Here is a 55,177-nt window from a genome sequence, read left to right as displayed (position 1 = left end):
TTTGCCGGCTTCACGCTGGCACCGCCCGATTGGGCGCCCGCCTGAAGCGCGCGGATTTCCGCCGATTTTCAGACTTATCCAAAGTTATCCACAGATTTGTGGTGCGGCCTGTCTTCAAACTGTCGGAATCCGCTTTGTGCGACTCGCGGATCGTGACAGCATCCTCTTATCGGGACAGTCGGCAAGGAGCGATCCAAAGCCGGAAAATCCAAGAGAAATCAAGGATTTTCTGCCCTGATGGTCCGTTGGGAGCTGCCATGCGCGAGGATGGCAGGGACGATCGGATCCAAGCCTTTCTGGATGATGCCGGGTACGCGCGAAAGTGAACGTCGGGCTTCGGATGAAAGGTCAGCAACGGTGAACAGACCTTCGGGCTCGTTCTCCCGCGCGAAGATGTGGAAACGCATCACATCGCCGGACCGGAAGGCGCAGCCTGCAAGGGTATGTGGCCGAAAGGAACCGACGTTAGTGGGGGCCGGCAGCAATGTCGGCCCCCATTTTGTTTCCGGGATGCCGAGTGCCATCGAGTGCGCATGAGCGCACTGTTCAAGAGTCCGTCGGTGCCGGCTGAGGGGATCGAACCCCCGACCTTCGGTTTACAAAACCGCTGCACTACCGCTGTGCTAAGCCGGCGCACCCGACGGGTCGGACGCCCTTACTATCAGATCACGCCGAACGTCCAGCCCTCTGTGCGCGCAATTTCGTCGGTCAGGGGAAAAGGTGTCCAAAGCGCCGGATTTTCCGCCCTTTCGCGCATCCAGGCCGCGGTCAGCAAGGCATCGGCCTGATGGTCGGCGGCGAGCGGACCGGCGTAAGGGATCGTTGCGAACATGGTCAGCGCGTTATTGAGGGCGGCGAGATCGCGCATCTTGGTCCGGCCCTTCGGACGGCCGGCGGCGCGTGCAGCGATGCTGGTATAGATTTCGACGACCAGCGATCCGGTGGCAGGCAGCGGATCGAACGGCCAGACCGGCACATGCGGGCGGATATGGTGGAGCAGGCGCATGCCGGCAAAGCTGGCCTTGGCCACCTGCGCGGCGCCAATCGCGTCATAGATGGTCGACGGCTTGCCGCCGCCCTGGGCATTATAATGGGCTTCGCAGGCGCGGTTGTGCAAAAAGTCGGCCTTCATCCCGTCGGCCTTGCCGAAATAGAAATGGCGACGATGGGTGGTTTCCAGCAGGCTGGTGGCACCCAGATCGGGATCGTCGCAGACCGCATCGACATAGGCCCAGAACGCCGGTGCGTCGGTCGGCGCCGGATCTCCGGGCAGATAGGCGCCGCGTGCGACGAAGGGTGGGGCGAAGCTGAAGTCGAAGCCGAACAGGGTCGGTGCCTCGCACGCCGTTGCGATGAGCCAGTCAGCGACCGCCTGGCGCGACCAGATGCCGTCCGGCGCCTCGACCAGTTCTGGCGCATCCTGACCGATGCCACAGATGGCGACCGCTATCCCCTTGTGCCGCGCGCCCTTGGCACCCGACCAGTCGATCGCGGCGAAGCGCGCGAACCGGGGCGTCACGCCGCGCCGCGTTCGGCGCGCAGTTTGTTCCAATAGGCAATACGTTCGGCGATCCGCGCTTCGAACCCGCGCTCGGTCGGCGTGTAGAAGGTCTGCGGGCTCATCTCCGCCGGCCAGTAATTGGCGCCGGAAAAACCACCTTCGGCATCATGGTCATATTGGTAATTCTTGCCATAGCCGACCTGCTTCATCAGCTTGGTCGGGGCATTGACGATGTTCATCGGCGGCATCAGCGATCCGGTTTCACGCGCGGTGCGGAAGGCCGTCTTCATCGCCATATAGGCGGCGTTCGATTTGGGCGCGGTGGCGCAATAGATGCAGGCCTGAACGATCGCCAGTTCGCCTTCGGGCGAACCGAGAAATTCATAGGCATCCTTGGCGGCAAGGCACTGGACCACTGCCTGCGGGTCGGCGAGGCCGATATCCTCGGTGGCGAAGCGGACGAGCCGGCGCAACACATAGAGCGGTTCCTCGCCAGCGGTCAGCATGCGGGCAAGATAATAGAGCGCCGCCTGCGGATCGGAGCCGCGCAGCGATTTGTGCAGCGCGGAGATGAGGTTGTAATGCCCCTCGCGATCCTTGTCATAGACCGCGACGCGCCGGTGGAGCAGGGCGGAGAGGCCGGCCGGGTCGAGCGGGGCGGGGATATCGATCGAATAGAGCGTTTCGACCTGATTGAGCAGGAAGCGGCCGTCGCCGTCCGCGCTGGCCAGCAGCGCTTCGCGCGCGGCCATATCCAGCGGCAACGGGCGGCCGATCAGCGCTTCGGCCCGGTCCAGCAATTGTTCGAGCGCCGCAGCGTCGAGCCGGCGCAGGATCAGCACCTGCGCGCGGGACAGGAGCGCGGCGTTCAGTTCGAAGCTCGGGTTTTCCGTGGTCGCGCCGACCAGCGTGACCGTGCCATCCTCGACGAAGGGCAGGAAACTATCCTGCTGGGCGCGGTTGAAACGATGGATCTCGTCCACGAAGAGCAGGGTCTTCTCGCCGCGCCGGCCATGCTCTTTTGCGGCGGCGAACACCTTCTTGAGGTCAGCGACACCGGAAAAGACGGCCGAGATAGGCTCGAACCGCATGCCGACGGCATCGGCGAGCAGCCGCGATATCGTGGTCTTGCCAGTGCCGGGCGGCCCCCAGAACAGGATCGAGGACAGGCGGCCGGCCGCCACCATCCGGCCGATCGCGCCGTCCGGGCCGGTCAGATGCTCCTGGCCGACCACATCGGCCAGCACGGCCGGACGCAACCGATCGGCCAGCGGGGCATGGTGGATGCCGGCGGGAAGGACATCGTCGGAAGAGAAAAGATCAGCCATCGTCCCCGATATAGGTCGGCCGGGCCGATCAGGGAACAGGGCTGGAACGGATCTTGGCACCCTGGGCGCGCTGGCGGATGATCCGCAAATAGGTGTCGACCAGCGCCTGGTTCACCTGGTCCCAGCCGAAATGTTCAGCCTGCGCCTCGGCGGCGGCGCCTGCGCTGGCGCGGGCGGCGGCGTCAGTGCAGTAGATTTGCAGCGCATCGGCAAACTTGCCGATGGCGCCGGGGCGGATCAGCCGGCCGGTAACGCCTTCCTGCACCAGATTTTCGCTGCCGGTGGCGCGGGCGGCGACGGTCGGCAGGCGGCAGGCCATCGCCTCCAGCGTGACATTGCCGAACGTCTCGGTGACCGACGGGTTGAACAGCATGTCCATGCTGGCGACGGCGCGGCCCAGGTCGGCCCCGCCCTGGAAGCCGGTGAAGACGGCATCGGGCAAGCGGTTCTGGAACCATTCGCGGGCCGGCCCTTCGCCAACCACCAGCACCTTGTGCGGCACCTTGCGTGCGGTCAGCTGGTCGATCGTGTCGGAAAAGACGTCCAGCCCCTTTTCCATCACCTGACGGCCAATGAAGCCGATCACCGGCACATCGTCGGCAAAGCCGAGCGAGCGGCGCCAGTCGAGATCGCGGCGCTGAGGGGTGAAGATCTCGCGGTCGATGCCACGGGTCCAGATGCCAACATCATAGCTCATTCGCTGCTCGCGCAGCAACTGGGCCATGGATTCCGACGGGGCGACGATGGCGTCGCAGCGGCGGTAGAAGCGGCGCAAAATGCCCTCGATCGCGGGTTCCAGGAAGGCGAGGCCATAATAGCGCGGATAGGTTTCGAACCGGGTGTGGACCGAAGCGACGGCGGGCAGGTCATGATCGCGCGCCCAGGTCAGCGCCCGATGGCCGAGCGGATCGGGGCTCGACAGATGGATCATGTTGGGCGCGAACGCCTTCAGGTCACGGCGCAGCGCGCGCGACAGGCGAGTAGGGATGCGATATTCCGGGCGGCCGGGCACGGGAATGGACGGCGCGCTGACCAGGTCGCCGGTCGGCGGGAAGGCGGGTGTATCGGTGGTCGGGGCATAGACGCGCACCTGCGCACCCTGACGCAGCAGATAGCCGACGAAGCGATTGAGCGCCTGGTTCGCGCCATCGCGCACATAATTATAATTGCCGCTGAACAGCGCGACACGAAGTCCGGTAACATCCATCGCGGCCCCTTAGACCAGACCGGCGAAAAACCCAAGGAACCAGAGCGGGTCTCGGGAATTTTGCTGAGGCTGACCGGGAAAGCCGGCCGGCATGATTGCCCCCGAAGGAGAGGATGTCTGCTGATGGCCGAGAGATTCCGTAAGGGAACACGGGTCAGGTGGAATTGGGGGCAGGGTGTCGGCCGGGGACGGATCGCCGAGCGGTTCGAGCGGCATGTGGAGCGGATGATCGCTGGCTCGCTCATCCGTCGTAACGGGTCTACCCGCGATCCCGCCTATCTGGTCCAGACCGACAAGGGCGACCTGGTGCTCAAGCTGGGATCGGAACTGAGCCCCGCCTGATCTTAGGGGGGCGGACGGGGCAAGCTGGCCGCAACTGGCCATCGTCATCGCGCTGCAACCATGGCATGGAGCGGCATGACCCAGCCTTTCATGACCATCGACGCGCTGCTGATCGGCATGCCCCGGCCCTTTCGCGATGACGAGCATAGCGCCATCGGCAAGCAGCCGGTCGTCGGCCCGATCCGCATCAACTGGCTGGGGTTCGCGGGCGACGGGGTGGCCGATACCGTTCATCATGGCGGCTGGGACAAGGCGATCCATCTCTATCCGCAGGACCATTATGGCTGGTGGCGCGATCGCAAGCCCGATCATCCGCTGCTCGATGCGCCCGGCGCCTTTGGCGAGAATATCGCCAGCCGTGGCATGACCGAAAGCGACATCTGCCTGGGCGATCGGTTCAGCCTGGGCAGTGCGGTGGTGGAGGTGAGCCATGGCCGCCAGCCCTGCTGGAAGCTCGACCATCGTTTCGGTGCCCGCGACGTGATGGCGACGATCGTCAAGACCGCGCGCTGCGGCATCTATTTCCGGGTAATCCGCGAAGGTGAGGCGGAGGCCGGCACACAGATGACATTGCTGGAGCGGCCCTTGCCCGACTGGAGCATCGATCGGGTGTTTCGCCTGCTGATCGGTGGCGGCCACAAGGCCGATCCCTATGCGGTGCGTGCGCTGGCCGACATGCCGCAACTGGCCGAAGCCTGGCGGGAACGGGCGCGCAAGTTGGCGGCGTGACGGCTGAGGTCGCCTAGCGTTCCACTGCCATCCGCACGGCGAGGCCGCCCAGCACCGTGCCCATCAGCCAGCGCTGGATCGTGAGCCAGCGCGGCCGGGTGCCGAGGAAGCCGGCGATCGATCCGGCCAGGCAGGCGATGATCGCATTGACCGACAGGCTGATGACGATCTGGGTCGCGCCCAGGATCAGCGACTGGCCCAGCACATGGCCGCGCGCCGGATCGACGAACTGGGGCAGCAGCGAGAGATAGATCATCGCTACCTTGGGATTGAGCAGATTGGTCAGCAGCCCCATGGCGAACAGCTTGCGCGGGCCATCGAGCGGCAATTGCTTCACCTGAAAGGGCGAGCGGCCGCCGGGCCGCACCGCATTCCAGGCGAGCCACAGCAGATATAGCGCGCCGCCCAGGCGCAGCGCGTCATACGCGAAGGGCACCGCCATCAGTAGCGCGGTGATGCCGAAGGCGGCGGCGACCATGTAGAAGAGGAAGCCGCAGGCGACGCCGAGCAGCGAGACCATGCCGGCGGCGCGGCCCTGGCTGATCGAGCGCGAGATCAGATAGATCATGTTCGGACCCGGCGTCAGCACCATGCCGAGCGAGATGAGGGCGAAGGCGGCAAGATGCGCGGCGCTGGGCATAGCTGGGCTCCCCGATGAGAATGCGCCTTTGCTTAATGGCAGGCGATCCGCACCGACAGGTCCGGGATAGTGGAAGTGGCCCCATCCGGCCGAGGGCGGATCAGGCCGGCCGCGTCCGCCACATGGCGATCGGGCACATGGTCAGCACGGGTTCGTCCTTCTGGTTGTAGAGCGTCACCTTGTTGCGGACGATGCCCATTTCCGGGCGGCTCTGCGAAATCTTCTTGTCGATCACCTCATTGGTGCCGCGCAACGTGTCGCCGGGGCGGACCGGGCGCAGCCAGCGCAGTTCATCGACGCCCATCGCGCCCAGGCTGGCCGCCTGGCGTCCGGGTTGCTTCTGCATTTCGGCGACGAACATCTTCATGAACAGGGCGGTGGTGTGCCAGCCGCTGGCCGAGAGGGTGCGAAAATGGGTGGTAGCCGCAGCCTCGTCGGACAGATGGAAGGGCTGGGGATCGAACTCCGCGGCAAAGGCGATCGTTTCCTCCCGCGACAGGGTCAGCGGCCCGAACGCGAAGCTGTCGCCTATCTCGATATCCTCGAAATAGAGAATGTCGTCCATCTATCCGTCTCCCATTGCAACGGACATGGTGTATGGTGACTTTCCGTTTACGTCAACTGTCAGCTGATGCTCAGCCCCGGCGTGCCGCGCGGAACGGTCATGGTCGCGCGGGTGCGGATCTGGCCGCCCGGCGCCGATACCTGATCCATCACCATCGCCCGCGTCGTCCAGGCGTCCGGCGTCACCTCGCAGGTCAGATAGCCGCGCTGGTCGTTGATGAACTTGAGCTGCGTGTTGTTCTTTAGGATGATGTCGCTGCCCGGCCGAAGGTCCGATCCGTCGCCGCCCGAGGAGATGGAGGTCGACACGAACTCGACCGCGACCGGCTTTGTGCCGTCATCCAACAGGCCGGCGAAATTCTGATGCTCGTCGCCGGTCAGGACCACGACATTGTCCAACCCCTTCATGCGGCCGAGCAGCCGGCGGCGCTGCACCTTGTAGCCAGCCCAGGTGTCCATATTGTAGATTGGCTCCGCCGCGTCCGTGCTGTTGCGGCGGTCGAGCGCCATCATCATCACCTGCTGCGCCAGGCAGTTCCACTTGGCGTCGCGGCGGGCAAGGTTTCGGGCCAGCCAGCCTTCCTCCTCGGCGGAAATGACCTGTGCCTGGGTGGCGGCCATTTCGGCGCAGGCCGGCTTGAAATTGTCGCCGCAGGGCTGGTCGGTGCGGAAGGTGCGGGTGTCGAGGAAGTCGATCGACAGCAGGTCGCCGAAGCGCGCCTGGCGATACATGGTGCCGATCATCTCGCTGCGGGGCGCCATCGCCGCGCGGACCGGCATATATTCATACCAGGCCTGCATGCCGGCGGCGCGGCGCATGCGGAAGGCATCGGCCGGCGCGCCCTTGGCGTCGATGTCACCGACCCAGTTGTTGGCGACCTCATGATCGTCGAAGGTCGGAAACCAGCTATGGCGGCAACGCGCCGCCTGCAGATCATAATCGCTCAGATATTGGGCGTAGCGCAGGCGATAGTCGGCAAGGTCATAACAATCCTGGCCGATATGGTCGCGCACCTGCGGTCCGGGCAGGCCGTCCTTGTCATAGTCCGGCCCGCGCTGGCTATATTCATAGATGAAGTCGCCATAATGATAGACGAAGGCGAGATCGTCCTCGCGCGCCAGATGGCGGAAGGCGGTGAACAGGCCATCCTGATAATTCTGACAGCCAGCGACGCCGAATTTCAGCAGCTTGGGACTGGCCGACGCCAGCGGCAGGGTGCGGGCGCGGCCACGCGTCGACTGGTCGTTGCCGAGCGCAAAGCGATACCAATAGGGCCGGTCGGGCTGAAGGCCGGTCACTTCGACATGGACGCTATGGCCCAGTTCGGGCCGGGCGGTCGCTTCGCCGCCGGCAACGATGGTCCTGAAGCGATCATCGGCCGCGACCTCCCATTTTACCGGGATCGGCGTCATCGGCATGCCGCCATGCGGCTCGAACGGGCGCGGCGCCAGCTTGGTCCAGATGACGAAGCCGTCGGGCGCCGGATCGCCCGATGTTACGCCCAGTGCAAAGGGGTAGCCGGCGAACCAGCTTTGGGCGTGGAGAATGGCGGGGGCGCCGACGATCGGGGCGATGGCGGCGGCGGAGAGGAGCGAGCGGCGCGTGAACATGACGCGCCGCCTAGAACCGCTTTATGACAAAGACATGTCGCCCGATCAGGGCTTGACCAGCCCCTGCAGCACCGCCGGGTTGCCATCGCTCGCCACCGGCGTCACGCCCAGCAGGCGGGCGAGCAGCGGATAGACGTCGACATTGGTGAAATCGGCCGAGGGACGGAAGCCGCTGACGAAGGCCGGGCCGTTGGCGATGAACAAAGCCTGCATTTCGGGGGCGCGGTCGTCCCAGCCATGGTCGCCGCCGGTCACCGGCTTGGTCGGCGTCGTATTCTGGAACACCCAGCCGGTTTCGGCCAGGCAGAAATAGGGCGGGATGCGGCGATGGGTGCCATAGTGGAAGCGCGCCGGGATGTCGCTCTTGCGCCAGCACTGCATATGGTCGCGCGGCTTGAACAGCGCGGCCTCCAGCGCCTTTTCGCGGCCGGGATTGGCGACCAGGCTGGCATAGGGGCCGGCCTCCACCACGCGATAGTCGGCCGGGTCGGCGATCTTGTCGATCGGCAGCACCCGGTCGTTGGCCTTGGCGGCCATGCCATGGTCGGAGACGATGACGATATTGGCCGGCTGGCCCAGCGCCTTGAGGCCGGCGAGGAGGTCACCGATATGGGCGTCGACGTCTGCGACTGCCTGGGTGGTTTCCGGTGCGGCCGGGCCGTTCACATGGCCAGCGGTGTCGACCTCGTCGAAATAGAGGGTGACGAAGCGCGGGCGGATGTCGGCCGGGCGGCGCAGCACGTCCAGCACGCCGTTGACGCGCTGGGTCGGGCTGATCGCCTCGTTGAACTGGGCCCAGTCGCTCGGGCGCGATCCGCCGCTGATCCTGTAGGGCCATTCGCTGGCCTTGTTGCCGCCCCAGGCGACGTTGGAGCCGGGCCAGAACATGGTCGCGGTGCGCACGCCCTGCTTTTCGGCGGTGATCCAGATCGGCTCGGCCTCGTTCCACCAATAGGGATCGTCGCTGGCCATGGTGAACTTGTCCTTGGGCCGGCTGTCATCTTCCATATTATTGGCGACGATGCCGCTGCGGTCCGGCCGGTCGCCGGTCACGATCGCCCAATGATTGGGGAAGGTCTTGGTCGGGAAGGACGGGCGCATCGATGCTTCGGTGCCGCCGGCCGCCAGCGCGTTGAGGTTGGGCGAAACGCCGCGGGTCAGATAATCGGGACGGAAGCCGTCGATCGACACCAGGATCGTCACCGGCGCGCGCTGTTCAGCCGGCGCGGCGGCGACGCTGGCGGGATGCTGCTGCGCCGGGGCGCAGGCGCCGAGCAGGGTGGAAACGGACAGGGCAAGTGCGAGCGACAAGCGACGGGCGGACATCATGGCCTCATGGCAAAAAGGAAGATTTGACCGCTGCTTAGCAGTCCAACCATGTCGGTAAAGTGACGAATGGTTCATGTCGGATCGACATAGGGTGCCAATATGCTCCAGGCTTGGCGCTTGGAATCACGCGACAGGCTGGCATAGGCGCCGCTGGAGGAGGGCAGATCGATCATCACCAGATCGGACCTTTCGCCCAATTGTCGGCGGCCATGTAGGGCGGCGGTCTTGCCGTTGAAGGCGATCGCGCGGAGATTGGGCAGGCGGGACAGGAAGGCGCTGAGGTCGCGCAGTTCCGCGCCCCGGATGCTGCTGTCCAGGCTGCCGTCGCGATCGGCGCTTTCGATCACATCCCACAGGCCGACGCCCCGTGCGCGCAGTCGCTTGAGCTTCATCGCATAGGGCGCGCTGCGCAGATCCTCGCCCAGAACGTCGCTCATCAATGCCCAGAAGGCATTGCCGCGATGGGCATAATATTCGCCCTGTTTGATGGAGGCGTCGCCGGGCAGGCTGCCCAGGATCAGCAGCCGCGTTCCCGCGTCCACGCTGGGCGGGAAGGCGGCCTTGCGCTGCGCAGGCCGCTGGCCAATGCGCAGCGCCATCGGATCAGACGTTGAAGCGGAACAGCATGATGTCGCCGTCCTGTGTCACATAATCCTTGCCTTCCGAGCGCCACTTGCCTGCTTCCTTGGCGCCGGCTTCGCCATTGAACTGGACATAATCGGCATAGGCCATGGTCTCGGCGCGGATGAAGCCCTTTTCGAAGTCCGAGTGGATGGCGCCGGCGGCCTGCGGGGCCTTGCTGCCCTTGGCTACGGTCCAGGCGCGGGCTTCCTTGGGGCCGACAGTGAAGAAGGTGATGAGGCCAAGCAGCTCATAGCCAGCGCGGATGATGCGGGCGAGGCCGGCTTCGGTCAGGCCCAGCGCTTCGAGATATTCGCCGCGTTCCTCGACCGGCATGGTGATGAGTTCAGCCTCGATCGCGGCCGACACGATGACCGCGCTGGCATTTTCGGCCGCCGCTTTCTCGAACACGCGGGCGGAAAATGCGTTGCCCTCGGCCGCGGCGCCTTCCTCGACATTGCAGACATAGAGGACAGGCTTGGCGGTCAGCAGCTGCGCCTGGGCGAACAGGCGGGCTTCTTCCTCGTCGCGCGGCTGGGTCAGGCGGGCGGGCTTGCCGTCGCGCAGCAGTTCCAGCGTCTGGCCCAGCACCGATGCGGCGGCCTTGGCTTCCTTGTCGCCCTGCGCGCCTTTCTTGAGCAGGTTGGGAACGCGCTTTTCGAGGCTTTCGAGGTCGGCGAGCATCAGTTCGGTTTCGACCGTCTCGGCGTCGGCGATCGGATCGACCTTGCCCTCGACATGGGTGATGTCGTCATCCTCGAAACAGCGCAGGACGTGGACGATCGCATCGGTCTCGCGGATGTTGGCCAGGAACTGGTTGCCCAGCCCTTCGCCCTTCGACGCGCCGCGCACCAGGCCGGCAATGTCGACGAAGGCGAGCTGGGTCTCGATGATCTTGGCGCTGCCGCCGATCCTGGCGATGGTTTGCAACCGATCGTCAGGCACGGCGACGCGACCCTCATTGGGCTCGATCGTGCAGAAGGGATAATTCGCCGCCTGCGCTGCCTGCGTCTCGGTCAGCGCATTGAACAGGGTGGACTTGCCCACATTGGGAAGCCCGACGATACCGCAACGAAAACCCATTATCGAAACCTTTGAAGACGCAGATTGATGCTCTGCCCGCTAGCGCCTTCCCGCCTGCAAGGCCAGCATTTCCACGATGCGGGGGCGGAAAACAGTGGATGCGGCTGCTGTTTCGGGCATTCCTCCGGGGTGGCCCTTATTGTGGGGAGCCGGGCTTTTTCTACTATGGCCGAAAAATAAGCGGGTCGCGCTGGCAATCGGGAGACGATTATGACCATCGCGACAAGGCTTGATGCTGCTCTTGGCAAGAATATCAACAAGATATGCGAAAATAAATTTCACGATCCGGCAGCGAATCACTGTGCGCATTTTGTCTCGCACATATGTGATCTGACATTTTCCTTTAACTGCAAACAGTTAGCTGGTGGAAGCAAGCCTGGCGCCAATGTCCGGGTGCATGAGATATTCGCCCAATGTTCGCGTGTGGGGCGCTGGGACGATGCCGATCTCGCCAAGACCCAGCTGATTTTCGTGACGCTGGCCAGCAATGTCGACCTTACCCGCAAAGAGATGGTCAACATTCCGCAAAAGCATATCGGCGTCTATCATGGCGGGAAGGTCTATCATTACAGCAACACCGCCGATCAGGTGACGTCGGAATCGCCCGAGAGCTTCCTTGCCAAGTTCCAGGAACTTTATGCCGGCAATCAGGGGCTATTCTATGGCTGGATACCGGGCGAAAATCTGCTGCTCGACGTGCAGGCCGAGCCGCGATCGGTCAGCGCCGACAAGAAGTTCGAACTGCCCGATCCCGTCGATGGCCGCTGGAAGGCGCGACTGGTCGGCGAACCTGATTTCTTCCTGGTGGGGAAGGAGGTCAATGACGCTGCCCGCAAATATCACGGCATCTTCATGCCGGGCGCCAGCTATTGGGGCGAGATTTATCGGGCGGAGGAGTATCGCCCCAGCTTGCGGACCTGGGCGACGCTGCTGGAAGTGACGGGGGCCTGCGAGAGCGAAAATCACTTCAATCTGGTCAACACCTATGACCGAGCGAAATTCACCTTCGGCTTCTATCAACTGGCCGCGCATACGCCGCAGGACAATCTGATCCTGATGTTCCACCGGCTGGCCGAATTGCCCGATTTCAAAGGCTATTTCCCCGAACTGGAATTGCGGGGCGGGCGCCTGTTCCGGGTCGATTCCGATGGCGGAGCGACGGATCTGGAGCAGGAATTCACCGCCAGCAACGGCGAACGGCAGATCATGTTGTTCATGAACTATCTGAACCCCCAGCGGGTGCCGATCGACCGCCAGGAAGTCTTGCAGGCGGCGCGGCTGATCCACTGGACGCAGCATGATCCGGCTGCCCGGCTGGCTCAGGTGCGGACCGCCGCCGATATCCTGCAGCGCAAGATGTCCGCGCGCTATGCCCGGAAGCTGCCGCTGGACGGCAAGCCCGACATCGTCTGCGCGATCGTGGCGGATATTTTCCATCAGGGGCGATCGACCTTTGCCGCCGTCAAGCCGCTGCTCAGCAGCGCCAATCCGGTCGAGGCGCTGCTGAAGGTCAATGATGCCGCCTGGAGCGGGCGTAACAATCGGCTGCGCGCGGCAATCAAGGTCGCCAAGGATCAGGGGCGGCTGGGGCAGAAACATTATTCCGCCGCCACCAACGAATTTGTCTGACCCGGAGGATCAGTGGCGGAAGAACAGCGTCACTGATGCGACATGGTTGACGCGCTGGCGGCTGCCGCCCTGGTCGATCAACTGGTTGAGGTAGCCGACTTCCATGGTCGACGCGCCCGGTAGGCCGATCTCGACGCCGACGAAGCTGCGTAACTGGTCGAAGCCCTTGCGGGCGCCCCAGTCGGTGTCGTTGAGGGCGAAGAAGACCTCGCCATAGGCGAGCGCATTGACCGCGTCGCTGCCGGGTTTGAGCGCATGTTCCACCCGCAGCATCTCGCGCAGGCGCCAGCCCATGTCGCTGCCGTTTGAGCGCCAGCGCTGCTCCAGCCGGGTGCGTGAGGAAATCTCGGCATCCTTGGGCCGCGACAGTGTCCAGCTCAGTTGCTGGAAACTGCGTTCCTCATTGACGTCCTTGCCACCCTCGATCGGGACGACGACATGGGCGTAGCCCTGATAGAGGGTGATGTCGCGCGACAATTTGACGCCCAGCGCGCCGCGGAACAGCGCCTGGTCGATGCGCGACACGCCGTCGCCGACGCGTGGCTGGATTTCCGCGAAATAGACCAGCTCGTCCTTGATCGACCCCATCGCCGTCAGATTGACCCAGAGCTGCTCGTCCTCGCTCGTCGCGGCCTGGGCGGGCAGGGCGAGGGTGGCAAGGGACAGGGCTGCAGCAAGGGACGGGAAACGCATGAAACCTCTGGCGGTGGAAAGCGACATTTCCATCCGCCTTTAGGTTGCTGTCATTGCTGTCCCGTTGCTGCGGGGTAAGCGATGGTGAACTGGTTCAGGTGATGACGCTGGGCTGGTCCATACCTGTATAGCCGGCGATGTCGGCCAGTTCCTGCGCCGCCGCCACCAGCGGCGCCAGCGCATCGCCGGTTGCCAGCGCCAGATCGCCGTCCGGCCCGACATAGCGTTCGATATAGACGCGCAGGGTCGCGCCCTCGGTGCCGGTGCCCGACAGTCGGAAGACGACGCGCGATCCATCCTCGAACAATATGCGCACGCCCTGGTTCTTGCTCACCGACTGGTCGGTCGGGTCGGTATAGGCAAAATCGTCCGCCGCCTTCACCGTGCCGCCGCTGTTGCCGGTGCCGGGCAGGCTGGCGAGCGTGTCGCGCAGGGCCGCCATCAGCGCGTCGGCCTTGTCCTTGGCGATCGCTTCATAGTCGTGGCGGGCATAATAGTTGCGGCCATAGGTTACCCAATGATCGGCCATGATGTCGGCTACGCTCTGCTGGCGCGCGGCGAGGATATTGAGCCACAGCAGCACCGCCCAGATGCCGTCCTTCTCGCGCACATGGTCGGACCCGGTGCCGGCGCTTTCCTCGCCGCAGATCGTCGCCATGCCGGCGTCGAGCAGATTGCCGAAGAATTTCCAGCCGGTCGGTGTCTCATAGAGCGGGATGCCCAGCTTCTGCGCCACCCGGTCGGCCGCGCCACTGGTCGGCATGGAGCGGGCGATGCCTTTCAGGCCACCGGCATAGCCGGGCGCCAGATGGGCATTGGCGGCCAGCACCGCGAGCGAGTCCGAGGGGGTCACATAGCAATGGCGGCCGATGATCAGGTTGCGGTCGCCGTCGCCGTCCGACGCAGCGCCGAAGTCGGGCGCATTGGTGGCCATCATCCGGTCATAGAGCGCCTTGGCATGGACCAGATTGGGGTCGGGATGATGATGGCCGAAATCGGACAGGGGGGTGCCGTTCATCACCGTGCCGGCCGGCGCGCCCAGTCGCTTTTCGAAAATCTCGGTCGCATAGGGGCCGGTCACCGCGCTCATCGAGTCGAAGGCGAGGGTGAAGCCACCGGCGATCATCGCCCTGATCGCGGGGAAATCGAACAGGCTTTCCATCAACGCGGCATAGCCGGCGACCGGATCGACCACCTCGACGGTCATGGCGCCCAACTGGCTGGTGCCGAGCGTGTCGATATCGACGTCGGCGGCATCGAGGATGCGATAGCTGTCGATGGTCAGGGTCCGCGCATGGATCGCGTCGGTCACCTTCTCCGGGGCTGGCCCGCCGTTCGACACATTATATTTGATGCCGAAATCCTCGTCCGGGCCGCCGGGATTATGACTGGCCGACAGAACAAGGCCGCCAAAGGCGCCGGACGATCGGATCAGGTGCGACGCGGCCGGGGTCGACAAGATACCGCCCTGGCCAACCAGCACCCGGCCAAAACCATTGGCCGCCGCCATTCTGAGCGCGATCTGGATGACTTCGCGGTTGAGATAGCGGCCATCGCCGCCGATCACCAGGGTCTGGCCCGCAAAGCCGTCCAGGCTGTCGAACACCGACTGGATGAAATTTTCCGCATAATGGGGCTGCTGGAAGACCCGAACCTTCTTGCGCAGGCCCGATGTGCCGGGCTTCTGGTCGTCGAAAGGCGTGGTCGCGACGGTCTGGATCACCTCTGTCCCCTGCTTTGCCTAATAAGTCGTTACGCCTCTATGGCTTGTTCATGCTGCACTGCGCAATGCGCTTTGTCGCGCCGAAGGTGCGGGCGGCCGTGATCGCATGCGATTACTGCGCAAGAGACGGGTTGGCCAAAGCCGTCATGCGGGTTATCACCCATGGCAACTATTCAGAAAATCGGCATTTTCAGGGGCAGTATCGCGACCATATCGGGAGGTTCCATGTCTCGTCTGCCCGCTTTCCTGTCCGGTCTTGCGCTGCTGACGGCGCAACTGGCTTCGGTATCGGCCGATGCCTGCACGCGCCTGGTCTATCATGGCGCCAATGACGATGTGATCACCGCCCGGTCGATGGACTGGAAGGTCGATGTCGGCACCAACCTCTGGATCTTTCCGCGCGGCATCGCGCGCAGTGGGGAGGCCGGCCCCAATTCGGTCAAATGGACGTCCCGCTATGGCAGTGTGATTGCCACCGGCTACGACATTTCCACCACGGACGGGATGAACGAGGCGGGGCTGACCGCCAATCTCCTGTGGCTGGTCGAGTCCGAATATCCCCATTATGACGGCAAGCAGCCGGGCATGAGCATTGCCATCTGGACCCAATATGTGCTCGACAATTTCGCCACGGTGAAGGCGGCGGTCGACGCGCTGGGCAAGGAAAGCTTCGTCGTCGTCACCGACAATATTCCGGGCGAGGAACGGCTCGGCACGCTCCATCTCGCGATCTCGGATGCGTCGGGCGACAGCGCCATCTTCGAATATATCAAGGGCAAGCTGGTGATCCATCACGGCCCGCAATATCCGGTGATGACCAATTCGCCGATCTTCGACGAGCAACTGGCGCTCAACGCCTATTGGAAGGAGATTGGCGGAACGACCATGTTGCCGGGCACCAACCGCTCGGCCGATCGCTTCGCCCGCGCCTCCTTCTATGTGAAGGCCATTCCCAAGAGCGAAGACCCGGTGACGGCGCTGGCCAGCGTGTTCAGCGTGATCCGCAATGTCTCGGTGCCATTCGGCATCTCGACCCCGGACCAGCCCAATATCTCCTCGACCCGCTGGCGCACGGTCGCGGATCACAAGCGCAAGCTCTATTTCTTCGAGTCCGCGTTGACGCCGAACAGCTTCTGGGTCGATCTGAAGACGATCGACTTTGCGCCTTCTGCCAAGGTGAAGAAGCTCGATCTTGGCCCGAACCAGACGAAAACCTTTTCGGGCGAGGTCAGCGGCCAGTTCAAGGATGCGCCGGCCTTCAAATTCCTGGGACTGTCCTGATCGGCTGGGGGCGCCGCCATGCGATATCTTCCTCTATGCTGCCTGCTCGCCAATGCCCTTGTCTATGCCGGACCGGCCTTGGCGCAGGAGGCGCCGGCGCAACTGTCCGATGACACGCCCGATCAGGGCTGGCATCTCACCGTCTCACCCTATGTCTGGGCGGCATCGCTGTACGGCAATGCGGAACTGGCTGGGTTCCGCACCAGGGTCGACATGCCCTTCTCGGAGATATTCGACCATCTCGACTTCGTCACCATGGGCGAAGTCGTCCTGAGCAATGGCAAGGTCGGCGCCTATGTCGACGGCCAATATGTGAAGACCCGCCAGGACGCATCCGTCTATCACCAGCAGGTCGGACTGGGCATCAGGAAGACCCATGTGTCGGGCGGCCTGTTCTACAATATCATCGACCATCGCATGGCGGAGCGAACCGTCCATGGGGATCGGCGGCGCTTTACCTTCGCGCCGGTCGTCGGTTTGCGCTGGTCGAAACTGTCGGCCGATGTCGCGGCGCTGGGCCTGACGGCCAATCGCAAGGCCGACTGGACGGAGGTGCTGGCCGGCGTCCGCACGGCGGGCGATATCGACCGTCACTGGGTGATCGACGCGCGCCTGAATGCCGGCGGCTTTAGCGATCGGAAATCCAGCATGGATAGCGAGGGAACGATTGGCTACCGGCTGCGCCTCGCCGGCCTGCCACTGACCGTGCGCGCTGGCTATCGCTTCGTCCATCAGCAATATCGGATGCGCGACTTTACCGGCCAGCAATTTCGCTGGAACGTATCGCAGGAAGGGCCGCTACTGGGCCTCTCGGCGCGCTTCTGATCCGCCTCAGTCGGCCAGCCGCAGCGCCACTTCGTTCATGAAGCGGGCGTCGTCATTCTTGGCCAGCCATTCCGCCTCGGCACCGATCGCGCTCAGCATGTCGGCCAGCGCGTCCATCTCGCTCTTGTGGTAATTGCCTAGCACATAGCCATGGACCTTGTCCTTGTGGCCGGGATGGCCGATGCCCAGGCGCACGCGGCGGAAATCATTGCCAATATGGGCGTCGGTCGAACGCAGGCCATTATGGCCGGCATTGCCGCCGCCGCGCTTCACCTTGACCTTCATCGGCGCAAGGTCGAGCTCGTCATGGAAGACGGTCACGTCCTGCGGCGTCAGTTTGTAGAAGCGCATGGCCTCGCCGATCGCGCGGCCGCTTTCGTTCATGAAGGTGGCGGGCTTGAGCAGGATGATCTTCTCCGGGCCGATCCGCCCTTCCTGCACCCAGCCCTGGAACTGCTTCCTGGGCGCCGAGAAGCGATACATGTCGGCGATCAGGTCCACGGCCATGAAGCCGACATTGTGCCGGTGCATCGCATATTGCTGCCCCGGATTGCCGAGGCCGGCCCAGATCTGCATCGTCTATCCCGCATAAAATGAAAATCCCGCCCGCCGGTTAGGCGGACGGGATCGGAATTTCCAGCCTGCAAGCAAGCTGTAAGACGATTACTCGCCTTCGCCCTCGGCGGCTTCGCCTTCGGCGCTCTTGAGAGCCGAGGGAGCGACGATGGTGGCGATGGTGAAGTCGCGGTCTTCGATCGCAGCCTTCGCGCCCTTGGGCAGGGTTACGGCGCTGATGTGGATCGAATCGCCGACTTCGAAGCCCTTGAGGTCGACGACGACGTCATCGGGGATCTCGGCGGCATCGACGACCAGTTCGACGTCGTGACGGACGACGTTCAGCACGCCACCCTTCTTGAGGCCGGGCGAGGCGTCTTCATTCTCGAAGCGCACCGGGACAGCGACGGTCACGGTGGCATGTTCCGAAACGCGCAGGAAGTCGGCGTGCAGCGGACGATCGGTCACGGGGTGGAAGGCCACATCCTTGGCGAGGGTGCGGACGGTCTTGCCGCCAACTTCGACCATGATGACCGAATTGAAGAAGTGGCCGGTGCCGAGCTGCTTGTTGAGGAGCTTTTCCTCGACGTGGATCGACAGGGGTTCTTCGTTCATACCATAGATGACGGCGGGTACGCGGCCCTCACGGCGGAGGGCGCGGGAGGCTCCCTTGCCTGCCCGATCGCGTGCCTCGGCCGACAGCGTAAGCTGCTCGCTCATTGCGTGTCTCCAAAAGCAAATTTGATACAATTTTCCCGCCACGCCTCCAGGGATGACCATCGCGGGAAGGCGGCCCTGTAGCAGAAAGCGGCGATAAAGCAAGTTTAGCGTTGGCTTATTGCACGCGCGTGACCTTGTAGCCCTTGGCCTTGAGCAGATCGATGAGATTGTCCTTGCCGGTCAGGTGGCCGGCGCCCACTGCGATGAAGGGGCGGCCCTTCAGCTTGTCGACCGCGCCGACCCAGTCGCGGTTGCGCGCGGTCAGGATCGCATCCTCGACCACCGGATCGGGCTGCTCGCCATTCTGGTCCTCTTTCGCGATCGCCTCCATGTCGCCCTTGGCCCAGGCGGTCAGGATGCGATTATAGAGCGCCTTCATATCCTTGGCTTCATGGATGGTCTGGATCAGCAGCTTGCGCTGCGCCGCTTCGGGCAGGCCGTCAAAGGCGCCGAACTGGCGCTCGACGGTTTCGAGGCCACCGATCGGCCGGCCCTTGAAGGCAGCGATCAGCACCGGCTCGACGCCATTTTCCTGGCTGACGTTCAGGTTTTCCTGCGACGCGGCGGACAGCAGCATGGCCGCCGCCCAGCTTTCATAGCCCGACAGCGCCTGTGCGCTGGTGCCGCCTTCCTTGACGATCCGGTCGAGTTCGGGGCGCTCGCCCGCCGGCACGCGCTCGTCGAGCGCGGGCAGGTTGGGGCTGCGGCCCATGCTCTCGAACAGGCCCAGCGTCTTCTGCTGGTCCTGCAGGTCGGCGGCCTCCAGCACCAGCTGGTCGGCATCCTTCCACGCCTGCTTGATCGTCGGCGTCTGCCAGTCGACCCCTTCGGGCAGGACATGGATGGTGCCGAAGATCCAGCCGTCCAGCCCGGCGCGTTCCACCCGCCACAGCGCTGGCCCTTGGCCGGCCTCGACCTTGGGGGCAGGGGCCTTCTGCTCGCTGCCGCAGGCGGCGATGAGGGCAAGGCCGCAGAGGGCCAGAAAACGGATCATCCAGCTTTTCATGGCCTTATTCCCCCTGCTTTACGCGCGCGCTGGCGATGCCCAGCGTCTTCAACTGATCCTGCACGCTGCCCTTGCCGGCCAGATGGCCCGCGCCGACCGCGACGAAGACGGTGCCGGGCTGATCCAGTCGCGCCTTGATCCACTTGGCCCAATTGGCGTTGCGGTTGATCAGCAGCACCTGGGCCAGTTCCGGTGTGGCCTTGAGCGAATCATTCATCTCGTCGGCCAGCTTTTCCGGCTGGCCAGTCTGCCAATGGTTGAGCAGGGCGGCGAACTCGCCTTCCATCCCGTCCATGCCCTCGACCGTGGCATTGAGGAACTGGACCTGCTGCGCCATCGGCAGGTCGGCGAAGAAATTGAGCTGCTGCTCCACCGTTTCCAGTGCGCCGACCTTCTTGCCGGCCTTTTCGGCTGCGGCCCGCAAGATCTTTTCCGCGCCGATGTCGGACTGGTAGCCCAGCTTCTGCAATGGCGCGACCGACAGGATCATGCCGGCCATCCACGGATTGAACGCCTCGAACGATTGCCAGGGTACGCCGGCCGCCACCATCGCCGCGCGATATTTCTGCGCGGCGTCGGGCGCGAGGCGGGTGGACAGGGCGACCCGGTCGGTCGCCATCGCCTTGCCCGCCATCATCTGCGCCATCTCGCCGGGATTTTCCGGCTCGATGATTTCCAGCACCAGTTCGTCCGATGCGTCGAACGCCTGCTTCACCCCGCCCTTGAACCAGTCGATCCCCGGTTTCAGCACATGGACGGTGCCGAACAGATAGATGGTCGTGTCGTCATCCTTCACCTGCCACAGGGCAGGGGCGACGTTGACAGCGATGTTGGCGGGTTCGCGGGCGGTGACGGGCTGGGCCTGGCCCCAGGCGCCGAGCAGCAAAAGTCCCGCGGAAAGCCAGCGGGACGGGAAAGCGGTCAGTCTCATATCCCTTCCATGCGGGCGCCGGGCGCGCAGGGCAAGCGGCTTAACCCTGTTCGACGCGGCTTTTCCTTGACCCTTGGCCCGCGCTGCGCCAAGGCGCGGCCGACCATAATCTGTCATTATTGCAAGGACCACCGGTGGCCGAGGGCAAAGCGCTTTCCTTCCAGGACCTCATTCTCACCCTGCACGCCTATTGGGGCAAGCAGGGTTGTGTCATTCTTCAGCCCTACGACATGGAAGTGGGGGCGGGTACATTCCACCCGGCAACCACGCTCCGCAGCCTGGGGCCTAAGCCCTGGAACGCGGCCTATGTCCAGCCCAGCCGCCGTCCGACCGACGGCCGCTATGGCGAGAACCCGAACCGGCTGCAGCATTATTACCAATATCAGGTGATCATGAAGCCCAGCCCTGCCAACCTGCAGGAGCTATATCTGGGCAGCCTCCGGGAAATCGGCATCGATCCGCTGGTCCACGACATCCGCTTTGTCGAGGATGACTGGGAAAGCCCGACGCTGGGCGCCTGGGGTCTGGGCTGGGAAGTCTGGTGCGACGGCATGGAAGTCACCCAGTTCACCTATTTCCAGCAGATGGGTGGCTATGACTGCAAGCCGGTCGCGGGCGAATTGACCTACGGCCTCGAACGCCTCGCCATGTATATTCAGGGCGTCGACAGCGTCTATGACCTGAAGTTCAACGACCAGGGCGTCACCTATGGCGACGTGTTCCTGGAAAATGAGCGGCAGATGTCGAAATGGAATTTCGAGGTCGCCGACACCGAAAAGCTGTTCCGCTGGTTCAAGGACTGCAAGGCCGAATATGACCAGTGCATCGCCAATGATGTGCCGCTCGCGGCTTTCGAGCAGGCGATCAAGGCCAGCCACACCTTCAATCTGCTGCAGGCGCGCGGCGTGATCTCCGTGCAGGAGCGCGCCAGCTATATGGGCCAGGTCCGCGACATGGCGAAGGGTAGCTGCGAAGCGTGGATGAAGACCAACGGATGGACCGCCTGATGACCATGAACAATTTCGTCATCCCAGCGAAGGCTGGGATCTCGGGCCATGTGGCACTGCATTCGCTTGCGGCCCCAGCCTGCGCTGGGGCATCGGAGGAAATCGCATGACCGATTTCCTCCTCGAACTGCGCTGCGAGGAAATTCCCGCGCGCATGCAATTGAAGGCGTCCGATGATCTGGCCCGCCTCTTCACCGAGGAACTGGCCAAGGCCGGGCTCAAGCCCGCCTCGATCGACAGCTTCGTCACGCCGCGCCGCCTGGCCCTGATCGCCCGCGACCTGCCGCTGGAAACTGCGGCGGTCAGCGAGGAGTTCAAGGGGCCCCGGACCAGCGCGCCGGCACAGGCGCTCGAAGGCTTCCTGCGCAAGACCGGCCTGACCCAGGATCAGCTTGAGGATCGCGACGGCGTCTGGTTCGCTGTCGTGAACAAGCCCGGCCGGGCCACCACCAACGTGCTGGCCGAAGCGGTGCCGGCAGTCATCCGCGCCTTCCCCTGGCCCAAGTCGATGCGCTGGGGCGCGGCCAGCGCCACCACCGAAAGCCTGCGCTGGGTCCGCCCGCTGCAGGGCATTATCGCGCTGCTCGGCGGCGAGATCGTCCCGCTGTCGATCGAGGGGGTCGAGGCTGGCCGCGAGACGGTGGGGCATCGCTTCCATTCGACCGGTGCGATCCGCATCGACGGCGCCCACGACTATGCCGACAAGCTGCGCGCCGCTTATGTCATCGTCTCGCATCAGGAGCGTCAGGCGATCATCGAGGCGAAGGCCGGCGAGGCCGCGGCGGCCAAGGGCTATAGCGTGATCGAGGACAAGGGCCTGGTCGCGGAAAATGCCGGCCTCACCGAATGGCCGGTGCCCTTGCTGGGCGATTTTGATCCGGAATTTCTTGAGGTTCCACCTGAAGTTATTCAGCTAACCCTGCGTATCAACCAGAAATATTTCGTTCTGCGTGATGCGACGGGCAAGCTCGCCCCGGCCTTCATCTGCACCGCTAATATCGAAGCGAAGGATGGCGGCGTGGCGATCGTCGCCGGCAACCGCAAGGTGCTGGCCGCGCGCCTGAGCGACGCCCGCTTCTTCTGGCAGCAGGACCGCAAGACCCCGCTCGCCGAGCAGGCGAAGAAGCTTGGCCGCATCACCTTCCATGAGAAGCTAGGCACCGTCGCCGACAAGGTCGAGCGCGTCGCCAAGCTGGCCGAATGGCTGGCGCGCGAAGGCATCGTGCCGAACTGCGACCCGGTGCTGGCGCGCCAGGCCGCGGAACTGTGCAAGGCGGACCTCGTCACCGAAATGGTCGGCGAGTTCCCCGAACTGCAGGGTGTGATGGGCGGCTATTATGCCCGCGCCGAAGGCCTACCCGACGCCGTCGCCGATGCGATCCGCGACCATTACAAGCCGGTCGGCCAAGGCGATGACGTCCCCACCGCGCCGGTCACGGTGGCGGTCAGCCTGGCGGACAAGCTGGATACGATATCACAGTTTTTTGGTATCGAAGAGAAGCCGACTGGCTCGAAGGATCCGTTCGCTCTCCGGCGTGCAGCAGTTGGAATTATAGCGCTCATCAAAGAAAATCGCCTTCGGATGAGTGTTTTGCTTTCGTCTGTTTGGTCACTGTTGCAGCGCGATAGCGCCTCGAAAGCAATTATTGCCAAGCAGGATAAGCGCGCAGAGGTTCTGAACGCCGTGCTTGATGAACTTGGCCCGGAAGCAGCCATTGGTTCTGTTAAGGGGTGGGCTTCGTCGGTAAAGGAAGGCACCTTCAAAAACGAGGTGCGAAATGCCGTCATCGAACAGATGAGTGCTGATCTACCTATCGCTGCTTCCGTTCGAGATTTTATTCTTGATCGATTGGAAGTGGCAGAGCGGGATAACGGCGTGTCTGTCGATCTTATCCGTGCAGTTAGAACCTGGAACGAGGGGAGCGAGGACGACCTTGTCCGCCTGCTCGCCCGCGTGAAGGCGCTCCAGTCCTTCGTCGCGACCGATGATGGTGCCAATCTGCTCGCGGGCTACAAGCGCGCCGCCAATATCCTCAAGAAGGAAGGCGTGGAGCAGGCGGAGGCGATTTCGCTTTCCTATGAACCCGAAAAGGCGGAAGCTGATCTGATCGCTGCGCTCGACGCGGCGGAACCGCAGGCGGCACAGGCTGTCGCGGCCGAGGAGTTTGAGGGCGCCATGGCGGCGCTGGCGACGCTCCGTGCGCCGATCGACGCCTTCTTTGAGACCGTGACGGTGAATGATGCTGATCCGGCGAAGCGCACGACTCGCCTCGCGCTGCTGGCGCGGGTCCGTGATGCAGTGCACAATGTCGCCGACTTTTCGAAGATTACAGGATAAGGAAACGAAATTCCAAAATCTGCGGGAAATATGCGAAGTTAAGCGGGATAAGTCCTATCCCCTAATGGCTTGAGCCGCTAATTGCGGCATTATTATTGCAACGCACAACTCGGCAATCAGTGCAGGGAGAGCCGGTATATGGTTATGACGGAAGAGGCCCAGATGAGCACCACTTCGACGCGCTATGTTTATCGTTTCGGCGGTGGCGTGAACGACGGGGGCAAGGGCGACAAGAATCTGCTGGGCGGCAAGGGCGCGAACCTTGACGGCATGGCCGCGATCGGCCTGCCGGTGCCGCCGGGCTTCACCATCACCACCGAAATGTGCACCCGCTATTATACCGATGGCGGCGTCTATCCCGAGAGCCTGAAGGCGGAAGTCGCCAATGGCATCGCCCATATCGAGGCGGTCACCGGCAAGAAGTTCGGCGACGCCGCCGATCCGCTGCTGGTTTCGGTCCGCTCGGGCGCGCGCATCTCGATGCCGGGCATGATGGACACGGTCCTCAATCTCGGCCTCAATGACGAGACGGTGCTGGGCCTCGCCGCCGCATCGGGCGACGAGCGTTTCGCCTGGGACAGCTATCGCCGTTTCATCCAGATGTATTCGGACGTGGTGCTGGAACTCGATCATGGCGCATTCGAGGAAGCCCTCGAAATCGCCAAGGAAGATCAGGGCTACACGCTCGACACCGAAATGACTGCCGACGACTGGAAGGCGCTGGTTTCGGAATATAAGGCGCTGGTCGCCAAGCTCTGGAACAAGCCTTTCCCGCAGGACGTCGCCGACCAGCTCTGGGGCGCGATCTCGGCCGTGTTCGGCAGCTGGCAGGCGGACCGCGCCAAGGTCTATCGCCGCCTGAACTCGATCCCCGGCGACTGGGGCACGGCCGTCAATGTGCAGGCGATGGTGTTCGGCAATATGGGCGACACCTCGGCCACCGGCGTCGCCTTCACCCGTGACCCCGCGACCGGCGAGAACGCCTATTATGGCGAATATCTGATCAACGCCCAGGGCGAGGACGTCGTTGCCGGCATCCGCACCCCGCAATATCTGACCAAGCAGGCGCGCGAGCGGGCAGGGGCCAAGCCGCTGTCGATGGAAGAGGCGATGCCCGAAACCTATGCCGAACTGGCACGGGTGTTCGACATCCTCGAAACCCATTATCGCGACATGCAGGACATCGAGTTCACGGTGCAGCAGGGCAAGCTCTGGATGCTCCAGACCCGCTCGGGCAAGCGCACCGCCAAGGCTGCGCTCAAGATCGCGGTCGAAATGGCCAGCGAAGGCCTGATCTCGGAAGAAGAAGCCGTCGCCCGCGTCGATCCCGCCGCGCTCGACCAGCTTCTGCACCCGACCCTCGATCCCAAGGCGCCGCGCGATGTGCTGACCAAGGGCCTGCCTGCCTCGCCGGGCGCGGCCAGCGGCGCGATCGTGTTCGATGCCGACACCGCCGAGCGTCGCAACGAACTGGGCGACGCCGTCATCCTGGTCCGCGTCGAAACCAGCCCGGAAGATATTCACGGCATGCACGCGGCCAAGGGCATCCTGACCGCGCGTGGCGGCATGACCAGCCACGCCGCCGTGGTGGCGCGCGGCATGGGCCGTCCCTGCGTCTCGGGCGCGGGCAGCCTGTCGATCGACAATGCGAACAAGATCCTGCGCATCGGCAGCCGCGAGCTGAAGGAAGGCGATATCCTGACCATCGACGGCGCCACCGGCGAAGTCATGGCGGGTGAAGTGCCGACCGTGCAGCCCGAACTGGCCGGCGATTTCGGCATCCTGATGGCCTGGGCCGACAAGGTCCGTCGCCTCAAGGTCCGCGCCAATGCGGAAACGCCGCTCGACTGCCAGACCGCACGCGACTTCGGGGCCGAAGGCGTGGGCCTGTGCCGCACCGAGCATATGTTCTTCGACGCGGCCCGCATCACCGCCGTGCGCGAAATGATCCTGGCCGATAGCGAGAAGGGCCGCCGCGTCGCGCTCGACAAGCTGCTGCCTGAGCAGCGTGACGATTTCGCGCAGATCTTCATGGTGATGGCCGGCCTGCCCGTGACCATCCGCCTGCTCGATCCGCCGCTCCACGAATTCCTGCCGCATGGCGAAGCGGAGTTCGAGGAAGTGGCCAAGGCGGCCGGCGTCGGTGTCGAGGCGCTCAAGCGTCGCGCCGCCGAACTGCACGAATTCAACCCGATGTTGGGCCATCGTGGTTGCCGCCTGGGCGTGACCTATCCCGAAATCTACGAAATGCAGGCCCGCGCCATCTTCGAAGCCGCGCTGATTGTGAAGGAACGGAGCGGCGAAGCGCCGATCCCCGAAGTCATGATCCCGCTCGTCGCGACGAAGAAGGAGCTGGAACTGATGAAGGCGATCGTCGATCAGGTCGCCAAGGACGTGTTCGCCGAGCAGGGCGCATCGGTCGACTATCTGGTCGGCACGATGATCGAACTGCCGCGCGCCGCGCTCAAGGCCGGTGAGATCGCCGAAGTCGGCGAATTCTTCTCCTTCGGCACCAACGACCTCACCCAGACGACGATCGGCATCAGCCGTGACGACGCTGGCCGCTTCCTGACGCAATATGTCGACAAGGGCATCTTCGCCCGCGATCCGTTCGTCAGCATCGATGTGGAGGGCGTGGGCCAGCTCATCGAACTGGCGGCCGAACGCGGCCGGGCGACCCGCCCGGGCATCAAGCTCGGCATCTGCGGCGAGCATGGCGGCGATCCGGCATCGATCGCCTTCTGCGAGGCGACCGGCCTCGATTATGTCTCGGCCTCGCCCTATCGCGTGCCGATCGCCCGCCTTGCCGCGGCGCAGGCCGCTCTGGCGAAGAAGTAAGCGGAAAGGGCGGGAGGCAACTCCCGCCCTTCTTCGTTTCAGGGGATCAGGCCTGGCCGGTGAGGCGGCTCAGCAGGCCCGGCTTCTCGCCCCGTTCCAGATCATGCGCCTGGCCGCGCCAGTCCTCATGGGCGATCGTGCCGGGCTTGAGCCCAAGGCGGGCTTCCAGCGTCGCTTCCTGCTCGCCATTCAGCGCCGCGATCTGGCCATAGCGATGATAGCCGGCCTCGTTGAGCGCGACCTCCTGCGTCTGGCTGATGCCGTTGATCCGGCTGAGGTCATCGCGGCCATGCACGCCGCCGGCCACGGCGGTGGCCGTGTCAGGGCCGATCGGCACGGACTGGCGCTCCAGTTCGGCGATCCGTTCATTGGCGGCATTCAGCCGCGCATCGCGATCCCGGATGGCATGATGGTGGGCGCTCTGTTCCTCGCGCCACAGGCGCTTATATTTGCCCCGGCCGCTCATCATCAGGCCAAGCACCAGGCCGGCCAGCAGCGCCACCAACAGCAGCGCAATCTCATTGGGTGTGAAGCTCATGTCGGCATCCTTTCCAGCGTCGAAACGATCAGCCCGCCGGGAAGTTGCCGAAAACGCCCATGGTTCGGGCATTGTCGAAAAAAGTGAAAGAAAGTGCTTGCCAGCACCGCCGGACGCTTCTAACAGCGCCACTCCAACGCACCCGTAGCTCAGCTGGATAGAGCATCAGACTACGAATCTGAGGGTCGGACGTTCGAATCGTTCCGGGTGCACCATTTTCCTTCATCGCTGAACAATCGAATGCAACTCGCTGTGGTTGCTTGGGATTTTGCCGCGTCAATCGGCATTGACGCCGGGCGCGATCTGAAGAAGCATTCCGTCATGCGCACGACATTGGGCATCTGCACCCGCAAGGCACGCTATGCCACGGAGGAGGAGGCCTGGGCTGTCGTCCACCGGGCCGATATCGTCCTGCGGCCTTATCGCTGTGCGCTGTGTCGCCAATATCATCTGACCAGCCGGACCAAGGGCATGCGACTGCGGCCACCCTATCGGGAATGACCGATCAGAGGCCAAAGCGGCTTCCAGATTATTTTCCCTGCCGAAGTCAGCATGCTAGGATCGACGCATCGTTCGACATGCGGGGAATATCCATGGTCTGGATCGCACGCCTCCTTCTGTTCATCCCGTCGCTGATTGCGGGCTGGTTCGTGTCGCAGGAAGACCCGCGCTACTGGGTGATTGCGCTGGCGATCGGCCTCACTTTCCTGGCGCTGGGTATCATTGCCGCCATCTACATCCCGATTCTCCATCCCTGGCCGCGCCGCAAGCAATAGGCGGCGAGGGGCAAGTCCCGGAAATACGGGCTTTTGTCGGCGATTTTCGCATAAATTTCACATTGATGATTTTTGGGGGTTGCCAGATCAGCCGGGCCCTTATATCTGCGCCTCCACAACGCACCCGTAGCTCAGCTGGATAGAGCATCAGACTACGAATCTGAGGGTCGGACGTTCGAATCGTTCCGGGTGCACCATTCCTTCACAGGAATAAAATGGGCCGGAAACCGCAAGGTTTCCGGCCCATTTGGCGTTTGGGAAATGGGCGCTCAGCCGAGCGCCAAGGCGACGATCGCGTCGATGTCCAGATGCTCTTCCAGCCGGGCGGCGATCGCATCCAGCGCCATGTCGACCGACTTATCATAATCCGCCATGCCGCCATCAGCGCCCAGCCGGGCAAGCAGGGCCGCGCGCAGCGGGCTGCTGGCGAGCAGGCCATGGACATAGGTGCCCATCACCCGGCCGTCAGCGCTGATTGCGCCGTCTGCATTGCTGCCAAGGCTTGCAAAAGGGCGGCCGCTGTCGGGGCCGGTCGTTTCGCCGATATGCATCTCATAGCCGCCAAAGACGGCGCCCAGCGCCACACCTTCGACCCGTTCCAGCCGCTTGCCCGCCGACAGTCGCGTCTCGACGTCGAGCAGCCCCAGGCCTGCGACCGTGCCCGCTGGTCCCTCGATGCCGTCAGGATCGGCGATATGGCGTCCCAGCATCTGATATCCGCCGCAAATGCCCAGGATCGCGCCACCGCGGCGATGATGCGCCATGATGTCGATGTCCCAGCCCTGCGCGCGCATGGCCGCCATGTCGGCGATCGTCGCCTTGGAGCCGGGCAGGACGATCAGCGCGGCCTCGACCGGTATTGGCTGGCCGGGCGGTACCATGCGCAGTTCCACGCCGGGATCGAGCTTGAACGGGTCGAGATCGTCGAAATTGGAAATGCGCGGCAGGATGGGGCAGGCGATGATGGTGCGCTCGGTTCCGGGCTGTGCTGTCCGCTCCAGTACCACCGCATCCTCGCTGGGCAGGCGGGCGGTATCCTCCAGCCAGGGGACGACACCAAAGCCGCGCCAGCCCGACAGCGCCTCGATCTGGCGATAGCCATCCTCGAACAGCGCGGGGTCGCCGCGGAACTTGTTGATCAGGAAACCGCGGATCATCGCGGCATCGTCCGGGTCGATCACGGCCCTGGTGCCGACGATCGCCGCGATCACGCCGCCCCGGTCGATATCGCCGACCAGCAGCACCGGTACATCGGCGGCACGGGCCAAGCCCATGTTCGCAATGTCGCCGGCGCGCAGGTTGATCTCGGCCGGCGATCCGGCGCCTTCGACGACGACGATGTCGCATTGCGCCTTCAGCCGCTCATAGCTTTCCAGCACGGCGCCCAGCAACTGCCCGCGAGCACTGCGGAAATTTCCGCTACCCAGCGTTCCGCGTACCTGGCCATGGACAATCAGCTGGGACGTCCGGTCGGCCTGAGGCTTCATCAGCACCGGGTTCATGTCCGTATGCGCCTCGACCCCGCAAGCGATCGCCTGCAGCGCCTGTGCGCGGCCAATCTCGCCGCCGTCCACGGTGACGGCCGCATTGTTCGACATATTCTGTGGCTTGAAAGGGCGGACGCGATAGCCCCGGCGGAGCAGGGCGCGGCATAGCCCCGCCACCAGCACCGATTTGCCGACGTCCGATCCGGTTCCCTGCAGCATGATTGCGCCCATGGCCTGTTCCTGCAAGCCGGCGGCAATGATGGCAAGGGCTTAGAGTCTGTTCGGAAATGCGCCTCTGGCGCATCCGCACCGGCCCGCACCCCCACCCGGCCACCCATCAGGATACCATGTCTGGGCGGCCGGGTGGGGGTGCGGGCCGGTGCCGCATTGAAAATGCGCTTTCCCGCGCATTTTTCAGACAGGTTCTTAGCGCATCAGGCGACCAAGGTGGGCATCCCGCACCGCATCTGGTGGACCTTGACCGTCGCGGTGCCCAGCTTCACGCCAAGGATGGCGGTGAGGTTGCTCAGCAGGTCGTCCAGGATGGGGGCGGTCGTGCCCAGCAGGCCCGCAACCGGTGAGATCAGGGGGCTGAGCGGCAGTTGCAGGCCGGCGAGCGTCACCGTGACCTTGGTCTGGTTGGCCAGGCTGGAGGCGACGCCCTGGGTCAGATCCTGGGTGCTGACGGTCTTGCTCTGCTGCCCCGAAATATCGCTGGGCGTGAACAGCACATTTTGCTGGGTCACGCCGCCCAGCGCGACATTGGCATAGGCATGGACCTGGGTCAGCGATCCGAGGACCGACGCCAGAGTCGCGGTACGCGGATTGGCGGGCGTCGAGAAATTGGTGAGCGCGGCTTCATCGACGTCACCGATCACTGCCGTGCCGATCGACGGCTTGACCGCCAGCGTCACGCCATTGTTGATGGCCCCCTGATCGCAGACGATATTCGACAATTGCGCTTCGGCCGATGCCAATTCGACATAGAGCGGGATGCGGATCGTCGCGATCCCGGTCAGCAGGGTGGCGACCCGGCTTTCCAAGAAGATACGGGTCTGCGCCGTGCGCAAAATGAAATTCTTGTCGTTGGTGATGCTGATCAGGGGGGTGCTGGCCTGGCCGGTGCCGGTGATGAGCTTCAGCCGCGTGCTGGTCAGGCCCGGAACGTTCAGGGTCAGGTCCAGCGGCACCGCGGTCGAGGATGGCGGGCTCAGCACCATGCGCAGCATCGAGAAGGAGTCGAGCAGCAGGCTGGGCTGGCCGGTCGAACTGCCGGTCCCCTTCATCGGACCCAGATCGATGACATCGCTGAGGCGGACGCTCTTGCCCGGCAGCTTGCCGCCGATATTGCGGAGCAGGGCGGCCGTGCCGCTATTGTCCGCGGTGTCGGCAATGGCGCCGATGACGTCGGACAATGGAATATTGGCACCGAACAATTCGCCATAGGCGGCGTCATTGCGTCCGGTGCGGACCTTGAGAGCGTCGGCGAAATGGAGCAGGTCGACGTTCAGGCTGGCCAGCCCCTGATAGTCCATGACCGACAGATTGAGTTCCGTCCCGGCAAGGGCCGACAGCAGTATGTTGGGAAGGCCGCCGCTGAGCGAGGCAAGGCCGGTGCCGATGGAGAAGGCTGCCGCGTCGGAGCGGGCGGCGGTGGCATGGGCGCGCACGTCGACGCCATCCCTGCCGACCAGCAGGCGGCCGAAGAAGAGGGGGGTACGGCGCTGGACCTGGACCTGGATCGCGCTGGCGCGCGGGTCGCCCGATACAAAGCGATTGCCGACCGCGACTGCGCTATTCTGGTCATAATAGCCGGTCTGGACCGCCACCAGGGATACGCCAGGCACGCCGCTCTTGGTCAGCAGCGCTTCGGCGGCCGATCGCCCGCCACTGCTGGCCGCCAGCGCGGCGGCATCGGCCACGCCCTGCAACTGGCGCTTGGCGAGATAGACCGATCCCAGGTCAACGGCCACCGTCGCGGCGCCGGCGAGCATGAATAGCGATCCCGCCAGCAGGACGCTGATGCCGCCGCGCTTGTCGACGAGCAGGTTGCGCATGCGCTTGTGCGACTGGCTCATGATGCGATCCGCACGACGGCGCTCCGCTGGATCTGGGCAGCGGGCATCGGGAAGATGGCGGCGGAAAAGAAGGGCGCGTTGCTGAGATTATAGGTCAGCGTGACCGTATAATAGCCGCTGTTCGCATTGGCGGCGACGCCGATCGTCTGTGCCCCCGGCAGCGGAAAGGATGGGCGGCTGGCATTGACGCTTTCGTCGACCAGCGCCCGGCGCTCGGTCGCGGTCATGCCGGCCACGGCCGCGCGTGCCGCGTCATTGGCCGCCTGCTGCAGGCTATGGGCCGTCATCAACCAGCCGCCATAGAGCAGGATGCCGAGCAACAGGACGATCATCAGGGGGAGGGCGAAGGCGGCTTCGACAAGCACGCTGCCACGCTCATGGCGGGACATGGCCTGGCCCAGTCGGGCGAGGCGAAGCACCGCATGGAGAGGAGGGTTCCGCATGTCACTCCAATAAAGGCGCAACATTCAAAAAGCGGTATGCGAAATTCGCGCACATTTTGTGCGAATTGTGTAAATCCGATGCGGCGTTTTCGGGGCTTTTCGGACATTTTGGGGTGATACTGAACGGTCTACACGGACAAATCCGCTACGACCGCTGGATTTTACATCATTAGGGGCCGGCTTGGTCGTTTTCGCTCAAGCAGGGCGGGGTCATGACCAGCACGACGCCCTCCGTTCCGTAGGTGCCACGCAACTGGACCAGCGCGCCTTCCATCGGCAGCAAGGCGCCGCCATTGGTGAGCAGGTGGGCCTGGACGCGGCGGTCGCCCTCGCCGCGCAGCACGGCTTCCAGTTCCTGGCGGAAATGCGGCCGCTGTGGCAGGGCGATGAGGTCGGTCATATAGGCGTTGATCAGGCGGGCTTCGGGCAGCCCGACCAGGGTGCAGATGGTGGCATCGACATATTCGATGAAACCCCGGTTGGAGAGGCGGGCATAGCCGACGCCGCCATGGATGCCCATCGCCTTGAGAATGGCCGATTTGACGTCGGCCAGCCGATGGCGCTGCACGTCCGACGTGATGTCGCGCAGCAGCAGGCCGATCCCGTCGGCGAAAGGAAAGGTTTCGACGTGGAGCCAGCTATCGTCACGGAAGGGGGAGGGGATATCCGCAGCACTGATTTCGCCGGACACCTGGCTGTGCCGGGCATGCGCCTCGGTCAGCGTGCCGACCAGTTCTGGCAGCGCATCCCAAAGCATCTGTCCTTCCAGCCGCCGGTCCCAGCGCCGTGCCATGGCCAGCGCGACCGGATTGATCAGGTCGATGCGAAAATCGGCGCGGCACAGGATCAGTCCCTGGGCCATGCGCACCGCCAGTTCGCGCAATCGATCGGGATTCTGGTCGAACTCGTCCTGGCTGGCGAGCGCCTTGAACCGGTCCAGCCCCATGAAGACATGGGTTTCGCGGCCATGATGGGTTATCAGCAGGGGGTGTCGCGCGCCGATCTCGCGCCAATGGGCGAAGTTGCGGACCAGTTCCGCAGCGGTGACACTCCTGTCGCTTATGTCGTCCGGCATGATTGACCCTCTCCCAAATCTGGGTGCAGGCACAAAGACCCTCACCAACGGGCGGCGGCTACGTAATATCCCTTATGTGCGGCGAACTGGTGTTGCTTTGCGAGCAATGGTGTTCAGATAGTATCAAGAGCCGTAACTGCGCTGGAGTTCCAGGGCATCGAGCATTTTTCCGCCCGCCATGAAGACGGCACCGGAGCAGGCGAGGGCGAGCAACTGGCCGCCGACGCCGGGATATTGATGCATATAGACGACGCCCCGCTCGCTGGCGCCCAGCGCGAGCGCGTAGATCACGAGGAAAGCCTCGAACTTGGTCTTGATCGTGAAGAGGCGTTTGATCCGTTCCATCAGACTCATCCGAGGCTTTCGTCCATCTTCTAAGGCATTAAGTCGCCCGAAAGTTGCAAATGGTCAACAAGGCTTAACCATGATTGTTCGATCCGGGCAATAAGACGTGTGTCGGACAGGTCGTCGGGCGCGATGGTTTCGGGCCAATAGTCCGAAACGATGCGGGCAATTTCATCCAAGCGCGCCTCATCGACCAAGAAACGCGGGTCGATATCCTTTGGATCCGCGACCACGCGCAGACGCAGGCAGGCGGGGCCGCCACCATTGGCCATCGACTGACGCACATCGACGGGAATGAGGCGACGGATCGGGCCATTTCCGGCAACCATCTGTTCCAGCCAGGACCATACGGCCGGGACCGCCTGCGCTTCGCTTGGCAGGATCAGCGCCATGGTGCCGTCAGGAAGCGTGACGAGCTGCGCGTTGAACAAATAGCTCTTGATCGCGTCTGCCAGGCTGACGGCGCTGGCGGGCACTTCGACGATCTCCACCGACGGCAACAGCGTGCGCAGCGAGGCGTAGAAGGCCTGCTTGTCGGCGAAAGCCTGTTCATGGGTGAAGAGAACGCGCTCATTGGCGACGGCGACGACGTCATTGTGGAAGGCGCCAGCGGCAATCGCCTCCTGCGACTGCTGCACGAACAGGGTGCGGGCCGGATCGAGGCCGTGAATGCGGGCGACGGCCTTGCTGGCCTCGACATGCTGGCGGGCGGGGAAGGGGCCACCCGACTGGCCATAGACGAAAACCTCGATGCCTGGCGCGCCATGGCTGTCGCACAGGCGCATATGATTGGCCGCGCCTTCGTCGCCAAAGGGCGCGGGAATGGGGCCATGCACCGCAAAGGCACGTTCGTCGGAAAAGGCGAGGCGCAGTTGCGCCAGGGTCTGGGGCCATTCATGGCTGCGATGCGCCATGGTGACGAGATTGGCGACGGTCAGGTGGGTGCGTCCGTCGGCGGTATCGGCGGCGGGTGAAACGGTCGCGGCATTGGCGGCCCACATGGACGAGGCCGACATGGCGGCAGCGCGGATGTGCGGATCGGCATTGCTGATGTCGGTGCCCAGGGTCGCGAGCCAGGCGCCGTCAGGACGCCATTGCGGCAGGAAAATACCCTGGGCGAGGCCGAGGCGCAGATTGCCGCGCATCTTCTCTATCCCCTGCAGGGCTGCGGCGCGGGGGTGCGACACCGCGCCGGCATTGCGGGACGAGGCCAGATTGCCAAGGCTGAGGCCGGCATAATTATGGCTGGGGCCGACCAGCCCGTCGAAATTGATCTCGCGCACGCTCATGCCCGTCCCGCCATGGTGAATGCCTGTCCGATGTCCAGTTGCAGCAGCGCGGCACTGGCTGCGTCGAGCGAGATGCTGCCATCCTCGCCCTCCCGCACATAGCCATAGGTGCAGCGATAATCGGCGAGCAGGCCGGTCGACACCAGCATCTTGTCGCCGCCCTTGTCATGGGTCGCCGCCAGCGTCACGTCGCGTGCCTGGGCCACGGTGCGGAGTTGGTCGATCTGGCCCACCATGGTCGGGCCGCCGTCGAAAATGTCGACATAGCCGGCGTTGGTGAAGCCCTCGGTCTCCAGCATCCGCATAGCCGCGCGACCATTGGGATGGGGCAGGCCAATGACGGCGCGGGCGCTGTCGGTCAGCATCGCGGTGTAGATCGGCGTCTTGGGCATCAGGTCGGCGATGAACTGGTTGCCGTTGACGGCGTTGAACTCGTCGGCCTCCTGGAAATTCATGCCGAAGAAGCGGCCGGCAAGGCCGTCCCAGAAGGGCGAGCCGCCCGCTTCGTCGATCACGCCGCGCAATTCGGCAATCACCCGGTCGCCGAAGCGATCGCGATGGTTGCGGATATAGAGATAGCGGCTGCGCGCGAGCAGCAGGCCAAGCCCCTCGGCCCGTTCGCGCGGGTGGAGGAAAAGGCCGCCAACCTCGGTCGATCCTTCCAGATCGGTCGTGAGCGAGAGCATCTGGGCGCGGAAGGTGCGGGCCAGTTCGCGGCTATGCTGGGTAAGGACACCCAGGCGGTAGGAATAGAAGGGCCAGCTCTGCCCCACCGTGCTGAAAATTTGGCAGGTGCCGCGCACTTGGCCGGTCTGCGCATTGACCAGCACAAGGACGATCAGATCGTCCTTGATCCCGCCATCCTGCCGGCTGAGCGCCTGTTCGGTGCGCTCCAGCTTGGCGGTCAGCGCGGCGCGATCGGGCGGCAGGTTGGTGAAGCCACCCCCGGTCAGCTTCGCCATTTCATACAGGGTCTGCAGATCGTCCGCTCGCGCGGTGCGCATGTAGAAACTCAAAAGGCGGTCCTCTCTCTTAATATTGTCCTTGGGCGATCCGCAGCAGCGCCAGCGCGGACAGTTGCGCGCGCTCGGCCAGGCTGTCGCTGATCAGAAATTCGGCGTCGCTGTGGATGCTGCCGCCGCGCACGCCCATCGTGTCGACCACCGGTACGCCGCAGGCCGCGATATTATTGCCGTCGCACACGCCGCCGGTGTCGCGCCAGCCAATGTCGAGGCCGAGGTCCGCGCCGCAGCGCCTGACCAGGCCGAACAGGCGCTCGGCCTTGGCATCCATGGGCTTTGGCGGGCGACCAAAGCCGCCGTGGAGATGCAGGCTGACGCCATGGTCGCGGGCGACATCGGCCATGGCCCGATCCAGCAAGGCGCGGGCCGCGATTTCATCGTCCGGCGTGCGCGGGCGGAAATTGACCCGCAGCACGGCATGGTCGGGCACGACATTATTGGGGCTGCCGCCGTCGATCTTGGCGGGATTGCAGGAAAAGCCGGTGCCGCTGCCGGCCTTCAACCGCAAAGCGAGGTCGGCGGCCGCCAGCAGGGCATTGCGGCCATCGTCGGGATTGCGGCCGGCATGGGCGCTGAGGCCGGTGACGACGATCGAGAAATTGCCGCTGCCCGCCCGCGCGCCGGCCAGCGTGCCATCGGGCAGGGCCGGTTCATAGGTGAAGGCGGCGCGCTTGCCGGCAGCTGCCTGGCGGAGCAGGGCAGCGGAAGAGGGGCTGCCGACTTCCTCGTCGCTGTTGATCACCACCTGATAGCCAAGCGTCCGGGCCACTTCGCTATGCTCGACTGCAGATAGGGCGGCGAGCATGACGGCAATGCCGCCCTTCATGTCGGCGACGCCGGGGCCGTTGAGAATGCCGGGTTCCAGCCAGCGAAGCCTCTGAAATGGATGATCGGCCGGGAAAACCGTATCCATATGGCCCGTCAGCAGCAGCTGGACCGGCGCATCGGGGCGGACGGTCAGGCGAAGATGCTGGCCATGGCGGATCACCGATATCCGGCCATCGGGCGCCACGGTTTCGACCGGATCGGGTTCGATCAGGTCGATTGCACCGGGCAGCGCCGAAAAGGCGTCGGCGAGCGTGGAGGCCATGGCGGCGAGCCCGGTCAGGTTGCGCGATCCGCTGTTGATGCTGGCCCATGCCTCGACCTGTGCCAGCATCGGCGCGGCGGCGGCCTGTTCCAGCAGGGCGGTTTCAGGGGCTGTTACGGGCGGGTGGGTGCCGTTCATCCCGGAGGTCTATCAGAGCGCGGGCGCCTGCTCCACCCCGATCAGAAATCGTAGCTGAGGGTCAGGCGGCTGAGCGTGTCGAAGTCGCGCGCGGACAGCAGGGTCTCCGACTCATACTGCACCGTATAGGACAGGCCAGCGGACAGGCGGGTGCTCACCTTGGTTTGCAACTGTGTCAGAGAATTGACTGAAAATACGTCAGTTTCTGCGTAACCTGCAGCGGTCTGCTTGAAGGTGACATTGGGCGCCAGACGCCAGGCCAGGTCCATAGATGCACGCGCGCCCAGCTTGGTTTCGCGCGGCCCGATCACATATTTGGCATGACGGACGGACGGGCCCAAGTCTAGCGACAGGTCGATCGGCTTGCTGACGATCACCTTGTAACCGATACCGGCCGAGGCGGTGTAGCGCTCGTCATAGCCGATCGAGGGATCGCGTTCGAACTGGGTCAGGCCATAAGCGAAACCGCGCGGGTCGAACTGATAGCGCGGTTCATAGCTGGCGGTGTAGCGTTCGCGCGAGGTGACGCCATTGGCGCGGCGATAATCCACCGTGGCGCTCAGCTTATGGCTCCATTCCAGCCCTTCGCGCTTGACCTGCGCGGCGGCGCTGATGCCGATTTCACTGGTCGAACCGGTCGAGCGGAAGCCGCCGGCCTCCAGCTTGCCGGTCCATAATTCGGTGAAGCGCGCCTCGCGAATCACCGTGTCATGGGTCGCCTTGGTCCGTTCCTTCCAACTGTTGACCATCTGCTGGATCTGGTCGGCCGATTGCGGATTGGTCTGCTTGGCGATCTTGGCGACGGTCGCGATTTCCGTCTCATTGCCATTGGCAATCGCCGCCTCCAGCATTTCGCGGACGGATGGCGGCAGCAGCGCAGGCGCGTTGGCCCAGGCCTGGGTGGCAAAGAGGAAGGGCAGGATAGCCAGACAGTGACGCATGCCGCTGTCATAGCGAACCGACCGGGGATTTTAAGCCCCCATCAGATCAAGTCGTGGAATTCCTGCAATATGTCGCGGTAAAGCTTGCGCTTGAACGGCACGATCAGCTCCGGCAGCGTTTCGGGCGCGGCCCATTTCCACTCCCGGAATTCGGGATGCTTGGTCTGGATGTCGATATGGCTGTCCTTGCCCAGGAAGCGGGCGAGGAACCAGATCTGGCGCTGGCCGCGATATTTGCCGCCCCACAGCTTGCCGATCAGTTCGGGCGGCAGGTCGTAGAAATGCTCGTCGCGGCTCTTGGCGATGATTTCGACATGCTCCGGCGTGATCCCGGTCTCTTCGCCCAGTTCGCGCAGCGCTGCCGTCTTGGCGTCTTCGCCGTCGTCGATCCCGCCCTGCGGCATCTGCCAGGCTTCCACGACATTATCGAGGCGCTGACCCACGAAGACCTTGCCCGCCATGTTGACCAGCATGATCCCGACGCACGGCCGGTAATTCAGTTCTGCATTATCTGGCATCGACGCCATGTCTTCCCCTGCATCGCTGCAGCCATGGCCGGTTGACGACCCATGGCTAGTGTATTGGGTTCCAGAATAGGCGGCGGCGATGCGCGCGTCCATTGGCCGAATCGACATTCATCGGATTTGCCGGGCATCTCCCGGAAGGGCGCGGAAAATTCATTTGGAACCGGGGGGCTAGGCAGGCATTGGGCGATCATGCCATCCCCCATCATCATCTGGTTCCGTCAGGATCTGCGCCTCTCGGATCAGGCGGCGCTCGCTGCCGCCGCGCAGGCCGGCCCGGTCATTCCGCTCTATATCCTTGATGATGAAAGCCCGCGCCAATGGGCGATGGGTGGCGCATCTCGCTGGTGGTTGCATCACAGCCTTGCCAGCCTGGACGAGCGACTGAGGGGCAAGGGATCGCGATTGATCCTGCGGCGCGGACGCTGCGCCGATGTGCTGGCGCAGGTGGCTCAGGAAAGCGGCGCGCACGTCGTTCATGCGATCCGCCATCATGAGCCCTGGTGGCGCAACGCCGAGAAGGCGGTGGCAAGGCAGATCGATCTGCGGCTTCATGACGGCGGACTGCTATTGCCGGTGGAGGCGGTGCGGACGGGCGGCGGGAAGCCCTATCGCATCTACACGCCCTTTTCCCGTGCGGTGATGCTGCACATGCCGCCCGCGCCACCACAGCCCGCGCCGCAGCAGATCGAGGCGCCATCGCACTGGCCGGTCAGCGACAGGCTGGAAGACTGGAACTTGTTGCCGCGCGATCCGGACTGGGCGAGCGGCTTCCCTGCCGACTGGTCGCCGGGCGAAGAGGGGGCAAAGCGCTATCTCGACAGTTTTCTGGGGGAGGTTGGCGACTATGCGGTCGCGCGCGATTTGCCGTCGCAGGAAGGAACGTCCCGCCTGTCCCCGCATCTCCATTTCGGGGAGATTTCGCCGGCCAAGGTCTGGCATCGGGTGGCGCAGGCGCCGGGGGACGCGACCGTCTATCTGAAGGAACTGATCTGGCGCGAATATGCGCATAATCAGGTCTGGGCCCTGCCGACCTATGGATCGGAAAATGCCCAGCCGGCCTTCGATGCCATGCACTGGCGCGATCTGCGCGAGGCGCGAGGCGACTGGACCGCATGGAAACGGGGCCGGACCGGCTATCCCATCGTCGATGCCGGCATGCGCCAGCTCTGGCAGACGGGCTGGATGCACAATCGGGTGCGGATGATCGCGGCCAGTTTCCTCATCAAGCATCTGCTGATCGACTGGCGCCATGGCGCGCGCTGGTTCTGGGACACGCTGGTCGATGCGGATTATGCCAATAACAGCGTCAATTGGCAGTGGGTGGCGGGCAGCGGCGTCGATGCCAATCTCTTCACCCGGATCATGGCGCCGCTGACCCAGTCGGACAAGTTCGATGCTGCCGACTATATCCGCCAATGGGTGCCGGAATTGGCCGATCTGGACGATCGCGTCATCCATGATCCGGATTTTCATGGGGTTAGACCATCATCCTATCCCGAAAAGCGGATCGGCCATCGCGAGGGTCGCGAGCGCGCACTGGCGGCCTATCGCCAGATGAAGGGGTGATTGCGGCGACGCGCGGCATGGGGCAGAAAGAGGCCCGATGAATGCAGTCGACCCCCGTCGCGGCAAGGCCGCATTGTCGATCCGGCGACCGCCGGCAGAGCGGACGCCGGGATGGCGGGCGCGCCTGTTCGCGCCGCTTTTTCATCGCATGCTCGATCGCATCGACCAGGGACTGGAGCAGGGTTCGCTGGATGCGACTTTGCCGGACGGCACGCGCCGGCTGCTGGGGGGACGGGCGCCGGGATTCGACTGTGTCGTGGACCTGGTCGACTGGCGCGCCTTGGTGCGGCTGGCGATGGGTGGTTCGGCGGGATGGTATCGCGCCTGGGCGGCGGGCGAGTGGCGCAGTGCCGATCCGGTGCCGCTGTTCGCACTGTTCATGGCCAATGCGGTATCGTTGGGGCGCGTTGCCCGGCCTCATGGACCGGCGCGTTGGGCAGGACGATTGTTGCACTGGGCGCGGCGCAACAACCGTAACGGCTCGCGCCGGAACATCGCTTTCCATTATGATCTGGGCAATGATTTCTACAGCCTATGGCTGGACAAGAACATGCATTATTCCAGTGCCTTGTTCCTCAACCCTGAGGATCGAATCGAAAGCCTGGAACGGGCGCAGCAGCGCAAGGTGGACGCCCTGCTGGATCGGCTGGACCTGCGTGACGGGCAGGCGCTGCTGGAAATCGGATGCGGCTGGGGCGGCCTCGCCGAACAGGCGATGGAACGCTGCGCCATCCAATATGACGGGCTGACCCTGTCGGTCGAGCAGGCTGATTATGCGCGCGATCGACTGGGATCGGGCGCGCAGATCCACCTGACCGACTATCGCGATGCGCAGGGGCAATATGAGGCCATCGCCAGCGTGGAAATGGTGGAGGCGGTCGGCCAGCATTATTGGCCCGACTATCTGGATGCGGTCGCGCGTCTGCTGAAGCCCGGCGGCCGCGCCGCGATCCAATATATTTTGATCGATGATGCGATCTTCGATCATTATGCGCGCGGCGCCGACTTCATCCAGACCTACATCTTCCCCGGCGGCATGCTGATATCCGAAAGTCGCTTTCGGGCCTTGGCGCAGGAGCGCGGGCTGGAATGGCGCGACGTGCGCCATTTCGGCGGCCATTATGCCGAAACGCTCCGCCGCTGGCGCGAACGGTTCGACCGGGCGATCGACGAAGGGCGATTGCCGGCCAGTTTCGACCAGCATTTCGTCGGCTTGTGGCGCTATTATCTGATGTATTGCGAAGGCGGTTTCCGGGGCGGCACCATTGATGTCGCCCAGGTCACGCTGGTGAAACCGGCCGCTTAACCCTCGACGCGCAGGCGATGGCCGTTCGGGGCATCGCTCAGCACCAGATCATGGATTGCCTTGGCGACCGTTTCCGGTCCCTTGAGCGTTGCGGGGTCTTCGCCGGGGAAGGCGCGGGCGCGCATCGCGGTGCGGGTGGCGCCGGGATCGACGATATGGGTGCGGATGGCGGAGATGTTCTTCATCTCCTCGCCATAGGCGCCGACCAGCGTTTCGAGTGCGGCCTTGGACGCGCCATAGGCGCCCCAATAGGCGCGCGGGGTGGCGCCGACCGAGGATGTCAGGGCAATTACCCGCGCGTCGGCGCTCGCCCGCAGCATCGGATCGAAAGCGGCGATCAGCGCCTGGGGGGCGGCAATGTTGAGCATCAGCAGCCGGGCCAATTCCTTGGCATCGATTGCGGGAACCGATGCCAGCGACCCGAGCGTCGCCGCGTTGAGGACGAGTATGTCGAGTGCCTTCCAACGGCCAGAAATGGCCTGGGCCAGGCGGCCGATGCTTTCGCCGTCGATCAGATCGAGCGGCGCGATGGTGGCGCTGCCGCCGGCCTGATGAATGCGATCTTCCACCTCTTCCAGTCCGCCGCTGGTGCGCGCGGTCAGGATCACATGGGCGCCGGCTGCGGCCAGCGCTTCCGCAGTCGCAGCGCCGATGCCCCGGCTGGCGCCGGTGACGAGCGCAAGTTTTCCGAACAGCGGCAAGGTATCAGACATCGGCTCTCCGTTCGCCCCGACCGATGCCGGGTGTCGTCGTGGGAAAAGGGAAGGGCGGGGTCATGCGACCCCGCCCGGTCGGGCCTTGCCCGTGGATCAGGAGACCCGTTCTGCCAGCAGCTCGAACTGGTTTTCGACCACGGCTTCATCCTGGTCGGTGAGCTTGGTCGGATAGTCGCCGGTGAAGCAGGCGTCGCAATATTGCGGACGGATGTCGGCGCGCTTCGCCTCGCCCAGCGCCTTGTACAGGCCGTCGATCGAGATGAAGGCCAGGCTGTCGGCATGGATGAAGTCCTGCATGCCGCCAATGTCCAGCTTGTGCGCCAGCAGCTTCGTGCGCTCGGGCGTATCGACGCCATAGAAGCAGCTATGCTTGGTCGGCGGCGAGGCGATGCGCATATGCACTTCGGCCGCGCCCGCTTCGCGCATCATCTGCACGATCTTCAGCGAGGTGGTGCCGCGCACGATCGAGTCGTCGATCAGCACGATGCGCTTGCCCTGGATGAGGGCGCGGTTGGCATTATGCTTCAGCTTGACGCCCAGGTGGCGGACCTTGTCGCCCGGCTGGATGAAGGTGCGGCCGATATAGTGCGACCGGATGATGCCCAGTTCGAACGGGATGCCCGATTCCTGCGCATAGCCGATGGCGGCCGGCACACCGCTGTCGGGCACCGGGATGACATAGTCGGCCTCGACCGGATTTTCGATCGCCAGCTGCGCGCCGATCGCCTTGCGGACCGAATAGACGCTGGAATTGTCGATGATCGAATCGGGGCGGCTGAAATAGACATGTTCGAAGATGCAGGGACGCGGATGCACTTCGCCGAACGGGCGGATCGAGCGCATTTCGCCATCCTTGGTGACGATGACGAGTTCGCCCGGATCGATCGAGCGGACATAGTCGGCGCCGACCACGTCGAGTGCGACGGTTTCCGAAGCGAAGATGGTCGAATCGCCCAGCTTGCCCATCACCAGCGGGCGGATGCCGAGCGGATCGCGGCAGGCGATCATGCCCTCGGGGGTCATCACGATTAGCGAATAGGCGCCTTCGATCTGCTTCAGCGCATCGATGAACTTGTCGAGCAGGGTGCGATAATTGGACGTCGCGACCAGATGGATGATGACTTCGGTGTCCGAGGTCGACTGGAAGATGGAGCCGCGGCGGATCAGTTCGCGCCGGACCTTCATCGCGTTGGAGATATTGCCGTTATGGGCCACCGCGAAACCGCCGGAATTGAGTTCGGCATAGAGCGGCTGGACGTTGCGCAGCGAGGTTTCGCCGGTGGTCGAGTAACGGACATGGCCGCAGGCCGTGTCGCCGGGAAGGCCCCGAATCACCTCGTCGCGGTCGAAATTGCCGGCGACATGGCCCATGGCGCGATGGGTATGGAAATCATGCCCGTCCCAGCTGGTGATGCCTGCCGCTTCCTGGCCGCGATGCTGCAGGGCGTGAAGGCCGAGCGCTACCATCGCGGACGCGGTTTCTGCGCCGGATACGCCAAAAATGCCGCATTCTTCGCGCAACTTGTCGTCGTCGAAAGGATTCGTCGTAATCATGGGTGTGAGCGGGTCCATTGCCGTTCCTGACCACCCCTCTGGGGCGACCTTTCGCGCGCATATAGTCCTTCCCGGTCGATTTGTCGCCTGCCTGTAACAAAAAAGCGTGGCCAATCGTGGCAACGCTGCGTTTTGCAGGCTTTTCCATGGGCTAAACGGCCACTGGCGTTGGCGTTCGGGTGTCGCTAAGAAACCTGTACTCATGCACCGTTTTGCCAATCCCGCCCGCTTCCTGAAGATCGCCCGTCCGATGACGGGCTGGCTGTTTTGGCCCGGCCTCGTGCTGCTGCTGGCCGGCTGCGCTTCGGGTCTGTTCCTGACGCCGGCGGATTATCTGCAGGGCGATACGGTGCGCATACTCTATATACATGTGCCGGCCGCGTGGCTCGGCATGGCGGGCTGGACCGGCATCGCCGTGTCCGGGCTGATGCAACTGGTCTGGCGCCATCCGCTGGCTTCCGTAGCCGGCCGCGCGATCGCGGCGCCGGGCGCGTTGTTCACCGCCATCTGCCTGATGACCGGTTCGATCTGGGGGCGGCCGACCTGGGGCACCTGGTGGGAATGGGACGGGCGCATGACGTCCATGCTGGTCCTGCTCTTTCTCTATCTGGGCTATATCGCCCTGGCCAACGCGTCGGCGCGGCAGGGACAGGGCGGGGTCAGCCCGGTGACCGCGATCTTCGGCCTGGTCGGCGCGATCAACATCCCGATCATCAATCGGTCGGTGGTCTGGTGGAACAGCCTGCACCAGGGGCCGAGCATCACGATGCGCGGATCGAGCATCGACGGATCGATGCTCTGGCCGCTCGGCCTGACATTATTCGGTTTCACCTTGTTGTTCGCCGCGATCGTACTGATGCGGATGCGGGCAATCTTGGCACAAAATAAGGTCGAGGCGCGAATGCAGCGCCTGACGAGAGGGTAGAGATGAACCAATGGGCTTTCGTGATCGCCGCCTATGCCGTGACGGCGGTGGGTACGGCGATCGTCACCATCGCCAGCTGGCGCGCGATGCGGGCGGCGGAACGTCAGGCCGAACGACTGTCTGACCGGACATGAAGGCCAAGCATCAACGGCTGATCCTGGCGCTCGCAGCGCTGGTGGCGATCATCGGCGCCGGGCTGCTCGCCGTATCGGCGCTGAAGGACGAAGCGGCCTATTTCTACGCGCCAAACGATGTGAAGACCAAGGGTGTGGAGCCCGGCAAGGCGATCCGTCTTGGTGGCATGGTGGTGAAGGGTAGCCTCAAGCGCGCGGCCGATGGGGTGACGATCAATTTCGACGTGACCGACGGCAAGGCGACTGTGCCGGCGACCTTCAGCGGCATCGCGCCCGACCTGTTCAAGGAAGGCAGCGGTGTCGTGGCGGAAGGCGCTTTCGACCGGCAGGGGCGGTTCGTCGCCACCAATTTGCTGGCCAAGCATGACGAGCGCTACATGCCGCGCGAACTGGACGGCATGACCTATAATGAAACCACGCATGAGATGAAGGCCGCGCCATGATCGCCGAAGCCGGTCTTGCCGCCCTGTGGTTTGCCGCGGTCCTCGCGCTGCTCCAGCTGTTTCTGGTCGGCATGGGGCTGGCGGGCGGCAAGGGCGAGGTGCTGGGCGCCGTCCGACCTGTCGCTGTTTTGCAAGGCGTGCTGACGGCAGCCGCCTTTGTCGCGCTGATCAGCCTGTTCCTGCGGTCCGACATGTCGGTGCTGCTGGTGGCGACCAACAGCCATTCGGCCAAGCCCTGGCTCTACAAGTTCGCCGGAACCTGGGGCAATCATGAAGGGTCGATGCTGCTCTGGGTCACGGTAATGGGCGTCGCTGGAGCCGCAGTGGCCCTGTTCGAGCGCGCGTTGAAGCGCGACGCGCATATGGCGACGCTGGGGGCGCAGGCGGCGATCAGCCTCGGTTTCTATGCCTTCCTGCTCTTCTCCTCCAATCCCTTCGCCCGCATTTCCCCGGCACCGGCGGACGGGCAGGGGCTCAACCCGCTGCTGCAGGATCCCGGCCTCGCCTTCCATCCGCCGACGCTCTATCTTGGCTATGTCGGTCTGTCGGTCGCCTTCTCCTTCGCGGTCGGGGCCTTGCTGACGCGGCAGGTGGACGCCGCCTTCGCCCGCGCCATGCGCCCCTGGGTGCTGGCCGCCTGGGTCATGCTGACGCTTGGCATCACCGCGGGCAGCTATTGGGCCTATTATGAGCTGGGCTGGGGCGGCTGGTGGTTCTGGGATCCGGTCGAAAATGCGTCGCTTATGCCCTGGTTGGCGGCGACCGCGCTGCTGCACAGCGTGACCGTGCTGGCGACCCGCGACGCGCTGCGCGCATGGACGGTGATGCTGGCCGTCGTTGCCTTCTCCATGTCGATGGTCGGCACCTTCCTGGTCCGGTCGGGCATATTGACCAGCGTCCATGCCTTCGCTGTCGATCCGGAGCGGGGTAGCTTCATCCTGGCCTTGCTGGCGCTCTATATTGGCGGCGCCTTGGCTCTGTTCGGCTGGCGGATCGGCACGGTGCGCGAGGGCGCGCCGTTCGAACTGGTCAGCCGCGAAACCTTCCTGGTGGTCAACAACCTGTTGCTTTCGGTGATCCTCGGGCTGGTGCTGATCGGCACGCTTTACCCGCTGATGACCGAAGCATTCGGGCACAAGGTGTCGGTCGGCGCGCCCTATTTCGATCGCATTGCCGGGCCGATTGCGCTCATCCTGCTGATCGTCATGGCGGCAGGGCCGCTTACCCGCTGGCGCCGGGATCAGGCGCGCGCCGTGGCCGGGCGCATGCTTGTTCCGGCGGCGGTCGCACTGGCGACCGTGGTGCTGGTCGGCGCGCTCGCCTGGGGCCGGATCGGGCTGTTGCCCTATTGCGGGCTGGTGGTGGCGCTGGCCGTGGGCGTAGGATCGCTCGCGCCGCTCTGGAAGCGCAATCTGCGCCGCACGCCGCTCTTTACCTATGGCATGGTGATCGCCCATCTGGGCTGTGCCGTCAGCCTGGCGGGCATGGCCTGCGATTCGGCGTTCACGGTTGAGAAGCTGGTGGCAGTCCGGCCGGGCGACAGCATCGAGACGGCCGGCTGGACGCTGCGCTTCCAGCGCATCCTGCCGCTTGCCGGCGACAATTGGACGGCGTTGCAGGCGGACGTCATTGCGGAGCGCAGCGGCCGCGCGGTCGTGATCCATCCGCAATCGCGCTTCTTCGCCTCGCCGCCGACGACCACGACGGAAGCGGCGCTGCTGACCCGGTGGAATGGCCAGCTCTATGTCGTGCTGGGGCAGGAAGCCGATGCCGGCCGCTGGCAGATGCGGATCTGGTGGAAGCCGTTCGTGACGCTGATCTGGCTGGGCGGCATCATGATCGCGCTGGGCGGCCTGCTGGCGCTGGTCGGACGAGAGCGGCGCGGCTGGCTGATGAAATGGCGGGCGCGGAGGGCAATGGCATGAGGAAGCTGCTGATCTGGCTACCGCTTGTCCTGTTCCTCGGCTTCTTCGCGCTGTTCGCAAGCGGCCTGTTCAAGCCGGATGACCGCGTCATCACCTCCAAGCTGATTGGCCAGGCTTTGCCGGCCTTCACCCTGCCGGCTGCTGCCAGCGATCGTCCCGCGCTCGCCAGCACGCAATTGGCGGATGGCAAGCCGCGCCTGCTCAACATCTTTGCCAGCTGGTGCATTCCCTGCGCGGCGGAGGCGCCGCAACTGATGGCGCTCAAGCAGGCTGGGGTGGCGATAGACGCGATTGCGATCCGCGATGCCCGGCCCGATGTCGACGCCTTCCTGGCGCGCAACGGTAATCCCTATAGCCGGATCGGCCTGGATGCGCGCAGTGGCGTGCAGATCGCGCTGGGCTCGTCGGGCGTGCCGGAAACCTTCGTGATCGATGGCAGGGGCAGGATCGCCTATCAGCATATTGGTGACATCCGCGCCGATGACGTGCCGATGCTGCTGCAACGGCTGAAGGACGCACAATGATGAGGGGGCTGCTTTCTCTTCTCCTGTTGATGCTGGCAGCGCCGGTTCAGGCGCAGACCGCCCTGCCGCCCGCGCCCTATGCCGATCGGCAGCTCGACGATCCGGCGCTGGAGCGCAAGGCGAAGGCGCTGATGGAAACCATCCGCTGCCTGACCTGCCAGAGCCAGTCGATCGCCGATTCGAACGCCAGCATGGCTGGCGACATGCGCTCCGAGATACGCGAGCGGATCAGGTCGGGGGAGGAGCCTGAGCATATCAGGCGCTGGCTGATCGAGCGCTATGGCGACTGGGTCAGCTATGAGCCGACGGCCGCGCCGATCCTCTGGCCGTTATGGGCCGCGCCGATCGTGTTGCTTGCATTGGGGCTATTGTTGATGCGCGGACGGATCAAGCGGAGACCGCGGGCATGACGGGCTGGATCATTGCTTTCGGCATCGCCATCCTTGCCATGGCGGCGCTCTGCTTCATCGGGCGCATTCCGCGCGTGACGCGGGAGATTGTTGCGGCGGCTTTGCTGGTCGGGCTCGCGGGCTATGCCTGGCAGGGGCATCCCGGCCTAGCCGGCGCGCCGCGACAGGTCGCGGCTGAGAAGGAAGCGCAGTTCGACGAGAAGCTCGCGGAGCGACGCCGCAGCCTGGCGGAGCGCTATGGCCCGGCCGGCCAATGGCTGATCATGTCGGATTCCTACGGGCGGCGCGGCCTGACCAAGGAGGCAGCCAACATCCTGCTCTCCGGCCTCAAGCAGGCGCCGGACGACGCCAATCTGTGGCTCGGCATGGGGAATGCGCTGGTTGCGCATGCCGATGGCGTGGTCGCGCCGGCGGCCGACTATGCCTATCGGCAGGCGTTGCGGCTGGACCCGGAAGGGCCGGCGCCGCGCTATTTCTATGGCCTCGCCCTCGCCCAGGCCGGGCAGTTGGACGCGGCGCGCAAACAATGGTTGCCGCTGGCGCAATCGGCGCCCGAAGGCAGCAAGATCAAGGCGGAACTGCAGGCGAATATCGCGCGTATCGATGCCATGTTGGCGATGGATGCGGCTTCGCGATGATCCGCATCGGGGCGATCATTGCGTGAACCCTGTGCCCATGGTAGGGGCCGGCGGTTTGCTGGGCTCCGTCCTTGGAATGAGAATTGCCCTGGCAAGGGTTGCGACATGATATTGATGATCGAGCATTTCCTTCATGGCTGATGACAGCGCGGTCGCCGTCCCCGAAGACGGCGAGCAGGATGGGCATGGCCATGCCCGCCAGAAAGCCACGGCCAAGCTGGTCGTCGGCGCGATCGGTATCGTCTTCGGCGATATCGGCACCAGCCCGCTCTACGCCTTCCGCGAAACTTTTGCGGGGCACCATCATCTTGACCTTGATCCCGACCATATATTGGGCGTCATCAGCCTGATGTTCTGGTCGATGATGCTGGTCGTGACGCTCAAATATGTCAGCATCATCATGCGCGCCGACAATAAGGGCGAGGGCGGTAGCCTGGCGCTGCTGGCGCTGATCAACGGCCAGACCAAGACGCAGCGCTGGTCGCGTGGCATCGTGCTGCTGGGCGTGTTCGCGACGGCTCTCTTCTACGGCGATTCGATGATCACGCCGGCGGTTTCCGTGCTGTCGGCGGTGGAAGGCCTGGCGGTCTATAATGCCAATCTGGCGCCGGCGATCCTGCCGGTTGCGGTGCTGATCCTGCTCGGCCTGTTCTGGATCCAGGGCCTGGGGACCAACAAGGTTGCGACCCTGTTCGGGCCGATCATGCTGATATATTTCGTGACGATCGCGTCGCTTGGCGTGCTCAGCATCGTCAAGACGCCGGGCATTCTCTACGCCTTCAATCCCTATTGGGCGGTGATGTTCTTTGCCACCGATCCGCTGCCCGCCTTCCTGGCGCTGGGCTCGGTCGTGCTGGCGGTGACGGGCGCCGAAGCGCTCTATGCCGATATGGGCCATTTCGGCCGCAGCCCGATCCGCGTCTCCTGGCTGATCTTCGTGCTGCCGGCGCTGATGCTCAACTATATGGGGCAGGGCGCACTGCTCTTCCGTGAGGGCGCTGCGGCGCTGCACAGCCCCTTCTACAATCTCGCGCCGCAATGGATGCAGTTGCCGCTGATCGGCCTTGCCACGCTGGCGGCGATCATCGCCTCGCAGGCCGTGATATCCGGCGCTTTCTCGGTCACACAGCAGGCGATCCAACTCGGCTTCATGCCGCGTCTGCGGATCGAGCATACCAGCGCCTCGACGGCCGGCCAGATCTACATTCCCCTGATCAACTGGGGGCTGATGGTGATGGTCATCCTGCTGGTGCTGGTTTTCAAGACCTCGTCCAACCTGACCGCGGCTTATGGCATTGCCGTCACCGGTGCGATGTTCATCGACAATGTGCTGCTGACCGTGGTGCTTTACCGCCTGTGGCACTGGAAATGGTATTATGCCGCGCCGCTGCTTGCCGTCTTCTACCTGGTCGATGGCGCCTATCTGGCGGCCAATCTGACCAAGGTGCCCGACGGCGGCTGGTTCCCGCTGCTGATCGGCTTCGTCGTCTTCACCTTGCTGACCACCTGGTCTCGTGGGCGCCGGCTGGTGCAGGAACGGCTGCGCGAGGCAGCGATGCCGATCCCGGTATTCGTGGCTTCGGCCGCCAACAGCGCGGTGCGCGTGCCGGGCACCGCTGTCTTCATGACCTCGACGCCCGATGGCGTGCCGCATGCGCTGCTGCATAATCTCAAGCACAACAAGGTGCTGCATGAGAGGGTGATCCTGTTGACGGTCAAGATCAAGGATGTGCCGGTGGTCGAGGATGACGGCCGGTGCAAGCTGGAGGATCTGGGGCGCGGCTTCTTCCGTCTGGTGCTGCAATATGGCTTCATGCAGGAGCCGGATGTTCCGGCCGCGCTCAAGAATGTCACCGGTTGTGGCCAGGCGTTCAAGATGATGGACACCAGCTTCTTCCTGGCGCGCCAGACGCTGCTGCCTTCGGCCAATCCCGGCATGCCGCTGTGGCGCGAGAAGATCTTCGCCTGGATGCTCCGCAACGCGGAAAGTGCGATGGAGTTCTTCCGTCTGCCGACCAATCGCGTGGTCGAACTGGGTAGCCAGGTCGAGATTTAGGGGCGCTTAGAAGAGCTGCATCTGGGCACCCTCGGGCGGCCGGAACAGATCGGTGCGGACGCTGATTCGCGCCTGGCCCAGATTGGCCTTGCGGCGGGCCTTGGTGAAGCGGGCGCGGGTCAGGTCGGCCCAGACGCCCTGGCCGCGCATCCGGCTGCCGAAATCGGGATCATTGTCGCGGCCGCCGCGAATGTCCCGGATCATCGCCATCACCTTGCCGGCGCGATCGGGATAATGGGTTTCCAGCCAGGCGCGGAACAACGGTGCGACCTCATCCGGCAGGCGGACCAGGATGTAGTTGACGTCCTGCGCGCCGGCCATGGCGAGCCGCGCCACCACCTGTTCGATCTCATGGTCGTTGATTGCCGGGATGATCGGCGACATGTTGGCCGATACCGGCACACCGGCTTCAGTCAGGCGAGCGATCGCGGCGATCCGCCGTTCGGGATGGGGCGCGCGCGGCTCCAGCGTACGGGCGACCTTGGGATCAAGCGAGGTGACCGAAATCATCACCGCGACCAGATTGTCGCGCGCCAGATCGGCAAGCAGGTCGATGTCGCGCAGGATGCGGTCGGACTTGGTGGTGATGAAGACCGGATGGCGGCATTCCACCATCACCTCCAGCAATTGGCGCGTGATCTCCCAATCCTTCTCGATCGGCTGATAGGGATCGGTATTCGTGCCCATGGCGATGGGCGAGACGCTGTAATTACCGCGCGCCAGTTCCTTGCGCAGCAGCGCCGCCGCGTCCGGCTTGGCGAACAGGCGTGTTTCGAAATCCAGCCCCGGCGACAGATCATGATAGGCGTGGGTCGGCCGGGCAAAGCAATAGATGCAGCCATGCTCGCAGCCGGCATAGGCGTTGATCGACTGGGAGAAGGCGATGTCGGGCGACGTGTTGCGCGAGATGATCGTACGCGGCGTGATCAGCGAGACGCTGGTGCGCAGTTTCTGGGCCGGTCCGTCGATCGCTTCCACGGCGTCGAGCCAGTCGCCGTCCGCCTCGCGCGCGGCCAGGTTGAACCGGCTGCTTGCCTGGTTGTGCGTTGCGCCGCGTCCGGGAATAATCGCCATCTTGAAATAAGAACATATCATGAACTCATTGACAAGGCCGCTTCGGACGCGTCATGGCTGCCCCCTAGAAAGCAGGGGGAAATATCATGCGTGCCTGGTGGCTTGTTCCGGCTCTGATGATGATGGCAGGCGCGGCCGATGCCGCGACGCCGACGACGGATTGTGCCGCAAATATGGTCTGCGCCAGCCGACCCCAGTCGGTGGCCGATGCGTTGCAGGCGGCAGGTTACAAGGCGGCGCTGACCAAGAGCAAGTCAACCGGCAATCCGATGATCGAGAGCGCTGCCAGCGGCTATAATTTCACCATCTATTTCTATGGCTGCGAAGAGATGAAGGACTGCAACTCGTTGCAGTTCGGTATCAATTTCGCGGATGATGGCGGCAACACGGTCGAGCTGGCGAACAAGTGGAACCAGTCCAAGCGCTTCATCCAGATGTCGCTGGCCGACGACAAGACGCTGGACGTGTCCTATGACGTCAGCACGATCGGCGGTCTCAACCAGGAGAATTTCGCCGACGTGGTCGACTGGTGGTCAGTGATGCTCGGCGAACTCAGCAAATTCTTCAAGGAGAACCCGGCGCCCACGCTCAAGAAGTGAAGGGGCGCGGGCCGGAACCGTAACGAAAAATCGCCCTTTTGCGATTTTCCAAACAGCCGCTCAGCGCTCGGTGAGGCGCGGCATCAGTTCGACGAAATTGCAGGGGCGGAACCGGCTGTCGAGCTGGCTGGCGAGAATGCCGTCCCAGGCGTCGCGGACCGCGCCGGTCGAGCCGGGCAGGGCGAAGATATAGGTGCCGCGCGCGACGCAGGCGGTGGCGCGCGACTGGATGGTCGAGGTGCCGATCGACTGATAGCTGAGCCACCGGAAGAGTTCGCCGAAACCGGGAATTTCCTTGTCCTGCACCTGGGCCAGTGCCTCGGGCGTGACGTCCCGGCCGGTGACGCCGGTGCCGCCAGTGGTCAGGATCACATCGACCTGCGGATCGTCGATCCAGGCTTGAAGGCGCGCGACGATGGCGCGGCGATCATCGATAACGATCAGCCGGTCGGCCAGGACATGACCTGCGCCGGTCAGGCGCTCGACCAGCGTGTCGCCGGACCGGTCATCGGCCAAGGTGCGGGTGTCGGAAACGGTCAGGACGGCGATGCGGACGGGCAGGAAGGTCCGGCCCTCGTCGATCGGCATCAGTCCGATCCGCCGGCGAGCATCGCCCGGCCATCGGCCTTGCTGAGACGCACCAGCTTGACGCCCTTGGCATTGGGAAAGGTTGGCCACATGCCCTGCGCCATACCGGTCAGGCAATCCGCCTCGCCCTTTGCCTGGATCTGGTACATCCAATAGTTGCGCATGACGATGTTCACATAGGCGCGGGTTTCATAATAGGGCAGGGATTCGATGAAGAGCAGGGGATCGCCCTTGTCCTTCACCTCGCTGTTCCAGCGTTCGACCGGCAGCGGGCCGGCATTATAGGCGGCCATCACCTTGGGCAGCAGGCCGCCCGTCGCGCTCATGTCGCGGAGCGATTCCAGATAGCGCTGGCCATATTCCATGTTGGTGGACGGCACGAACAGCTGCGATGCGTTGGACAGGCCGACATCGCCGGCGGTTCCGGGGCGGACCTGCATCAGGCCGCGGGCGCCGGCGCTGGAGACGACGTCCGAACGGAAGCCGGATTCCTGCAGCGTATGGGCGTAGATCAGCGACGGGTCGACACGCCAGCCGCCGTCCGGCCGCCAGGCCGGCGCCGGGAAGCGGGCGAAACTGTCGGGCTGCTTGCCGGCCGGGCCATTATGGGCGAGCCAGAGCTGGGTTGCGGGCAGGTTGAGCGCGCTGGCCAGGCGGAGCAGCGCATCATATTGGGTCGTGCCGCCAAGCTTCGCCTGATAGCGCAAAATCTCGTCGGCGCGGCCATTCTCGCCAATATCGGCCAGCGCGATCGCGCTGCGGACATTGGGGCTGTCTTTGAGCTGGCGCCAGTCATTGTCGCTGAAACGCGCGTTCATGGTCGCGCCGCCCAGTGGCATGCCCAGGCTCTCGCGGGCGAGCAGGCCATAGAATGTCTCGTCGGATCGCGCCGCGAGCTTCAGCATATTCTCGACCTTCTCGGCCTCGCCGCAGACCATATAGGCGCGCGATGCCCAATAGGCGCCGGCCGCGCGCATGTCGGCGTCGCCCGCCAGTGCGGCGACATTGGCGAAGGCCGGGGCGGCAGCGCGGCAATCATTCTGGCGCCAGGCGGCCAGGCCCGTGGTCCAGTGTGCCTGCACGGTCCAGTCGCCGCCGGTACGAGTTTCGAGCGCACGCGCAGCCATGCGGCGCGCGTTGAGATCGTCGCTTTCGATATAATAGGCCCAGGCGACACGCTGGCGCACCTCGGTCAGGCCTTCGGGCGTCAGGCCCGCTTCGCCAGCGGTGAGCAAGCCTTCCGCGCCGGCCGGATCATCATTCTTGATGAAGGTCAGGATCTGGGCCGACAGGCTCTGGGCCAGAACGTCCGTCTTGCTGCCGCTGACATATTGGCGGCGGGGTGCTGAGCCCAGCCATACCAGCTTCTGGACCTGCGGCAGATCGGGCAGGATGGTCGCGCCGCGCTTCTGCGCCAGGCGGGAAAGCTGGTCGGCCTTGGGCAGCCAGGCTGCCTTGTTGACGAGGTCGAGCAGGTCGAACAGCTCGACACGCGGCGACCCCTTGGCAAGATAAAGTTCTGACAGGGCGAGCGGACGGACCGCATCCTGCGGGTCGAGTGCCAGGATCATCGCCTTGGCATCCGACCATTTCTGGTCACGCAGGGCGGCGAAGATGGCATTGTAGCGCGCCTTGTCGCCATCGGACAGCTGCAGCGGCGTGGCGGCGGCGGCGCTGTTCGGCAAGAGGGGGAGGGTTTCGGCCGCCTTGGCGCCGGCCGGGATCGCCAGCGCCGCGCTCATGCTGAGCAGGGCAAGGCTGGAAATGCGGGTTGCAACGCGAATCACGGGCGGTCTTCCTCAATCAGGCTTTGCAGGGCGCGCCAGCATTCCGCCTTGGCCGCGGGCTGGCTGAGCAGCAGGCGCGGATGGAATGTGGCAATGGCGGGCACAGTGCCGCCATCATGGTTAAAGGGGTGTAAACCGGCGGGCCGGTCGGCGCCATCGGTCGGAAGCAGCGCACGGGCCGTCCGATCGCCCAACAGGAGCAGGCGGCGCGGCGCAGCGAGATGGACATGGAGCCTGATGCGATCGGCGACATGAGCCAGATCGCTTGCCTCCACCATGCCGCCGGCGGGGCGGACGGTGAACAGTGAGGCTAGGCAGATATCGTCACGGCGCAGGCCGATGGCTCGCATCATGGCGTCGAACAGAGTGCCGGCGCGATCGGCGAACAAATGGCCCGCGCCGGCATCTGCCATGTCGGGCATGTCGGTGATGACCATCAGCGATGCTTCGGCCGGGCCGGTCGGCAGGATCGGGGTGCCGGGCCATTTGCGTTCGGGCTGGGCCGAATCACTGGCAAGCCATTCGAGATAGGCGTCGAGCGTCTTGGGTTTTTCGGGCGGCGGCGGAGCAAAGGCCTTCGCAGCCTGCTCGGCCAGCTGTGCGCGCGTCGGCTGCGGCCGCAACCAGTTGACTGGAGCTTCCGCTACGGCGCCATCCACCCCCGCCAGCGACCACCACGCCA

Annotated in this window: 56 protein-coding genes and 3 tRNA genes (2 of these 59 running past the window's edge); 24 read left to right on the top strand and 35 right to left on the bottom strand. The window is 64.3% G+C overall.

Annotated elements, in window-relative coordinates; genetic code table 11:
- On the top strand, positions 1–45 hold the 3' portion of the coding sequence (locus HH800_RS10585) for a cupin domain-containing protein (protein ID WP_169861032.1). 393 nt of this gene lie to the left of the window's left edge; 45 of the gene's 438 nt are visible here — the last part of the coding sequence; the start codon falls outside the window, past its left edge; the stop codon is at positions 43–45.
- 173 nt (positions 46–218) lie between these two features.
- On the opposite strand, the gene HH800_RS10580 is transcribed toward HH800_RS10585, so the two are convergent.
- The 5 genes from HH800_RS10580 to HH800_RS10560 all read right to left on the bottom strand — a co-directional run bounded on the left by HH800_RS10580 (position 219) and on the right by HH800_RS10560 (position 4,036).
- On the bottom strand, positions 219–524 hold the full coding sequence (locus tag HH800_RS10580; RefSeq protein WP_169861031.1) for a hypothetical protein: 306 nt from the start codon (positions 522–524) through the stop codon (positions 219–221).
- Positions 525–561: 37 nt separating this feature from the next.
- Positions 562–633, bottom strand: a tRNA-Thr gene (locus HH800_RS10575).
- Between the two features lie 28 nt (positions 634–661).
- Entirely contained in the window at positions 662–1,519 is an 858-nt protein-coding gene (locus HH800_RS10570) for a hypothetical protein (protein WP_169861030.1), read from the bottom strand.
- Positions 1,516–2,829 (bottom strand): replication-associated recombination protein A, encoded by a 1,314-nt coding sequence (locus HH800_RS10565; protein ID WP_169861029.1) that lies wholly within the window; start codon positions 2,827–2,829, stop codon positions 1,516–1,518. The genes HH800_RS10570 and HH800_RS10565 overlap by 4 nt, the downstream gene beginning before the upstream one ends.
- Before the next feature lie 28 nt (positions 2,830–2,857).
- Positions 2,858–4,036: a glycosyltransferase family 4 protein gene (locus tag HH800_RS10560; RefSeq protein ID WP_169861028.1), complete on the bottom strand. Its 1,179-nt coding sequence runs from the start codon at positions 4,034–4,036 to the stop codon at positions 2,858–2,860.
- A 123-nt stretch (positions 4,037–4,159) separates the two neighbouring features.
- Between HH800_RS10560 and HH800_RS10555 the strand changes: the two genes are divergently transcribed.
- Together HH800_RS10555 and HH800_RS10550 are read left to right on the top strand one after the other, a co-directional pair.
- A complete protein-coding gene (locus tag HH800_RS10555) occupies positions 4,160–4,378 on the top strand; it encodes a DUF2945 domain-containing protein (protein WP_081331681.1) in 219 nt (72 codons plus the stop codon).
- Positions 4,379–4,453: 75 nt separating this feature from the next.
- Positions 4,454–5,107 carry an MOSC domain-containing protein gene (locus HH800_RS10550; protein WP_169861027.1) on the top strand — a complete coding sequence of 218 codons (654 nt, stop codon included), beginning with the start codon at positions 4,454–4,456 and terminating at the stop codon, positions 5,105–5,107.
- 13 nt (positions 5,108–5,120) lie between these two features.
- Here HH800_RS10550 and HH800_RS10545 read toward each other — a convergent pair whose 3' ends face one another.
- The 7 genes from HH800_RS10545 to HH800_RS10515 form a co-directional block, all read right to left on the bottom strand.
- Positions 5,121–5,747 (bottom strand): LysE family translocator, encoded by a 627-nt coding sequence (locus tag HH800_RS10545; RefSeq protein WP_169861026.1) that lies wholly within the window; start codon positions 5,745–5,747, stop codon positions 5,121–5,123.
- A 100-nt stretch (positions 5,748–5,847) separates the two neighbouring features.
- On the bottom strand, positions 5,848–6,312 hold the full coding sequence (locus tag HH800_RS10540) for a MaoC family dehydratase (RefSeq protein ID WP_010337834.1): 465 nt from the start codon (positions 6,310–6,312) through the stop codon (positions 5,848–5,850).
- Positions 6,313–6,371: 59 nt separating this feature from the next.
- On the bottom strand, positions 6,372–7,922 hold the full coding sequence (locus tag HH800_RS10535; RefSeq protein WP_169861025.1) for an alkaline phosphatase D family protein: 1,551 nt from the start codon (positions 7,920–7,922) through the stop codon (positions 6,372–6,374).
- A gap of 45 nt (positions 7,923–7,967) precedes the next feature.
- Positions 7,968–9,248 (bottom strand): ectonucleotide pyrophosphatase/phosphodiesterase, encoded by a 1,281-nt coding sequence (locus HH800_RS10530; protein WP_169863296.1) that lies wholly within the window; start codon positions 9,246–9,248, stop codon positions 7,968–7,970.
- Between the two features lie 74 nt (positions 9,249–9,322).
- Positions 9,323–9,850, bottom strand: coding sequence for a DNA-deoxyinosine glycosylase (locus HH800_RS10525; RefSeq protein WP_169861024.1), 528 nt, complete (start codon positions 9,848–9,850; stop codon positions 9,323–9,325).
- Between the two features lie 4 nt (positions 9,851–9,854).
- Positions 9,855–10,955, bottom strand: coding sequence for a redox-regulated ATPase YchF (ychF, locus tag HH800_RS10520; RefSeq protein WP_004207317.1), 1,101 nt, complete (start codon positions 10,953–10,955; stop codon positions 9,855–9,857).
- Positions 10,956–10,994: 39 nt separating this feature from the next.
- The gene (locus HH800_RS10515; RefSeq protein WP_169859720.1) at positions 10,995–11,264 is read right to left on the bottom strand and encodes a hypothetical protein; all 270 of its coding nucleotides are present in this window, start codon (positions 11,262–11,264) and stop codon (positions 10,995–10,997) included.
- 84 nt (positions 11,265–11,348) lie between these two features.
- On the opposite strand from HH800_RS10515, the gene HH800_RS10510 reads away from it, so the two are divergent.
- Complete coding sequence (locus HH800_RS10510) at positions 11,349–12,584, top strand: hypothetical protein (protein WP_235682086.1); 1,236 nt, start codon at positions 11,349–11,351, stop codon at positions 12,582–12,584.
- A 9-nt stretch (positions 12,585–12,593) separates the two neighbouring features.
- On the opposite strand, the gene HH800_RS10505 is transcribed toward HH800_RS10510, so the two are convergent.
- Positions 12,594–13,277 (bottom strand): DUF2490 domain-containing protein, encoded by a 684-nt coding sequence (locus HH800_RS10505; protein ID WP_235682085.1) that lies wholly within the window; start codon positions 13,275–13,277, stop codon positions 12,594–12,596.
- A 94-nt stretch (positions 13,278–13,371) separates the two neighbouring features.
- Positions 13,372–15,000, bottom strand: coding sequence for an alpha-D-glucose phosphate-specific phosphoglucomutase (locus tag HH800_RS10500; RefSeq protein ID WP_169861021.1), 1,629 nt, complete (start codon positions 14,998–15,000; stop codon positions 13,372–13,374).
- A gap of 225 nt (positions 15,001–15,225) precedes the next feature.
- On the opposite strand from HH800_RS10500, the gene HH800_RS10495 reads away from it, so the two are divergent.
- Positions 15,226–16,281: a linear amide C-N hydrolase gene (locus tag HH800_RS10495; protein ID WP_169861020.1), complete on the top strand. Its 1,056-nt coding sequence runs from the start codon at positions 15,226–15,228 to the stop codon at positions 16,279–16,281.
- An 18-nt stretch (positions 16,282–16,299) separates the two neighbouring features.
- The gene (locus HH800_RS10490) at positions 16,300–17,106 is read left to right on the top strand and encodes a hypothetical protein (RefSeq protein ID WP_169861019.1); all 807 of its coding nucleotides are present in this window, start codon (positions 16,300–16,302) and stop codon (positions 17,104–17,106) included.
- Between the two features lie 6 nt (positions 17,107–17,112).
- Here the strand turns inward: HH800_RS10490 and pth are convergent, their stop codons facing one another.
- The 4 genes from pth to HH800_RS10470 form a co-directional block, all read right to left on the bottom strand.
- Positions 17,113–17,682, bottom strand: coding sequence for an aminoacyl-tRNA hydrolase (pth, locus tag HH800_RS10485; protein WP_169861018.1), 570 nt, complete (start codon positions 17,680–17,682; stop codon positions 17,113–17,115).
- Between the two features lie 87 nt (positions 17,683–17,769).
- Entirely contained in the window at positions 17,770–18,381 is a 612-nt protein-coding gene (locus HH800_RS10480; RefSeq protein WP_004207310.1) for a 50S ribosomal protein L25/general stress protein Ctc, read from the bottom strand.
- Between the two features lie 115 nt (positions 18,382–18,496).
- Positions 18,497–19,387, bottom strand: coding sequence for a TraB/GumN family protein (locus tag HH800_RS10475; RefSeq protein ID WP_169861017.1), 891 nt, complete (start codon positions 19,385–19,387; stop codon positions 18,497–18,499).
- 4 nt (positions 19,388–19,391) lie between these two features.
- Complete coding sequence (locus HH800_RS10470; RefSeq protein WP_169861016.1) at positions 19,392–20,318, bottom strand: TraB/GumN family protein; 927 nt, start codon at positions 20,316–20,318, stop codon at positions 19,392–19,394.
- A 134-nt stretch (positions 20,319–20,452) separates the two neighbouring features.
- Here HH800_RS10470 and HH800_RS10465 point away from each other — a divergent pair, with 134 nt between their 5' ends.
- From HH800_RS10465 to ppdK, 3 genes are all read left to right on the top strand, one after another.
- Positions 20,453–21,325 carry a glycine--tRNA ligase subunit alpha gene (locus HH800_RS10465; RefSeq protein ID WP_004207307.1) on the top strand — a complete coding sequence of 291 codons (873 nt, stop codon included), beginning with the start codon at positions 20,453–20,455 and terminating at the stop codon, positions 21,323–21,325.
- Between the two features lie 106 nt (positions 21,326–21,431).
- Complete coding sequence (gene glyS, locus HH800_RS10460) at positions 21,432–23,663, top strand: glycine--tRNA ligase subunit beta (RefSeq protein WP_169861015.1); 2,232 nt, start codon at positions 21,432–21,434, stop codon at positions 23,661–23,663.
- Between the two features lie 138 nt (positions 23,664–23,801).
- Complete coding sequence (gene ppdK, locus HH800_RS10455) at positions 23,802–26,501, top strand: pyruvate, phosphate dikinase (RefSeq protein ID WP_125997621.1); 2,700 nt, start codon at positions 23,802–23,804, stop codon at positions 26,499–26,501.
- Positions 26,502–26,547: 46 nt separating this feature from the next.
- Here ppdK and HH800_RS10450 read toward each other — a convergent pair whose 3' ends face one another.
- Positions 26,548–27,039: a hypothetical protein gene (locus tag HH800_RS10450; RefSeq protein WP_169861014.1), complete on the bottom strand. Its 492-nt coding sequence runs from the start codon at positions 27,037–27,039 to the stop codon at positions 26,548–26,550.
- Positions 27,040–27,177: 138 nt separating this feature from the next.
- On the opposite strand from HH800_RS10450, the gene HH800_RS10445 reads away from it, so the two are divergent.
- The 4 genes from HH800_RS10445 to HH800_RS10430 all read left to right on the top strand — a co-directional run bounded on the left by HH800_RS10445 (position 27,178) and on the right by HH800_RS10430 (position 28,012).
- A tRNA-Arg gene (locus HH800_RS10445) sits at positions 27,178–27,254 on the top strand.
- Positions 27,255–27,360: 106 nt separating this feature from the next.
- The gene (locus tag HH800_RS10440) at positions 27,361–27,540 is read left to right on the top strand and encodes a hypothetical protein (protein WP_004207303.1); all 180 of its coding nucleotides are present in this window, start codon (positions 27,361–27,363) and stop codon (positions 27,538–27,540) included.
- Positions 27,541–27,632: 92 nt separating this feature from the next.
- On the top strand, positions 27,633–27,815 hold the full coding sequence (locus HH800_RS10435) for a hypothetical protein (protein ID WP_004207302.1): 183 nt from the start codon (positions 27,633–27,635) through the stop codon (positions 27,813–27,815).
- Positions 27,816–27,935: 120 nt separating this feature from the next.
- A tRNA-Arg gene (locus tag HH800_RS10430) sits at positions 27,936–28,012 on the top strand.
- A gap of 72 nt (positions 28,013–28,084) precedes the next feature.
- Here the strand turns inward: HH800_RS10430 and HH800_RS10425 are convergent.
- The 10 genes from HH800_RS10425 to HH800_RS10380 form a co-directional block, all read right to left on the bottom strand.
- The gene (locus HH800_RS10425; RefSeq protein WP_169861013.1) at positions 28,085–29,533 is read right to left on the bottom strand and encodes a cobyric acid synthase; all 1,449 of its coding nucleotides are present in this window, start codon (positions 29,531–29,533) and stop codon (positions 28,085–28,087) included.
- A 203-nt stretch (positions 29,534–29,736) separates the two neighbouring features.
- The gene (locus tag HH800_RS10420) at positions 29,737–31,380 is read right to left on the bottom strand and encodes a TadG family pilus assembly protein (protein ID WP_169861012.1); all 1,644 of its coding nucleotides are present in this window, start codon (positions 31,378–31,380) and stop codon (positions 29,737–29,739) included.
- Positions 31,377–31,823, bottom strand: a complete 447-nt coding sequence (locus HH800_RS10415; RefSeq protein WP_037519947.1) for a TadE/TadG family type IV pilus assembly protein — start codon at positions 31,821–31,823, stop codon at positions 31,377–31,379. Before HH800_RS10415 ends, HH800_RS10420 begins: the two co-directional genes overlap by 4 nt.
- A 169-nt stretch (positions 31,824–31,992) precedes the next feature.
- On the bottom strand, positions 31,993–32,898 hold the full coding sequence (locus HH800_RS10410; RefSeq protein WP_169861011.1) for a histidine kinase: 906 nt from the start codon (positions 32,896–32,898) through the stop codon (positions 31,993–31,995).
- Between the two features lie 123 nt (positions 32,899–33,021).
- A complete protein-coding gene (locus HH800_RS10405; protein WP_029547748.1) occupies positions 33,022–33,243 on the bottom strand; it encodes a hypothetical protein in 222 nt (73 codons plus the stop codon).
- A 29-nt stretch (positions 33,244–33,272) separates the two neighbouring features.
- Positions 33,273–34,532: an N-succinylarginine dihydrolase gene (locus tag HH800_RS10400; protein ID WP_169861010.1), complete on the bottom strand. Its 1,260-nt coding sequence runs from the start codon at positions 34,530–34,532 to the stop codon at positions 33,273–33,275.
- On the bottom strand, positions 34,529–35,548 hold the full coding sequence (locus tag HH800_RS10395) for an arginine N-succinyltransferase (RefSeq protein ID WP_169861009.1): 1,020 nt from the start codon (positions 35,546–35,548) through the stop codon (positions 34,529–34,531). Before HH800_RS10395 ends, HH800_RS10400 begins: the two co-directional genes overlap by 4 nt.
- 16 nt (positions 35,549–35,564) lie before the next feature.
- Positions 35,565–36,782 carry a hydrolase gene (locus HH800_RS10390; RefSeq protein WP_169861008.1) on the bottom strand — a complete coding sequence of 406 codons (1,218 nt, stop codon included), beginning with the start codon at positions 36,780–36,782 and terminating at the stop codon, positions 35,565–35,567.
- A gap of 41 nt (positions 36,783–36,823) precedes the next feature.
- The gene (locus HH800_RS10385) at positions 36,824–37,723 is read right to left on the bottom strand and encodes a DUF481 domain-containing protein (protein ID WP_010337856.1); all 900 of its coding nucleotides are present in this window, start codon (positions 37,721–37,723) and stop codon (positions 36,824–36,826) included.
- A gap of 41 nt (positions 37,724–37,764) precedes the next feature.
- A complete protein-coding gene (locus tag HH800_RS10380; RefSeq protein WP_026108839.1) occupies positions 37,765–38,250 on the bottom strand; it encodes an RNA pyrophosphohydrolase in 486 nt (161 codons plus the stop codon).
- A gap of 189 nt (positions 38,251–38,439) precedes the next feature.
- Between HH800_RS10380 and HH800_RS10375 the strand changes: the two genes are divergently transcribed.
- Together HH800_RS10375 and HH800_RS10370 are read left to right on the top strand one after the other, a co-directional pair.
- Positions 38,440–39,816 (top strand): cryptochrome/photolyase family protein, encoded by a 1,377-nt coding sequence (locus tag HH800_RS10375; RefSeq protein ID WP_169861007.1) that lies wholly within the window; start codon positions 38,440–38,442, stop codon positions 39,814–39,816.
- Between the two features lie 37 nt (positions 39,817–39,853).
- The gene (locus tag HH800_RS10370) at positions 39,854–41,122 is read left to right on the top strand and encodes an SAM-dependent methyltransferase (RefSeq protein ID WP_169861006.1); all 1,269 of its coding nucleotides are present in this window, start codon (positions 39,854–39,856) and stop codon (positions 41,120–41,122) included.
- Here the strand turns inward: HH800_RS10370 and HH800_RS10365 are convergent.
- Positions 41,119–41,835, bottom strand: coding sequence for an SDR family NAD(P)-dependent oxidoreductase (locus tag HH800_RS10365; protein WP_169861005.1), 717 nt, complete (start codon positions 41,833–41,835; stop codon positions 41,119–41,121). The genes HH800_RS10370 and HH800_RS10365 overlap by 4 nt on opposite strands.
- A 96-nt stretch (positions 41,836–41,931) precedes the next feature.
- Positions 41,932–43,392 (bottom strand): amidophosphoribosyltransferase, encoded by a 1,461-nt coding sequence (gene purF / locus HH800_RS10360; protein WP_017499557.1) that lies wholly within the window; start codon positions 43,390–43,392, stop codon positions 41,932–41,934.
- Positions 43,393–43,594: 202 nt separating this feature from the next.
- Between purF and ccmC the strand changes: the two genes are divergently transcribed.
- From ccmC to HH800_RS10320, 8 genes are all read left to right on the top strand, one after another.
- Positions 43,595–44,317, top strand: a complete 723-nt coding sequence (ccmC, locus tag HH800_RS10355; RefSeq protein WP_037519926.1) for a heme ABC transporter permease CcmC — start codon at positions 43,595–43,597, stop codon at positions 44,315–44,317.
- A gap of 2 nt (positions 44,318–44,319) precedes the next feature.
- Positions 44,320–44,451, top strand: a complete 132-nt coding sequence (gene ccmD / locus HH800_RS10350; RefSeq protein ID WP_010337862.1) for a heme exporter protein CcmD — start codon at positions 44,320–44,322, stop codon at positions 44,449–44,451.
- Positions 44,448–44,894 (top strand): cytochrome c maturation protein CcmE, encoded by a 447-nt coding sequence (gene ccmE / locus HH800_RS10345; protein ID WP_004207285.1) that lies wholly within the window; start codon positions 44,448–44,450, stop codon positions 44,892–44,894. The genes ccmD and ccmE overlap by 4 nt, the downstream gene beginning before the upstream one ends.
- On the top strand, positions 44,891–46,819 hold the full coding sequence (locus HH800_RS10340; RefSeq protein WP_169861004.1) for a heme lyase CcmF/NrfE family subunit: 1,929 nt from the start codon (positions 44,891–44,893) through the stop codon (positions 46,817–46,819). The genes ccmE and HH800_RS10340 overlap by 4 nt, the downstream gene beginning before the upstream one ends.
- Positions 46,816–47,343 carry a redoxin family protein gene (locus tag HH800_RS10335; RefSeq protein ID WP_235682084.1) on the top strand — a complete coding sequence of 176 codons (528 nt, stop codon included), beginning with the start codon at positions 46,816–46,818 and terminating at the stop codon, positions 47,341–47,343. The genes HH800_RS10340 and HH800_RS10335 overlap by 4 nt, the downstream gene beginning before the upstream one ends.
- Positions 47,343–47,753 carry a cytochrome c-type biogenesis protein gene (locus HH800_RS10330; protein WP_169863295.1) on the top strand — a complete coding sequence of 137 codons (411 nt, stop codon included), beginning with the start codon at positions 47,343–47,345 and terminating at the stop codon, positions 47,751–47,753. The genes HH800_RS10335 and HH800_RS10330 overlap by 1 nt, the downstream gene beginning before the upstream one ends.
- Positions 47,750–48,391 carry a tetratricopeptide repeat protein gene (locus tag HH800_RS10325; RefSeq protein ID WP_169861003.1) on the top strand — a complete coding sequence of 214 codons (642 nt, stop codon included), beginning with the start codon at positions 47,750–47,752 and terminating at the stop codon, positions 48,389–48,391. Before HH800_RS10330 ends, HH800_RS10325 begins: the two co-directional genes overlap by 4 nt.
- A gap of 133 nt (positions 48,392–48,524) precedes the next feature.
- Positions 48,525–50,447: a potassium transporter Kup gene (locus tag HH800_RS10320; protein WP_125985953.1), complete on the top strand. Its 1,923-nt coding sequence runs from the start codon at positions 48,525–48,527 to the stop codon at positions 50,445–50,447.
- Positions 50,448–50,453: 6 nt separating this feature from the next.
- Here the strand turns inward: HH800_RS10320 and HH800_RS10315 are convergent, their stop codons facing one another.
- Positions 50,454–51,521 (bottom strand): PA0069 family radical SAM protein, encoded by a 1,068-nt coding sequence (locus tag HH800_RS10315; protein WP_169861002.1) that lies wholly within the window; start codon positions 51,519–51,521, stop codon positions 50,454–50,456.
- An 86-nt stretch (positions 51,522–51,607) separates the two neighbouring features.
- Here HH800_RS10315 and HH800_RS10310 point away from each other — a divergent pair, with 86 nt between their 5' ends.
- Positions 51,608–52,120 carry a YbjN domain-containing protein gene (locus tag HH800_RS10310; RefSeq protein ID WP_010337870.1) on the top strand — a complete coding sequence of 171 codons (513 nt, stop codon included), beginning with the start codon at positions 51,608–51,610 and terminating at the stop codon, positions 52,118–52,120.
- A gap of 60 nt (positions 52,121–52,180) precedes the next feature.
- Here the strand turns inward: HH800_RS10310 and moaB are convergent, their stop codons facing one another.
- The 3 genes in view from moaB to HH800_RS10295 are tightly spaced (each overlapping or abutting the next) and all read right to left on the bottom strand, a layout consistent with a single transcriptional unit that may run on beyond the window.
- Positions 52,181–52,708, bottom strand: coding sequence for a molybdenum cofactor biosynthesis protein B (gene moaB / locus HH800_RS10305; RefSeq protein WP_169861001.1), 528 nt, complete (start codon positions 52,706–52,708; stop codon positions 52,181–52,183).
- Positions 52,708–54,495 carry a lytic transglycosylase domain-containing protein gene (locus tag HH800_RS10300; protein WP_169861000.1) on the bottom strand — a complete coding sequence of 596 codons (1,788 nt, stop codon included), beginning with the start codon at positions 54,493–54,495 and terminating at the stop codon, positions 52,708–52,710. The genes moaB and HH800_RS10300 overlap by 1 nt, the downstream gene beginning before the upstream one ends.
- On the bottom strand, positions 54,492–55,177 hold the 3' portion of the coding sequence (locus HH800_RS10295) for a uracil-DNA glycosylase family protein (RefSeq protein ID WP_169860999.1). It continues 97 nt past the right edge of the window; only the last 686 of its 783 coding nucleotides appear in the window; the start codon falls outside the window, past its right edge; it ends in the stop codon at positions 54,492–54,494. The genes HH800_RS10300 and HH800_RS10295 overlap by 4 nt, the downstream gene beginning before the upstream one ends.

Origin of the sequence: Sphingobium yanoikuyae, assembly GCF_013001025.1 — a bacterium.
Taxonomy (GTDB): domain Bacteria; phylum Pseudomonadota; class Alphaproteobacteria; order Sphingomonadales; family Sphingomonadaceae; genus Sphingobium; species Sphingobium yanoikuyae_A.
The sequence above is the reverse complement of the archived record's forward strand: the minus strand, read 5'-3'. Positions and strand labels throughout refer to the sequence as shown.

Excerpts from the sequence above, each read along its gene's own strand:
- HH800_RS10385 (WP_010337856.1), bottom strand. The coding sequence starts at position 37,723 with ATGCGTCACTGTCTGGCTATCCTGCCCTTCCTCTTTGCCACCCAGGCC.
- HH800_RS10420 (WP_169861012.1), bottom strand. The coding sequence starts at position 31,380 with ATGAGCCAGTCGCACAAGCGCATGCGCAACCTGCTCGTCGACAAGCGC.
- ccmD (WP_010337862.1), top strand. The coding sequence starts at position 44,320 with ATGAACCAATGGGCTTTCGTGATCGCCGCCTATGCCGTGACGGCGGTG.
- HH800_RS10550 (WP_169861027.1), top strand. The coding sequence starts at position 4,454 with ATGACCCAGCCTTTCATGACCATCGACGCGCTGCTGATCGGCATGCCC.
- HH800_RS10340 (WP_169861004.1), top strand. The coding sequence starts at position 44,891 with ATGATCGCCGAAGCCGGTCTTGCCGCCCTGTGGTTTGCCGCGGTCCTC.
- ychF (WP_004207317.1), bottom strand. The coding sequence starts at position 10,955 with ATGGGTTTTCGTTGCGGTATCGTCGGGCTTCCCAATGTGGGCAAGTCC.
- HH800_RS10415 (WP_037519947.1), bottom strand. The coding sequence starts at position 31,823 with ATGCGGAACCCTCCTCTCCATGCGGTGCTTCGCCTCGCCCGACTGGGC.
- HH800_RS10410 (WP_169861011.1), bottom strand. The coding sequence starts at position 32,898 with ATGCCGGACGACATAAGCGACAGGAGTGTCACCGCTGCGGAACTGGTC.
- HH800_RS10530 (WP_169863296.1), bottom strand. The coding sequence starts at position 9,248 with ATGTCCGCCCGTCGCTTGTCGCTCGCACTTGCCCTGTCCGTTTCCACC.
- HH800_RS10505 (WP_235682085.1), bottom strand. The coding sequence starts at position 13,277 with ATGCGTTTCCCGTCCCTTGCTGCAGCCCTGTCCCTTGCCACCCTCGCC.
- HH800_RS10580 (WP_169861031.1), bottom strand. The coding sequence starts at position 524 with ATGGCACTCGGCATCCCGGAAACAAAATGGGGGCCGACATTGCTGCCG.
- HH800_RS10335 (WP_235682084.1), top strand. The coding sequence starts at position 46,816 with ATGAGGAAGCTGCTGATCTGGCTACCGCTTGTCCTGTTCCTCGGCTTC.
- HH800_RS10320 (WP_125985953.1), top strand. The coding sequence starts at position 48,525 with ATGGCTGATGACAGCGCGGTCGCCGTCCCCGAAGACGGCGAGCAGGAT.
- HH800_RS10330 (WP_169863295.1), top strand. The coding sequence starts at position 47,343 with ATGAGGGGGCTGCTTTCTCTTCTCCTGTTGATGCTGGCAGCGCCGGTT.
- HH800_RS10525 (WP_169861024.1), bottom strand. The coding sequence starts at position 9,850 with ATGGCGCTGCGCATTGGCCAGCGGCCTGCGCAGCGCAAGGCCGCCTTC.
- HH800_RS10440 (WP_004207303.1), top strand. The coding sequence starts at position 27,361 with ATGCGCACGACATTGGGCATCTGCACCCGCAAGGCACGCTATGCCACG.
- HH800_RS10535 (WP_169861025.1), bottom strand. The coding sequence starts at position 7,922 with ATGTTCACGCGCCGCTCGCTCCTCTCCGCCGCCGCCATCGCCCCGATC.
- ccmC (WP_037519926.1), top strand. The coding sequence starts at position 43,595 with ATGCACCGTTTTGCCAATCCCGCCCGCTTCCTGAAGATCGCCCGTCCG.
- HH800_RS10375 (WP_169861007.1), top strand. The coding sequence starts at position 38,440 with ATGCCATCCCCCATCATCATCTGGTTCCGTCAGGATCTGCGCCTCTCG.
- HH800_RS10435 (WP_004207302.1), top strand. The coding sequence starts at position 27,633 with ATGGTCTGGATCGCACGCCTCCTTCTGTTCATCCCGTCGCTGATTGCG.
- HH800_RS10560 (WP_169861028.1), bottom strand. The coding sequence starts at position 4,036 with ATGGATGTTACCGGACTTCGTGTCGCGCTGTTCAGCGGCAATTATAAT.
- HH800_RS10315 (WP_169861002.1), bottom strand. The coding sequence starts at position 51,521 with ATGGCGATTATTCCCGGACGCGGCGCAACGCACAACCAGGCAAGCAGC.
- HH800_RS10555 (WP_081331681.1), top strand. The coding sequence starts at position 4,160 with ATGGCCGAGAGATTCCGTAAGGGAACACGGGTCAGGTGGAATTGGGGG.
- ppdK (WP_125997621.1), top strand. The coding sequence starts at position 23,802 with ATGGTTATGACGGAAGAGGCCCAGATGAGCACCACTTCGACGCGCTAT.
- HH800_RS10380 (WP_026108839.1), bottom strand. The coding sequence starts at position 38,250 with ATGGCGTCGATGCCAGATAATGCAGAACTGAATTACCGGCCGTGCGTC.
- HH800_RS10365 (WP_169861005.1), bottom strand. The coding sequence starts at position 41,835 with ATGTCTGATACCTTGCCGCTGTTCGGAAAACTTGCGCTCGTCACCGGC.
- HH800_RS10515 (WP_169859720.1), bottom strand. The coding sequence starts at position 11,264 with ATGCGCACAGTGATTCGCTGCCGGATCGTGAAATTTATTTTCGCATAT.
- HH800_RS10310 (WP_010337870.1), top strand. The coding sequence starts at position 51,608 with ATGCGTGCCTGGTGGCTTGTTCCGGCTCTGATGATGATGGCAGGCGCG.
- ccmE (WP_004207285.1), top strand. The coding sequence starts at position 44,448 with ATGAAGGCCAAGCATCAACGGCTGATCCTGGCGCTCGCAGCGCTGGTG.
- HH800_RS10405 (WP_029547748.1), bottom strand. The coding sequence starts at position 33,243 with ATGGAACGGATCAAACGCCTCTTCACGATCAAGACCAAGTTCGAGGCT.
- HH800_RS10400 (WP_169861010.1), bottom strand. The coding sequence starts at position 34,532 with ATGAGCGTGCGCGAGATCAATTTCGACGGGCTGGTCGGCCCCAGCCAT.
- HH800_RS10390 (WP_169861008.1), bottom strand. The coding sequence starts at position 36,782 with ATGAACGGCACCCACCCGCCCGTAACAGCCCCTGAAACCGCCCTGCTG.
- HH800_RS10545 (WP_169861026.1), bottom strand. The coding sequence starts at position 5,747 with ATGCCCAGCGCCGCGCATCTTGCCGCCTTCGCCCTCATCTCGCTCGGC.
- HH800_RS10495 (WP_169861020.1), top strand. The coding sequence starts at position 15,226 with ATGTCTCGTCTGCCCGCTTTCCTGTCCGGTCTTGCGCTGCTGACGGCG.
- HH800_RS10470 (WP_169861016.1), bottom strand. The coding sequence starts at position 20,318 with ATGAGACTGACCGCTTTCCCGTCCCGCTGGCTTTCCGCGGGACTTTTG.
- HH800_RS10490 (WP_169861019.1), top strand. The coding sequence starts at position 16,300 with ATGCGATATCTTCCTCTATGCTGCCTGCTCGCCAATGCCCTTGTCTAT.
- moaB (WP_169861001.1), bottom strand. The coding sequence starts at position 52,708 with ATGCCGATCGACGAGGGCCGGACCTTCCTGCCCGTCCGCATCGCCGTC.
- pth (WP_169861018.1), bottom strand. The coding sequence starts at position 17,682 with ATGCAGATCTGGGCCGGCCTCGGCAATCCGGGGCAGCAATATGCGATG.
- HH800_RS10540 (WP_010337834.1), bottom strand. The coding sequence starts at position 6,312 with ATGGACGACATTCTCTATTTCGAGGATATCGAGATAGGCGACAGCTTC.
- purF (WP_017499557.1), bottom strand. The coding sequence starts at position 43,392 with ATGATTACGACGAATCCTTTCGACGACGACAAGTTGCGCGAAGAATGC.
- HH800_RS10475 (WP_169861017.1), bottom strand. The coding sequence starts at position 19,387 with ATGAAAAGCTGGATGATCCGTTTTCTGGCCCTCTGCGGCCTTGCCCTC.
- HH800_RS10425 (WP_169861013.1), bottom strand. The coding sequence starts at position 29,533 with ATGGGCGCAATCATGCTGCAGGGAACCGGATCGGACGTCGGCAAATCG.
- HH800_RS10565 (WP_169861029.1), bottom strand. The coding sequence starts at position 2,829 with ATGGCTGATCTTTTCTCTTCCGACGATGTCCTTCCCGCCGGCATCCAC.
- HH800_RS10325 (WP_169861003.1), top strand. The coding sequence starts at position 47,750 with ATGACGGGCTGGATCATTGCTTTCGGCATCGCCATCCTTGCCATGGCG.
- HH800_RS10480 (WP_004207310.1), bottom strand. The coding sequence starts at position 18,381 with ATGAGCGAGCAGCTTACGCTGTCGGCCGAGGCACGCGATCGGGCAGGC.
- HH800_RS10450 (WP_169861014.1), bottom strand. The coding sequence starts at position 27,039 with ATGAGCTTCACACCCAATGAGATTGCGCTGCTGTTGGTGGCGCTGCTG.
- HH800_RS10370 (WP_169861006.1), top strand. The coding sequence starts at position 39,854 with ATGAATGCAGTCGACCCCCGTCGCGGCAAGGCCGCATTGTCGATCCGG.
- glyS (WP_169861015.1), top strand. The coding sequence starts at position 21,432 with ATGACCGATTTCCTCCTCGAACTGCGCTGCGAGGAAATTCCCGCGCGC.